The organism is Pseudomonas sp. AIG (assembly GCF_977020205.1).
Genome location: NZ_CDROCK010000014.1, coordinates 1 through 53349, shown reverse-complemented (window position 1 = coordinate 53349; position 53349 = coordinate 1). Strand labels below are relative to the sequence as shown.

At 59.2% G+C, this 53349-nt stretch carries 63 protein-coding genes (1 of these 63 only partly in view); 51 read left to right on the top strand and 12 right to left on the bottom strand.

Annotation, left to right across the window (positions count from 1 at the left end; genetic code table 11):
• The 45 genes from ACWR1S_RS11180 to recX all read left to right on the top strand — a co-directional run.
• Positions 1 to 315: the 3' portion of a phage tail protein gene (locus ACWR1S_RS11180; protein ID WP_454563518.1), read on the top strand. 114 nt of this gene lie to the left of the window's left edge; the window shows 315 of its 429 coding nt (coding positions 115-429); its start codon lies beyond the left edge, outside the window; the stop codon is at positions 313 to 315.
• A gap of 143 nt (positions 316 to 458) precedes the next feature.
• Positions 459 to 800, top strand: a complete 342-nt coding sequence (locus ACWR1S_RS11175; protein WP_454563517.1) for a phage holin family protein — start codon at positions 459 to 461, stop codon at positions 798 to 800.
• A gap of 31 nt (positions 801 to 831) precedes the next feature.
• A complete protein-coding gene (locus tag ACWR1S_RS11170) occupies positions 832 to 1023 on the top strand; it encodes a hypothetical protein (RefSeq protein ID WP_454563516.1) in 192 nt (63 codons plus the stop codon).
• A gap of 90 nt (positions 1024 to 1113) precedes the next feature.
• Positions 1114 to 1605, top strand: coding sequence for a phage tail tube protein (locus ACWR1S_RS11165; RefSeq protein ID WP_454563515.1), 492 nt, complete (start codon positions 1114 to 1116; stop codon positions 1603 to 1605).
• An 8-nt stretch (positions 1606 to 1613) separates the two neighbouring features.
• Entirely contained in the window at positions 1614 to 1964 is a 351-nt protein-coding gene (locus ACWR1S_RS11160; RefSeq protein WP_127926034.1) for a phage tail assembly chaperone family protein, TAC, read from the top strand.
• Positions 1965 to 1993: 29 nt separating this feature from the next.
• Positions 1994 to 2248 carry a hypothetical protein gene (locus ACWR1S_RS11155; RefSeq protein WP_454563514.1) on the top strand — a complete coding sequence of 85 codons (255 nt, stop codon included), beginning with the start codon at positions 1994 to 1996 and terminating at the stop codon, positions 2246 to 2248.
• A 56-nt stretch (positions 2249 to 2304) separates the two neighbouring features.
• Positions 2305 to 3522 (top strand): phage tail tape measure protein, encoded by a 1218-nt coding sequence (locus ACWR1S_RS11150; protein ID WP_454563513.1) that lies wholly within the window; start codon positions 2305 to 2307, stop codon positions 3520 to 3522.
• A 41-nt stretch (positions 3523 to 3563) separates the two neighbouring features.
• Complete coding sequence (locus ACWR1S_RS11145) at positions 3564 to 3902, top strand: phage tail protein (protein WP_186622077.1); 339 nt, start codon at positions 3564 to 3566, stop codon at positions 3900 to 3902.
• A 66-nt stretch (positions 3903 to 3968) separates the two neighbouring features.
• Positions 3969 to 4652, top strand: a complete 684-nt coding sequence (locus ACWR1S_RS11140; RefSeq protein ID WP_186622079.1) for a phage minor tail protein L — start codon at positions 3969 to 3971, stop codon at positions 4650 to 4652.
• A gap of 2 nt (positions 4653 to 4654) precedes the next feature.
• Complete coding sequence (locus tag ACWR1S_RS11135) at positions 4655 to 5458, top strand: C40 family peptidase (RefSeq protein ID WP_454563512.1); 804 nt, start codon at positions 4655 to 4657, stop codon at positions 5456 to 5458.
• 27 nt (positions 5459 to 5485) lie between these two features.
• Positions 5486 to 6091, top strand: coding sequence for a tail assembly protein (locus tag ACWR1S_RS11130; RefSeq protein WP_454563511.1), 606 nt, complete (start codon positions 5486 to 5488; stop codon positions 6089 to 6091).
• Positions 6092 to 6159: 68 nt separating this feature from the next.
• Positions 6160 to 9678: a phage tail protein gene (locus tag ACWR1S_RS11125; RefSeq protein ID WP_454563510.1), complete on the top strand. Its 3519-nt coding sequence runs from the start codon at positions 6160 to 6162 to the stop codon at positions 9676 to 9678.
• Complete coding sequence (locus ACWR1S_RS11120; RefSeq protein WP_454563509.1) at positions 9675 to 9965, top strand: hypothetical protein; 291 nt, start codon at positions 9675 to 9677, stop codon at positions 9963 to 9965. Before ACWR1S_RS11125 ends, ACWR1S_RS11120 begins: the two co-directional genes overlap by 4 nt.
• Positions 9962 to 10699, top strand: coding sequence for a hypothetical protein (locus ACWR1S_RS11115; RefSeq protein ID WP_283437491.1), 738 nt, complete (start codon positions 9962 to 9964; stop codon positions 10697 to 10699). The genes ACWR1S_RS11120 and ACWR1S_RS11115 overlap by 4 nt, the downstream gene beginning before the upstream one ends.
• An 86-nt stretch (positions 10700 to 10785) precedes the next feature.
• Positions 10786 to 11910 (top strand): hypothetical protein, encoded by a 1125-nt coding sequence (locus ACWR1S_RS11110; RefSeq protein WP_454563508.1) that lies wholly within the window; start codon positions 10786 to 10788, stop codon positions 11908 to 11910.
• Positions 11910 to 12227, top strand: coding sequence for a hypothetical protein (locus ACWR1S_RS11105; RefSeq protein WP_454563507.1), 318 nt, complete (start codon positions 11910 to 11912; stop codon positions 12225 to 12227). Before ACWR1S_RS11110 ends, ACWR1S_RS11105 begins: the two co-directional genes overlap by 1 nt.
• Positions 12224 to 12592 carry a phage tail protein gene (locus ACWR1S_RS11100; protein ID WP_454563506.1) on the top strand — a complete coding sequence of 123 codons (369 nt, stop codon included), beginning with the start codon at positions 12224 to 12226 and terminating at the stop codon, positions 12590 to 12592. Before ACWR1S_RS11105 ends, ACWR1S_RS11100 begins: the two co-directional genes overlap by 4 nt.
• Positions 12593 to 12670: 78 nt before the next feature.
• Positions 12671 to 13639 carry a hypothetical protein gene (locus ACWR1S_RS11095; protein WP_454563505.1) on the top strand — a complete coding sequence of 323 codons (969 nt, stop codon included), beginning with the start codon at positions 12671 to 12673 and terminating at the stop codon, positions 13637 to 13639.
• Between the two features lie 95 nt (positions 13640 to 13734).
• Positions 13735 to 14319, top strand: a complete 585-nt coding sequence (locus ACWR1S_RS11090) for a phage tail terminator protein (protein ID WP_454563504.1) — start codon at positions 13735 to 13737, stop codon at positions 14317 to 14319.
• Positions 14316 to 14495 (top strand): DUF2635 domain-containing protein, encoded by a 180-nt coding sequence (locus ACWR1S_RS11085; protein ID WP_034154909.1) that lies wholly within the window; start codon positions 14316 to 14318, stop codon positions 14493 to 14495. Before ACWR1S_RS11090 ends, ACWR1S_RS11085 begins: the two co-directional genes overlap by 4 nt.
• Positions 14495 to 15991: a phage tail sheath subtilisin-like domain-containing protein gene (locus ACWR1S_RS11080; protein ID WP_454563503.1), complete on the top strand. Its 1497-nt coding sequence runs from the start codon at positions 14495 to 14497 to the stop codon at positions 15989 to 15991. Before ACWR1S_RS11085 ends, ACWR1S_RS11080 begins: the two co-directional genes overlap by 1 nt.
• Positions 15992 to 16058: 67 nt before the next feature.
• Complete coding sequence (locus tag ACWR1S_RS11075) at positions 16059 to 16406, top strand: phage tail tube protein (RefSeq protein WP_007908779.1); 348 nt, start codon at positions 16059 to 16061, stop codon at positions 16404 to 16406.
• Entirely contained in the window at positions 16403 to 16699 is a 297-nt protein-coding gene (locus tag ACWR1S_RS11070) for a phage tail assembly protein (protein WP_454563502.1), read from the top strand. Before ACWR1S_RS11075 ends, ACWR1S_RS11070 begins: the two co-directional genes overlap by 4 nt.
• Before the next feature lie 130 nt (positions 16700 to 16829).
• Positions 16830 to 18605 carry a phage tail protein gene (locus ACWR1S_RS11065; protein ID WP_454563501.1) on the top strand — a complete coding sequence of 592 codons (1776 nt, stop codon included), beginning with the start codon at positions 16830 to 16832 and terminating at the stop codon, positions 18603 to 18605.
• The gene (locus tag ACWR1S_RS11060) at positions 18592 to 19827 is read left to right on the top strand and encodes a DNA circularization protein (protein ID WP_454563500.1); all 1236 of its coding nucleotides are present in this window, start codon (positions 18592 to 18594) and stop codon (positions 19825 to 19827) included. Before ACWR1S_RS11065 ends, ACWR1S_RS11060 begins: the two co-directional genes overlap by 14 nt.
• 3 nt (positions 19828 to 19830) lie before the next feature.
• Positions 19831 to 20880, top strand: a complete 1050-nt coding sequence (locus ACWR1S_RS11055) for a phage baseplate assembly protein (protein ID WP_454563499.1) — start codon at positions 19831 to 19833, stop codon at positions 20878 to 20880.
• A gap of 135 nt (positions 20881 to 21015) precedes the next feature.
• Positions 21016 to 21525, top strand: a complete 510-nt coding sequence (locus ACWR1S_RS11050) for a phage baseplate assembly protein V (protein WP_454563498.1) — start codon at positions 21016 to 21018, stop codon at positions 21523 to 21525.
• Positions 21525 to 21923, top strand: a complete 399-nt coding sequence (locus tag ACWR1S_RS11045; RefSeq protein ID WP_454563497.1) for a phage GP46 family protein — start codon at positions 21525 to 21527, stop codon at positions 21921 to 21923. The genes ACWR1S_RS11050 and ACWR1S_RS11045 overlap by 1 nt, the downstream gene beginning before the upstream one ends.
• Positions 21913 to 22956 carry a baseplate J/gp47 family protein gene (locus ACWR1S_RS11040; protein WP_454563496.1) on the top strand — a complete coding sequence of 348 codons (1044 nt, stop codon included), beginning with the start codon at positions 21913 to 21915 and terminating at the stop codon, positions 22954 to 22956. The genes ACWR1S_RS11045 and ACWR1S_RS11040 overlap by 11 nt, the downstream gene beginning before the upstream one ends.
• Entirely contained in the window at positions 22944 to 23543 is a 600-nt protein-coding gene (locus tag ACWR1S_RS11035; protein ID WP_093436472.1) for a YmfQ family protein, read from the top strand. Before ACWR1S_RS11040 ends, ACWR1S_RS11035 begins: the two co-directional genes overlap by 13 nt.
• 14 nt (positions 23544 to 23557) lie before the next feature.
• Positions 23558 to 24289 carry a hypothetical protein gene (locus ACWR1S_RS11030; protein WP_454563495.1) on the top strand — a complete coding sequence of 244 codons (732 nt, stop codon included), beginning with the start codon at positions 23558 to 23560 and terminating at the stop codon, positions 24287 to 24289.
• A gap of 1 nt (position 24290) precedes the next feature.
• Entirely contained in the window at positions 24291 to 24716 is a 426-nt protein-coding gene (locus tag ACWR1S_RS11025; RefSeq protein ID WP_454563494.1) for a phage tail protein, read from the top strand.
• 57 nt (positions 24717 to 24773) lie between these two features.
• Positions 24774 to 25868 (top strand): phage tail protein, encoded by a 1095-nt coding sequence (locus ACWR1S_RS11020; protein ID WP_099758153.1) that lies wholly within the window; start codon positions 24774 to 24776, stop codon positions 25866 to 25868.
• An 8-nt stretch (positions 25869 to 25876) separates the two neighbouring features.
• Entirely contained in the window at positions 25877 to 26443 is a 567-nt protein-coding gene (locus ACWR1S_RS11015) for a tail fiber assembly protein (RefSeq protein WP_099758154.1), read from the top strand.
• Positions 26444 to 26465: 22 nt separating this feature from the next.
• On the top strand, positions 26466 to 27392 hold the full coding sequence (locus ACWR1S_RS11010) for a glycine-rich domain-containing protein (RefSeq protein WP_454563493.1): 927 nt from the start codon (positions 26466 to 26468) through the stop codon (positions 27390 to 27392).
• Positions 27392 to 27859 (top strand): phage tail assembly chaperone, encoded by a 468-nt coding sequence (locus ACWR1S_RS11005; protein ID WP_454563492.1) that lies wholly within the window; start codon positions 27392 to 27394, stop codon positions 27857 to 27859. The genes ACWR1S_RS11010 and ACWR1S_RS11005 overlap by 1 nt, the downstream gene beginning before the upstream one ends.
• 42 nt (positions 27860 to 27901) lie before the next feature.
• On the top strand, positions 27902 to 28798 hold the full coding sequence (locus tag ACWR1S_RS11000) for a gp53-like domain-containing protein (RefSeq protein ID WP_454563491.1): 897 nt from the start codon (positions 27902 to 27904) through the stop codon (positions 28796 to 28798).
• Positions 28799 to 29245: a tail fiber assembly protein gene (locus ACWR1S_RS10995; RefSeq protein WP_150692007.1), complete on the top strand. Its 447-nt coding sequence runs from the start codon at positions 28799 to 28801 to the stop codon at positions 29243 to 29245.
• An 18-nt stretch (positions 29246 to 29263) separates the two neighbouring features.
• On the top strand, positions 29264 to 30424 hold the full coding sequence (locus ACWR1S_RS10990; protein ID WP_454563490.1) for a glycine-rich domain-containing protein: 1161 nt from the start codon (positions 29264 to 29266) through the stop codon (positions 30422 to 30424).
• Positions 30424 to 30678 carry a hypothetical protein gene (locus ACWR1S_RS10985; protein WP_454563489.1) on the top strand — a complete coding sequence of 85 codons (255 nt, stop codon included), beginning with the start codon at positions 30424 to 30426 and terminating at the stop codon, positions 30676 to 30678. The genes ACWR1S_RS10990 and ACWR1S_RS10985 overlap by 1 nt, the downstream gene beginning before the upstream one ends.
• Before the next feature lie 36 nt (positions 30679 to 30714).
• Positions 30715 to 31281: a glycoside hydrolase family 19 protein gene (locus ACWR1S_RS10980; protein WP_454563488.1), complete on the top strand. Its 567-nt coding sequence runs from the start codon at positions 30715 to 30717 to the stop codon at positions 31279 to 31281.
• Positions 31260 to 31778, top strand: a complete 519-nt coding sequence (locus tag ACWR1S_RS10975) for a lysis system i-spanin subunit Rz (RefSeq protein WP_454563487.1) — start codon at positions 31260 to 31262, stop codon at positions 31776 to 31778. The genes ACWR1S_RS10980 and ACWR1S_RS10975 overlap by 22 nt, the downstream gene beginning before the upstream one ends.
• Positions 31779 to 31845: 67 nt before the next feature.
• Complete coding sequence (locus tag ACWR1S_RS10970; protein WP_454563486.1) at positions 31846 to 32346, top strand: CinA family protein; 501 nt, start codon at positions 31846 to 31848, stop codon at positions 32344 to 32346.
• 83 nt (positions 32347 to 32429) lie between these two features.
• Positions 32430 to 33488 (top strand): recombinase RecA, encoded by a 1059-nt coding sequence (gene recA, locus ACWR1S_RS10965; RefSeq protein ID WP_077571370.1) that lies wholly within the window; start codon positions 32430 to 32432, stop codon positions 33486 to 33488.
• Positions 33489 to 33496: 8 nt separating this feature from the next.
• Complete coding sequence (gene recX, locus ACWR1S_RS10960) at positions 33497 to 33967, top strand: recombination regulator RecX (protein WP_454563485.1); 471 nt, start codon at positions 33497 to 33499, stop codon at positions 33965 to 33967.
• A 55-nt stretch (positions 33968 to 34022) separates the two neighbouring features.
• Here the strand turns inward: recX and ACWR1S_RS10955 are convergent, their stop codons facing one another.
• Positions 34023 to 35141, bottom strand: a complete 1119-nt coding sequence (locus ACWR1S_RS10955) for an LOG family protein (protein ID WP_454563484.1) — start codon at positions 35139 to 35141, stop codon at positions 34023 to 34025.
• 351 nt (positions 35142 to 35492) lie between these two features.
• On the opposite strand from ACWR1S_RS10955, the gene ACWR1S_RS10950 reads away from it, so the two are divergent.
• The gene (locus tag ACWR1S_RS10950; RefSeq protein WP_236427631.1) at positions 35493 to 35687 is read left to right on the top strand and encodes a hypothetical protein; all 195 of its coding nucleotides are present in this window, start codon (positions 35493 to 35495) and stop codon (positions 35685 to 35687) included.
• Here the strand turns inward: ACWR1S_RS10950 and ACWR1S_RS10945 are convergent, their stop codons facing one another.
• Entirely contained in the window at positions 35688 to 36113 is a 426-nt protein-coding gene (locus ACWR1S_RS10945) for a PA3611 family quorum-sensing-regulated virulence factor (protein WP_008077172.1), read from the bottom strand.
• A gap of 189 nt (positions 36114 to 36302) precedes the next feature.
• Here ACWR1S_RS10945 and ACWR1S_RS10940 point away from each other — a divergent pair, with 189 nt between their 5' ends.
• The 3 genes from ACWR1S_RS10940 (at position 36303) to ACWR1S_RS10930 (ending at position 38362) form a co-directional block, all read left to right on the top strand.
• Positions 36303 to 37049: a tRNA-uridine aminocarboxypropyltransferase gene (locus ACWR1S_RS10940; RefSeq protein ID WP_034154936.1), complete on the top strand. Its 747-nt coding sequence runs from the start codon at positions 36303 to 36305 to the stop codon at positions 37047 to 37049.
• Between the two features lie 225 nt (positions 37050 to 37274).
• Entirely contained in the window at positions 37275 to 37925 is a 651-nt protein-coding gene (gene erdR, locus ACWR1S_RS10935; RefSeq protein ID WP_093436424.1) for a response regulator transcription factor ErdR, read from the top strand.
• 74 nt (positions 37926 to 37999) lie between these two features.
• Positions 38000 to 38362, top strand: coding sequence for a diacylglycerol kinase (locus ACWR1S_RS10930; RefSeq protein ID WP_042557932.1), 363 nt, complete (start codon positions 38000 to 38002; stop codon positions 38360 to 38362).
• On the opposite strand, the gene ACWR1S_RS10925 is transcribed toward ACWR1S_RS10930, so the two are convergent.
• Positions 38359 to 39285, bottom strand: coding sequence for a LysR family transcriptional regulator (locus ACWR1S_RS10925; RefSeq protein ID WP_007908725.1), 927 nt, complete (start codon positions 39283 to 39285; stop codon positions 38359 to 38361). The genes ACWR1S_RS10930 and ACWR1S_RS10925 overlap by 4 nt on opposite strands.
• A 133-nt stretch (positions 39286 to 39418) precedes the next feature.
• On the opposite strand from ACWR1S_RS10925, the gene fpr reads away from it, so the two are divergent.
• Positions 39419 to 40198: a ferredoxin-NADP reductase gene (gene fpr, locus ACWR1S_RS10920; RefSeq protein ID WP_007908723.1), complete on the top strand. Its 780-nt coding sequence runs from the start codon at positions 39419 to 39421 to the stop codon at positions 40196 to 40198.
• 158 nt (positions 40199 to 40356) lie between these two features.
• Here the strand turns inward: fpr and tsaA are convergent, their stop codons facing one another.
• The 6 genes from tsaA to rimO form a co-directional block, all read right to left on the bottom strand.
• Positions 40357 to 41055: a tRNA (N6-threonylcarbamoyladenosine(37)-N6)-methyltransferase TrmO gene (tsaA, locus tag ACWR1S_RS10915; protein ID WP_454563483.1), complete on the bottom strand. Its 699-nt coding sequence runs from the start codon at positions 41053 to 41055 to the stop codon at positions 40357 to 40359.
• A gap of 182 nt (positions 41056 to 41237) precedes the next feature.
• Positions 41238 to 42008: an SDR family oxidoreductase gene (locus tag ACWR1S_RS10910; protein ID WP_454563482.1), complete on the bottom strand. Its 771-nt coding sequence runs from the start codon at positions 42006 to 42008 to the stop codon at positions 41238 to 41240.
• 128 nt (positions 42009 to 42136) lie between these two features.
• A complete protein-coding gene (locus tag ACWR1S_RS10905; RefSeq protein WP_007908719.1) occupies positions 42137 to 42607 on the bottom strand; it encodes a YehS family protein in 471 nt (156 codons plus the stop codon).
• A gap of 72 nt (positions 42608 to 42679) precedes the next feature.
• Positions 42680 to 43390: an rRNA pseudouridine synthase gene (locus ACWR1S_RS10900; protein ID WP_160056321.1), complete on the bottom strand. Its 711-nt coding sequence runs from the start codon at positions 43388 to 43390 to the stop codon at positions 42680 to 42682.
• Between the two features lie 187 nt (positions 43391 to 43577).
• A complete protein-coding gene (locus tag ACWR1S_RS10895; RefSeq protein ID WP_454563481.1) occupies positions 43578 to 44051 on the bottom strand; it encodes a GNAT family N-acetyltransferase in 474 nt (157 codons plus the stop codon).
• Between the two features lie 315 nt (positions 44052 to 44366).
• Positions 44367 to 45704 (bottom strand): 30S ribosomal protein S12 methylthiotransferase RimO, encoded by a 1338-nt coding sequence (gene rimO / locus ACWR1S_RS10890; RefSeq protein ID WP_034154944.1) that lies wholly within the window; start codon positions 45702 to 45704, stop codon positions 44367 to 44369.
• Between the two features lie 350 nt (positions 45705 to 46054).
• Between rimO and ACWR1S_RS10885 the strand changes: the two genes are divergently transcribed.
• Entirely contained in the window at positions 46055 to 47896 is a 1842-nt protein-coding gene (locus ACWR1S_RS10885; RefSeq protein ID WP_454563551.1) for a potassium transporter Kup, read from the top strand.
• A 197-nt stretch (positions 47897 to 48093) separates the two neighbouring features.
• Here ACWR1S_RS10885 and ACWR1S_RS10880 read toward each other — a convergent pair whose 3' ends face one another.
• The 3 genes from ACWR1S_RS10880 to mprF all read right to left on the bottom strand — a co-directional run bounded on the left by ACWR1S_RS10880 (position 48094) and on the right by mprF (position 53055).
• Entirely contained in the window at positions 48094 to 48405 is a 312-nt protein-coding gene (locus tag ACWR1S_RS10880) for a DUF3077 domain-containing protein (RefSeq protein ID WP_454563480.1), read from the bottom strand.
• Positions 48406 to 49120: 715 nt separating this feature from the next.
• Positions 49121 to 50416 (bottom strand): AcvB/VirJ family lysyl-phosphatidylglycerol hydrolase, encoded by a 1296-nt coding sequence (locus ACWR1S_RS10875; protein WP_454563479.1) that lies wholly within the window; start codon positions 50414 to 50416, stop codon positions 49121 to 49123.
• Positions 50416 to 53055 (bottom strand): bifunctional lysylphosphatidylglycerol flippase/synthetase MprF, encoded by a 2640-nt coding sequence (mprF, locus tag ACWR1S_RS10870; RefSeq protein WP_454563478.1) that lies wholly within the window; start codon positions 53053 to 53055, stop codon positions 50416 to 50418. The genes ACWR1S_RS10875 and mprF overlap by 1 nt, the downstream gene beginning before the upstream one ends.
• Positions 53056 to 53349 lie beyond the last annotated feature (294 nt).

The window sequence follows — 53349 nt, the reverse complement described above, 5'->3', positions numbered from 1 at the left end:
TGGTACCAGGTTGCAACGGACACCATCGTTCAAGTGGGCTGGAAGGCTACGTATGCGGCAACTGGCTGGGTCTACTCGGAGCCAACTTATCAGGACTATGCCGATCTCGTCTTGACACGTATTCGTCAGCGCATCGGTGCTGCGTCCAGTTGGCTTGATCTCAATCCCGTGCATTACAAGGTCAATCTAGGCGTCGCCACGCCAGAAGAACAGGCAACCTGGACTTCTTACCAGCAGTACTACATCGCTGTCACCGCTGTGAAAAATCAACCTGACTACCCATTCACGATCGAATGGCCGGTAGCGCCCTTCTGATCAAGTAGCGGCTGTCAGAACGAAAGCTCGAGTGCATTACTGAAAAGCCTGGCCCGAGCGCCGGGCTTTTTGGAATGCCTACCTGAAGAGACATCGCTTGAACCCAACACACATCACTCATCAATCACCTACGGAGGCGTGACATGACAAACGAGCAACAAGCGTTGGCGGACATGCCGATCTGGCTGGTCATCCTCCTTGCCGTCGTCGGCGGGGTGTCCGGCGAAATGTGGCGTGCCGACAAGGAGGGCGCACGTGGCTGGCCGCTGCTGCGCCGTCTGGCCCTGCGCTCCGGCGCCTGCATGATCTGCGGCGTGTCGGCGATCATGCTGCTGTATGCCGCGGGCATGTCGATCTGGGCGGCCGGCGCGTTTGGTTGCCTGACTGCAATGGCCGGGGCCGACGTCGCCATCGGTCTGTATGAACGCTGGGCCGCGAAGCGCATCGGCGTCTGCGAAGTTCCACCGAGTGACTCCCCCCAGTGATCAATGACCCTTGCGAAGCGAAAAACTGACCATGAATGACGAAGATCTGGCCGCGATCAATAAATTGATCGCAGCACTGCAAGCACAAACCGACAGCCAGGCGGCCTTGAATACCTCCATCCGCGTTCTGGCGCAAAGTAACCAGGCTTTGGTAGACCTTATCAAGAGTCGGGAGCCGGACCCCAATGCACCGCCTTATCTGGACGGTACGCCCGCACCCTGATTCGCCTGCTTCAAAACGTTGAGGCAGTACTCACCGAGTTTCACCCCCAACCCCGCATTTGCGGGTTTTTTGTTCATTGGAGAACGCTAGATGTCGATTCTTACCCAAGGTACCCAAATTTTCGCCCTAGTACCGCCGGCCACTGGCACCGGTGCTTACACCGTGTTGGAGATCGAGCACGCTACATCCTTCGATCCGGGCGGCGCTCCGGCGGAGCAGATTGAAGACACCAGTCTCAATGCCGAAGAGCGCACCTATAAGAAAGGTCTGCGTACACCAGGCACCGCGAGCCTGGGCCTCAACGCGGATCCGACTAACGCCAGTCACATTCGCCTGCATCAACTTTCCGAGGCCAACGGCGACACTGGCATCAAATGGGTCGTGGGCTGGTCTGACGGCAAAGATGTTGTGCCAGGGGTAAACAGCAAGGGCGATGACTTTGAATTGCCGGTGACTCGTACCTGGTTCACTTTCGACGGTTATGTGTCGGACTTCCCATTCAACTTTGCTCTTAATGCCGTCGTCACTACTACCGTCACTATCCAGCGTACCGGTGGGTCCGCCTGGATCAAGAAAGCCTGAGATCAGCCATGAACCTCAAACAACTGAAAGCCAAGGGCGGCATCGTCGACGGTCAGCCGATCAAAAAAGAAGTGAGTTGGACTCATCTCGATAGTCAATCGGGCAAGGAAGTCACTGACACTTTCACGTTGCACATTCGCCGACAGTCGTTCGGTGTGATTGAGCGACTGTTCGCCCAAGGTGAAAACGAACAGAGCCGGAACGCGAGTTACATTGCGGCGTCGGTCTCGTTGGGAGCCGAAGGCGCGGAAGCACTTTCCTACGACGACGCCTACAACCTCGAACCTTCGTTAGGGTTTCTGTTGCTCAACGCAGTCAATGAGGTGAATGGCACAGGCGGTAGCGCAGTAAAAAACTGACTGCCGCCGATGAGTTCTGGCACGAATTGGTGCTGAACGGAGTCGGCGGCCGCACGATTGCCGAAGCCAAGGAACGTATGACCTACCAGGAAGCCCTGGCATGGGGTCGATACATTGATCGATATGGATCGCTTCATACCGGTAGGCGGCTGGAGGCGGGTAGCGCAATGGTTGCGCTACAGACCCACCGGCTGGGCGGCGGTCTGGCGGAACTGCTGGACTTCATGCCTCATGAGCAGCGTCAGGGGCTTTCCCTCGAGCGTGCGATTGAGGAATGGCAATAGCCAGAAATTTATATGACCCGTTTCGGCGGGTTTTTTCATAGCCCGGAGAAACGCACATGGCAGTTACTTCCTCTGCAGGTTTGACGCCGAACCTCGACGGCCTTGAACAAGCCTGGACTCAGGCGTCACGTATCACCGAACAAAAACTGCGTCAGATGCAAAAGCAGATCGAGGATGCCGCAAAGAAAATCGGCGTAACGCTGCATGCGTCGGCCAACTCGATTGCCCAAGCGAACATCGCTACCTATGTCGATGTTCAGGAGCAAGCTGGCAAGCAAATCAACTATTCAGACGATTTCGATAAGCTGCGCAGTAATGGAGCTCTTGCTGCCGCGCAACTCGGAATGGGTTCGCGGAAAAGTGAGCGTGCGAAAGCGCTGAATGACATCGACCAGAAATATGCGTTGGCACGCAAGGCGCTGGACACGCCAACGGCTGGAGGCATCGCACCTCAGGAAAGTGCCGATTACGGCACGTCGCTCGACAAGTTGAAAGCCGAACATGAGCAGATGACTCTCCAGGTTCAAAGCAACTACGAGGCGATGACCGAGGCACAGGGCAACTGGCTCAACGGGGCGACGTCTGCTTGGGACGATTATCTCGACAAGTCCGGCAATGTCGCAGCGAAATCCAGAGAGGTATTCACCAAGGCCTTCGACACAATGGGGAATGCGGTCACTACCTTCGCAATGACAGGCAAGTTTTCGTTCTCCGATTTTGCCAAGTCGGTGCTCAGCGATATGGCCAAACTGGCTGCGCAGACGGCAGTCTCCAGCGGGTTGAGCTCGCTGTTTGGTCTTGTGAGCTCCGCGGCAACGTCGTATTTCGGCGGCTCTGCCGCACCGACAGCGACGACAGCCACAGTCGATGGTTTGAGCACCACCTTCGTCCCGCAACTCAACACAGCAGGAATCAGTTATCACGCCAAGGGTGGTGCGTTCACTAACGGTATCGCCACGGGGCCGACACTGGCCCCAATGGCCATGTTTGGCGAAGCCGGACCGGAAGCCATCATGCCGCTCAGTCGAGGTTCCGATGGCTCCCTCGGCGTGCAGGTGCAGGGTGGCGCATTGGGCGGTAACAGCAACCATCAAGTAGTCATCCAGCAAACCATCAATGTGGGTGACAGTTCGGGGGGGAGCGTAGCAGGCGACATGAACTCGCAAACCGTCGCCAAGGCCTACGCTGGTGCCGCCAAACTGGGTGCCGCCGAACAGATTGCTCGTGACCTTAAACCGGGTGGGCAGATCTGGTCCGCCATCAACGGCCGCTGACGATCAGCGGCTGGCTGCAATCACTCACGCCCGGAGAAAACATGAGCACGGAAACATTCAGCTGGCTTCCAAAAGTTGAGCCTGTCGGCAATGTCGAGTTTCGCCTCAAGTCGGCGAAGTTTGGTGACGGCTATCAACAAGTGGCCGAAGACGGCATCAACAACAAAACACAATCCTGGCCGCTGACCTTCGTCGGTGACGAGGTGCGGATCAGATCCATTGTGCAGTTTCTTGATCGTCACGCCGGAGCCGCGCCTTTTTACTGGACGGCACCGTTGAGCGAGCCAGCCCTCTATCGCTGCAAAGGTTATCAACCGACTCCGATGGGAGCAGGTCTCTATACCTTGGTAGCCACCTTCGAGCAGGCATTTCACCCGTAAATCGGGATACGCCTGACGCCAAAACCACCCTGCCTTGCGCGGGGTTTTCTTTGCCCGGAGATTCAAATGTCCATTACTGCAGATATCCAGGCGCTGGAACCGGGTGCCTGGGTCGAGCTGTTTGAACTCGATGCCACCAGCCTCGGCGCCGAGCTATACCGCTTCCACGGTTATCCACAGCAAACCTCGATTTTCTGGCAAGGCCTGGAGTATTCACCCTGGCCCATTCAGGCCGAAGGCTTTGAAATGACCGGGCAGGGCACACAACCGACTCCATCGCTTTCGGTTGGTAACGTCGGTGGTTTCATCACTGCTCTGGTGTTGTATTTCGATGATCTGGTCGGGGCGCGGCTGATCCGTCATCGCACGTTGGGCAAGTACCTCGATGGTCAGCCTGAAGCCGATCCCGAAGAAGAACTGCCGCCAGATGTCTGGTACATCGAGCGCAAGGTCAGTGAAGACAGTGAAGTGGTGAAGTTCGAACTCGCCAGTGCACTGGACTTCAACGGCGTACAACTGCCGCGTCGGCAAATCGTTGCCAATGTTTGCTGGTGGCTCAGTTGCGGCGGTTATCGCGGTCCGTACTGCGGCTACAACGGCGGCCCCGTGGCGGACGCCAATGACGTAATCGTCAGCGACGCGGCCAGGGACAAGTGTGGTGGACGCCTGAGCAGCTGCAAGCTGCGTTTTGGCGAAAACAATCCACTGCCCTACGGCTCGTTTCCGGCGGCGGGACTGATTCGGAGCTGATCATGAACAAGACCACGCTGGCCGCCATCGAGCGTCATGCCATCGCGCAGTATCCCGACGAATGCTGCGGTTTGCTGATTCGCGAGGGGCGCAGACAACGTTATGTGCCTTGCCGCAATACTGCGACGACGCCCAGTGAACACTTTCGTCTGGCACCACAAGACTACGCGGCGGCCGAGGAGTGCGGCGAGATCCTCGCCGTCGTTCACAGTCATCCGGATTATCCGGCGACGGCCAGCGAGGCAGACCGGGTTTCTTGTGAGGCCTCTGGGTTGCCTTGGCACATTCTCGAAGTGCGCAAGGATGATGCGGGGCGGGTTTGCAAGGGTGAACTGGTCACCATCACACCCAGTGGATATCTGGCGCCCTTGATTGGGCGCGCATTCGTCCACGGGGTACATGATTGCCTGAGCGTCATTCTCGACTATTACCGAAGGGAAATGGGTATCGAACTTGGTGACTATGACCGCGAGGACGGCTGGTGGGACAAAGGCGCAAATCTCTACCTGGAGAACCTGCCCGCCGCGGGTTTTGAACAGGTCAGCCAATTGCAGCAGGGCGATATCGTGCTAATGCAGATTCGTTCGCCGGTGCCCAACCATGCCGCCATTTATCTTGAAGATGGCGTACTCAAGACTGATCCCGATCGTTTCCCCGCGCCGGGTTCAATCCTGCATCACCTTTATGGGCGAGACAGCCGGCGCGATACCTATGGCGGATACTGGACAGAAGTGACCGTGAGCTGTTGGCGGCATCAATCGAAAATTTCGCATCACCAGCCCCCTGACTCAATCACTGAAACCTGACTGGAGGTCTTCTCCTGGAGCTGTGAAATGCATCAGCAAAAACTTAGGACTATTCGCCTCTATGGCACCTTGGGTGCCAGCTTTGGTCGCGTGCACCGGCTGGCTGTGAACAACGCCGCGGAAGCCATTCATGCCTTGTGCATTCTGGTTCCGGGGTTCGAGCGCTATCTGATGGAATCCCGGGACCGGGGGCTTACCTACTCGGTTTTCCTGGGCCGCGACAACATTGGTCAGGACCGGCTCAAAGCGCCGAGTGGCGCAACGGATATTCGTATTGCACCGATGGTTATCGGTAGCAAGCGAGCGGGATCATTACAGACGGTTGTCGGAGTCGTATTGATCGCTGCAGCAACATTTTTCACCGGTGGTTTTGCAGGCATTGCCGCTGGCGGTACCTGGGGGGCAGTGGGGTCTGTAGGGATATCCATGGTGATTGGTGGCGTCATGCAGATGCTTTCTCCACAAGCCAAAGGGCTGGGATCCCAGGACGGCCCTGCCAATCGAGCCAGTTACAGTTTCAATGGCCCCACCAATACCAGTGCTCAAGGCAACCCTGTGGGTCTGCTTTACGGCCAGGCCATTGTCGGCAGCGCAGTGATCAGCGCAGGTATTTACGCGCAGGATCAACTCTAGCGTTCGATCTTTTATTGACGTCCACCCAACCCGCCCTGTGCGGGTTTTATTTCGCCTGAAGGAAAGCCATGACTGACCTCATTCTCGCTGGCAGCAAAGGTGGCGGCGCCAAGCCGCGCCCCTCCGTGGAGGCGCCAGACAGCCTGCAAAGCACGGCTTACGCTCGTATCCTCGATCTCGTCAGCGAAGGCGAGATTGTCGGTCTGAAAAACGATGCCCGCTCGGTGTTTCTGGATGAAACACCGCTGGCCAACGACGACGGCAGCCTGAATTTCAATGGTGTCACGCTGGATGTTCGTACCGGTAGCCAGGACCAGGCACATATCCCCGGTTTTCCCGCGGTGGAAAACGAGGCGGTCGCAGCGGTCGAGCTGCGTAGTGATCAACCGTGGACCAAGGCCTTTACCAACCTGCAACTCTCGGCTGTGCGGATTCGTCTGGCGGTGGCGCGACTGGCGCAGACCAATACCAGCAACGGCGACACTAACGGTTATACAGTCAAATACGCGATCGATCTGGCTACCGATGGCGGTGCCTTCGTCGAAGTGCTTACGTCTGCGTTCAGTGGCAAAACCACCACCAAGTACGAGCGATCGCACCGTATCGATCTGCCTGCGGCCAAAAGCGGCTGGACCGTGCGAGTACGCCGTTTGACCCCTAACTCCACCAGCGGCGCCATTGCCGACACCACCAGTGTCGAATCGAGTACGGAGGTGATCGACGCCAAGCTGCGTTATCCCGGCTCGGCGATCATCGGTTTGCAATTTGATGCCTCGCAGTTCCAGTCGATACCGTCGCGTTCGTTTGAATTACTGGGTCGGATCATTCGGGTGCCGAGTAACTACGACCCGCAGAGCCGCACGTACAACGGCATTTGGGACGGTACGTTCAAATCGGCCTGGACCGACAACCCGGCGTGGATTTACTACGACCTGCTGCTGCATCCGCGTTATGGCCTGGGCCATTTGCTCAATGCCGGTCAGGTCGATAAATGGGAGCTGTACCGCATCGGTCAGTATTGCGATCAGCCTGTCTCCGACGGTAAGGGCGGGACTGAACCGCGCTTTACCTGCAACCTGTATTTGTCGGTGCGCGCGGATGCACTGAAGGTTTTGCAGGATCTGGCTACCACGTTTCGTGGCATGTCGTATTGGGGGGCGGGTTCGGTCATGGCGGTGGCCGACATGCCTGAAGATCCGGTTTACACCTACTCCAACGGCAACGTCATTGGCGGCAAGTTCGTCTATGGCGGGTCGGCGAAAAAGACTCGTTTCAGCGTGGCGCTGGTCAGTTGGAATGATCCGACGGACTTTTACCGGCAGAAGGTTCAATACGTCGATGATGCTGAGGGTGTCGCTCGCTATGGTGTACAGCAGACTGAGATCACTGCTACCGGTTGCACGTCTCAGGCCCAGGCCCAGCGCATCGGTAAATGGGCACTGCTGACCAATCGCCTGGAAACTGAAAGTGTCACTTTCTCGGTCGGTCTGGACGGGACGCTCGCACGTCCGGGACAAATTATCCGTGTGGCTGACAACGACCGCGCCGGTCGACGGATTGGTGGCCGCCTGCGTGGTGCAACACTCGATACGTTAACCCTGGATGCCCACGTGACCGCCGAAGCTGGCGATACACTCACCCTGGTCATGCCGACCGGTAAAGCCGTTTCACGCGTGATCAAGTCAGTGAGCATCAGCGACCAGGCTCAACGTGTGATCCTGGCTCAGCCCTTGAGCGAGTTGCCACCGGCGCAGTCGATGTGGGCCATTGATTCCGCTTCCCTGGCCGCGCAGCAATTTCGCGTTTTGTCGATTGCTGAAGACTTCACCGACACTGAAATCAAGTACAGCATCAGTGCAGTCAAACATGTGCCGAGCAAGTACGGCGCGATCGACAACGGCTCCCGTATCGAACGCCCCCCTGTCACGGTCATACCGCCAGGCGTTCAGGCGCCACCGACTTCAGTCACGATCAGTAATAACCACTTCGTCGATCAAGGCAGTGCAGTCGGTGTGATGACCATAGAGTGGACGCGTCCGGCCAACGCTATCGCTTATGAGGTGTACTGGCGCAAGAACGACAGCGAATGGGTGTTTGCAGGCCGCACCGGCGGTTCGTCCATGGAAGTGCGTGGCATTTATGCCGGGCGTTACGTGGCCAAAGTGCGAGCCATAAACGCGCTGGACATCGGTTCGATCTATGCGACTTCGGTGGAAACGCAACTTTCCGGGAAAACCACACCACCTCCTTCAGTAACTTTCCTCAAGGCTGACAGCCTGTTGTTCGGTATCGGCCTGAAGTGGGAGTTTCCGGCGGGCGCTGATGACACGCAGCGAACCGAAATCTGGTACGGGCCAACGGCAAACCTTGAGGCCGCTACCAAACTGGCGGACCTGGCGTATCCGCAAAGTGATTACACGATGCAGAGCCTGTTGGCTGGCACGTCGTTCTTCTTCTGGGCGAGACTGGTCGATCGTACGGGCAATATCGGGCCGTGGTATCCGACCGGTAATGGCGTGCTGGGGCAGGCCAGTTCGGAGGCTGGACCGATTCTCGACATGCTCGCGGGCAAGATCTCGCAGACCGAACTGGGGAAAGATCTGCTCGGTGAAATCGAGAAAATTCCCGGATTGCAAAGTCGGGTTGATGCCCTGGATGAAAGCTATGATCCGACTAGGACGTATGCGAAATATGCCGTCGTCCGTCAGGGCGATCGCTTGTATCAGGCCAAGGCGCTGGTCCCCGTCAATCTGCCTCCGCCGAACGCCGAGTATTGGGTCGATGTAGGGCAAACGGTCGAGACTGCCACTGGACTGGTTCAGCAGGTCGAGACCAACACCGCTGATATCAACAAGATCGATGGCGCAGTGATGGCTCAGGCTGCTGTATTCCAGGCGCTTCGCGCCGCATCGCGAGATGATAACGGTGAAGGCGAGCTGGCAGATGCGCTCAAAGGGTGGACCAGTACGGCGGCCATCGCCGTCGAAAGCAGTGTCAGGGCGTCGCAGAATGAGGCCACGGCGCAGCGTCTTTCAACTGTTGAGGTCACCACTGATCTGAACACGGCAATTGTCACTTCGCTCGAAAAAGCGGTGACAACCACTAACGCTGCGACAGCCTCGAAAATTGACCTGTTGACCGCACAGGTCGGGCAAAACAGTGCGACCGTGAGGGAGACCGCAACTGCACTGGCGGATACCAGCGGTAAGTTGTCGACTTTGTGGTCGGTGAAAATGGACACGACTGCAGGTGGCCAGAAATATGCGGCGTCGTTCGGCCTAGGTCTTCAGGTTGATCCATCCGGTGTTTCATCGCAGTTCGTCGTGCGTGCGGACACCTTCATGTTGTTGAACCTGGCCAAAGGAACACCGACGTCACCGTTCACAGTCGCTGGTAATCAGACCTTCATCAATTCGGCTTTCATCCAGGACGGCACGATCACCAACGCAAAAATTGGTAACGTCATCCAGTCCACGGCATTGGCCAACAATGGCACGCCCATTTGGACGCTGGACAAAGGTGGACGATGGACGGTGGTGGATCAGGCCGGCACGGTTCGGGTTGAAATGGGGATGCTCTCAACATGACATTCGGATTCAGAACGTTCGACGCGCAGGGAAGAATGTCCATTGATGTAACTGATCGGGCACTGAGAATCATTCATTCGATGCCCGTAAAGTTTGCCGATTCTGGAACTTTTGCTTTGCCTGGTTTCAACTCAAACAATGCAACTGCCTATGTGGTCGGTAACGAGGTCAATAAGCGTCCGGTGTGGGCATTTATGCGCGATGGCTATGTCGAGTGGGGATTCTACGGGTGGTGGAGCAATGCTTACCACACCGCCGGAACACTCTATGTGGTAGCGAAATCATGAGTAATTTTGGACTGCTTGTGCGTAATGCTGGCGGCGCGACCATTATCGACAGCAAGTTCCATAATCTTGGAATTTTGCTGGAGCAAAACATAGCGGTGAGTACGAGTGCCGTGTATCAGTTGGCCTTTCCATATCCGGTGACCTCGGCAGCTCCGCCCATTCTGGCTGTCAGGGCATGGGACAATCCTGCGCTGTTCTATGACAGCGTCCAGTATCTGGGCGGGCCGGGAAATTGGACCGGAGCGGTATTGACCTTTATTGGTAACGGCGGACATACATCCCAGAACATTGCCATACGTGTTTATGCCTATAACCTTCGTTCCGTCAGCGGTTATGGAATGCGCGTGCGTAATGAACGCGGGGAAGTCGTGTTTGATTCTCTGCTTCGCCCTCCTGTCTTTGAAAGAGAGTTGGGGGGCTCTCCCCAGGATTGGATACTGGTCTCCGGACAGCCGATCGCGGGTGCTGCACGCATGGATATCTATCGTCCCGCTTCATGGATCACCAGCTCGAATACCTATCTGGCTGTCGGGATGGCGCTTGATGTCGAGCTGGGGCAAGTGGCAGTCAATGGCGTGACAGTCAACGCGATCACTTATATTCGATGGGGGTTCGCTGCCAATGGCGAACCCAGATTGATGCTCGATTCACGTACCGGCTTCACTACGAATTATCCGGGGATTCCCCAAGCTATCTACTATTCGATGCCGGCCATTCCGATTATCAAAGAATAGCCGTCCCCCGCTTGATAGGCGGACACGTATGTCTTTTGTCCGGTCGTTGCCGCGTTCTGCAATTTTCTAACATTCCTGGAGTACATATGCCCTGGTATAAAACTGGAACAGTCACTGTCGTCCAGAATTCAACCACCGTCACCGGTAGCGGCACTGCGTTCATTGCCAACAGCCGTGTAGGTGATGCTTTTCGAGGCCCCGATGGGGGATGGTACGAAGTCATTAATATTGCCAGCGACACGGCGCTATCCATTGCACCGGAATACCGCAGCAGTTCCGCGAGCGGGCCGTATGCGCTGGCGCCCATGCAAGGCTACGTCAAGGATTCTGCGGATCAATTGCGCACCATCGTCAATCAGTATGGAGCGAAGCTTGCGGGGCTTGGCGCAACCGCCAATTTCGATGTACTGCCAGTTTCCAGAGGGGGCACCAGTAGCACAACGCCCGCCGCAGCTCGCGCTGCTCTGGAGCTGGGCAGTGCCGCCTCAGCCACCCTTCAAACCACTCCCAGCGATGCCACTGCCGGGCGCGTCATGCAGGTCGGAGCATTTGGGATCGGCGGTGACGCCCCGGTATACGCTGGAAATATCGATGACGTGGCGTCTGTTCCGGCAGGCCGATGTTTTGTCATCAACACCAGCACCGGGGTGAAGCCGCCCAATGCAAGTTACGGCCTGATGGACACCATCAAGATCGTTGGCCAACCGGTGCATCAGGTCTGGCACGAAGTCGACGGCGTTGCTGCCGGCGGCACCAAGCGCAGTTGGGAGCGTGATCAGTACGGTACCGGCGCCTTCGGCGCATGGCGCATGATTTACCGGCAGAACAACATTCTCGGCGTCGTCTCGGGGACCGGTGTGCCTACCGGAGCCATTATCGAGCGGGGGGCCAACGCCAACGGTGAGTACACCAAATTCGCCGATGGCACACTTGTCTGCTGGAAGGTGATTGCCACCAACTCGACGGGTACCTACGCGGTGGGCGCATTGTTCGGTAGTGATGCGTATGCGCCGGGTGCCTATCCTTCAGCATTCGCGTCGATACCTACCGTGACGTCCGCAGCGATTGGCAGGGTAAACGTCGATTGCGTCATGGCCAGCGCCTGGATCCCCCCGTCGATCGCCAACTGGGGCGCCTGGCGCGCCATCGCTACAACGAACGCAGCCTCGGCTGCGCAAATCAATTTGATCGCAATAGGCAGGTGGTATTGATGAACATTGTTCTGTCTCCGCAACGCAGAGAGGATGCTCTGAAGCTGCACAAGTCGGGTGCCCTGATCACGGTGAACGGCGAAACGTTCGATTTTTCGCGGTTGTCCGACGGCGACACACTACCGCGAGCCGCAATCGATTCCGAATGGTTCGTGGGTGACGTTTTCCACGAGAACGGCCATTTGACCCTTCACCTGTTGCTGCCGATTCCGGCCGATTACAGTCAGGCGCAAGCGTTTCCTGCCGACCTGATCGATCTTCCTGACGGTGACGTGGCATTGCCACAGCCTTTGCCGCAAAAGGAGGTTGAAGTATGAATATCGACTGGTCGCAATTGATCACCAAAGCCATGAAAGAGACGGTGGCTGCCGCAGCACGATTGACCGAAGCTCAAGCACTGCTCAAGAGCAAAAACGAGGGGGCTGCAGCACAGGTCGCTCGCATTCAGGATCGGATCGACACCCTCGGTTACGGCATCGATCTGGGGGAGGCGACGACTGAAGATGAGGCGGAACAGCAAGCACTGCTTGGCAACCTGAAACAGTGGAAAGCCTACAAGTTCAGCTTGGGCAAAGTGAGCACACAAGCTGCCTGGCCCGTGACGCCAGAGTGGCCTGTCCAGCCCGATGTTCCGATGATAGTGGTTGACCCGGTCTTGCCGCAGGGCGGACTGGCTTTCTGACAGCTACCTGATCGAGATCGTCTTGAACACCCCATACCGCCGAGTGCGGTTTTTTTTCGCTTAAAAAAGGACTGCACCATGCCATGGCTTAGAACAGGTACGGTCAATGTCACCAACAATTCGCCCGCGGTCATTGGCCTCAACGTTGATTTCGTGACTAACGTCCGGGTGGGCGACGCCTTCGTCGGACCTGATGGACGACAATATGAAGTGAGCAATATCGCCAGTCCGGCGATGTTGTCGATCACCCCGGTTTACCAGGGAACGACGGCCAACGCTGCGGCCTATTCGATCATGCCCGTGCAGGGCTATCCCAAGGCACTGGCCGATGCATTCAACAACCTCAACGTTCAGTACGGCCCGAAGCTGGCGGCACTGGGTGACGTGAGTGGCTTCGATGTCCTGCCGCTGCGAAATGGCGGCACCGGAGGAACGGATCTTGTTTCTGCTCGCCAGGGCCTTGGCCTGGGTGCAGTCGCAACCGACACCATTGTGCCCATCGTACGTGGCGGAACCGGCGCGACGGATGCCGCCTCGGCGCGCTTGGCGCTTGGACTCGGTGCTGTGGCAACGGACGCTGTTGTACCGATAGCACGAGGTGGCACGGGTGGAAACTCCCCGGCAACCGCTCGGTTGGGCCTCGGACTGGGCAGTGCTGCCGTTGCCGCGTTGGTCGGAACGGTCAGCCAGGACAAAGGCGTTCCAACCGGAGCCGTCATTGAGCGCGGCGCCAATGCCAACGGTGAATACGTCAAGTTTGCCGACGGCACGTTGATTTGCACCCTCAGCAACAAGGGCGGCGTAATATTTAACAACCCGTCCAACATGGGCTTCAACTGGTCTTATCCGATGCCCTTCGTGACGCTGGGATTTGTCATTGGGAATCTGGTTGGAGTATTGGGTGTGACTAGGGCGGTGACCAGTGTCAGCGCCTACAGCAGAGGGCTTGGTTTTGCCAGCATCTGCGCTTTCAGCCTTGGTCAGTTCGTACAAGGAGACGAGCTAATAGTCTCGTTTGACTGCTTCGCCATCGGCCGGTGGTTCTAAGCAAAACCCAGACTGATAACTGCGGGCTGGGGCCCTCGTTAATTCGGGTTGAGTACAGGCGCTGACCTGCGACCGCCCCCACTCGGTACTTCCTCATGAAAATGACCCCTCTGGTCACGCAATTGCGTGCTCAGTGCCCGACGCTGGGCAATCGAATCGCCGTAGGCAGTGACGTCGCTGTATTACAAGCCGATGCGGCGCTGCAAACTCCGTGCGCCAGCATCACGCCCCTGGCCGATCTGGCCAGCAACAGCACCACACAAAACCTCACCACCCAACCGATCCGCGACCGCTTCGAAATCGTCCTGGTGCTTGACGCCACCGACGCCACAAAAGCGCTGGATCTGTTGCACGACTTGCGTGCCGAACTGTGGCGCGCACTGGTGGGATTCAAACCCGCTTCCGACTACAGCGCCATCGTCTATGACGGCGGCGAAATGGTTTCGATCAACAGCAGCCGCGCCTTCTACCGGCTGCGCTTTTTTGCCGAGTTCCAGCTCGGCCGCAATCTGCCGAGTCAGCCTGCGGAGAGTTGGCACGAACGCGAACTGGACGGTTTGTCGTCCTTTACCGGGGCCACCGTGCGGGTCGATGCGATCGACCCGGCCGACCCCAACCTGAAACGCCCGGGCCCCGATGGGCGCGTGGAAATGACTTTCTCTGCAGAGGTAACCCCATGAGCAATCGCATCACCGTACTGCCGGCCGCCGGCCGCGTCGTACCTGACCCGGAGGCCGGCGATCTGCTGCCGCTGGAAGGCCGTGAAGTGCTGGACAGCGCCTGGTGGCGCCGGCGTCTGGCCGACGGCGATATCACCCTCAAAACTGCACCAGCCAAACAAAAGGGAGCCAAATAATGGCGATCGGATTCAGCAACATCCCTGCGGACATTCGTGTACCGCTGTTCTATGCCGAAATGGACAACTCGGCCGCCAATAGCGCGAGTTCGACCCTGCGTCGTTTGATCGTCGCTCAGGTCAACGACAACATTGCGCCGACCGAAGTCGGCAAACTGGTTTTGGTCTCCAGCGTTGCGCTGGCCAAGAGCATCGGCGGCCAAGGCTCGATGCTCGCCTCGATGTACGAGACCTTCCGCAAGGCTGACCCGATCGGCGAGATCTGGTGCCTGCCGCTGCACAACACCGAAGGCGCCATCGCCAAAGGCGTGCTGACCCTGACCGGCACCGCCACTCAGGCTGGCGTGTTGAATCTGTATGTCGGCGGCGTACGTGTGCAAGCCACCGTGGTCAACGGTGCCACCGCTGCACAAGCGGCCACCGCACTGGCGCAGAAAATCAACGCCACGGCCGATCTGCCGGTGAGCGCTGCGGCTGCCGAAGGTGTGGTCACCCTGAACGCCAAATGGACTGGCGACAGCGGTAACGACATCAGCCTGCAATTCAATCGCCTGGGCAAGAGCAACGGCGAAGACACCCCGGCTGGCCTGACCACTGCGATCACCGCCATGACCGGCGGTGCCGGTGTGCCGGATCAGGTGGCGGCGATTGCCGCACTGGGTGATGAACCGTTCGAGTTCATCGCACTGCCATGGTCCGATCTGTCGACCCTCAACACCTGGCAAGCGGTCATGGATGACAGCACCGGTCGCTGGTCGTGGGCCAAGCAACTGTTTGGTCACGTCTACAGCGCCAAACGCGGCACCGTCGGTACGCTGGTCGCCGCAGGCCAGGCCCGTAACGATCAGCACATGACCATTCAGGCGCTGGAGCCGGGCGTACCGCAACCGTACTGGGTACAAGCTGCCGCGCTGGCCGCACGCACCGCGGTGTTCATCTCTGCCGACGCCAGCCGTCCGACCCAAAGCGGCAGCCTGCCGGGTGTTGACCCAGCGCCGGCGAGTGAGCGCTTCACCCTGACCGAGCGACAGTCGCTGCTCAACTACGGCATCGCCACCGCGTATTACGAAGGCGGTTACGTGCGCATCCAGCGTTCGATCACCACCTACCAGAAAAACGCTTACGGTCAGGCCGACAACTCCTACCTGGACAGCGAAACCATGCACCAGTCGGCGTTCATCGTGCGCCGTCTGCAAAGCGTGATCACCAGCAAGTACGGCCGGCACAAACTGGCCTCCGACGGCACGCGTTTCGGCGCCGGCCAGCCAATCGTCACCCCGGCGACCATTCGCGGTGAGCTGATCGCCCAGTACGCCAAGCTCGAACTGGAAGGCCACGTCGAGAATGCCGAACTGTTCGCCGAGCACCTGATCGTCGAACGCGACGTGCAGGACCCAAGCCGCGTGAACGTGCTGTTCCCGCCGGATTACATCAACGGTCTGCGCGTGTTCGCACTGCTCAACCAGTTCCGTCTGCAGTACGACGACGCGGCTTGATCCGCGCGTTTGACGGCAAGTTTTCAGCCCACCGCGTGTGGGCTTTTTTATTCAAGGGAGTAACACCATGGGTCAACTGATTGCAGGCACCTGCTACGTCAAAGTCGACGGCGCACAACTGACCATCAATGGCGGCTGCGAAGCCCCGCTGATGGCGGTCAAACGCGAAACCGTCGTACCCGGCTTCTACAAAGAAACCGACATCGCGCCGTCGTTCAAAGTGACCGCGCTGCACACCGCCGACTTCCCGCTGAAGAAGCTGATCGAAGGCACCGATATCACCGTCACCTGCGAATTCAGCAACGGCAAAGTCTACGTACTGGCCGGCGCCTACCTGGTCGAAGAACCAGTCTCCAAAGGCGATGACGCCACCATCGAACTGAAATTCGAAGGCATCAAGGGGACCTGGCAATGAGCGGCGCCGTGAAGCTTCAGGTTGCGATCGAAGCTCACGGCGAGCCCCTGACCGAACTCGTCCTGCGCCGTCCGACGGTGCAGGAAGTGCGAGCGATCAAGGCGCTGCCGTACAAGATCGACAAGAGCGAAGAAGTCAGCCTCGACATGGACGTGGCGGCCAGATACATCGCCGTGTGCGCCGGCATTCCGCCGTCGTCGGTCAACCAGTTGGACCTGGCTGACCTCAATGCGCTGAGCTGGGCCGTTGCGAGTTTTTTCATGAGTGCGGCGTCGGCGCCATCACCGACCTGATTGCCGTCGCCTATGACCTGGCCTGGTTCTGGAAGGTTGACCCCGAACAGATGATGGCCAGGCCACTGGATGTGCTTCGCGAATCGCTGGAGCACGCGCAACGGATCAATGCGATGCAGCAGGTGCAGTGATGGCAGACGAAGAGAAAAAAGTGAAAACGCCGGTGCTGATCACGGGCATCGATGAACTGTCGCCCAAACTCGGCGCCCTTCAAGCCAAGGTTGAGGGTTTCAAGAAAAATCTCGAACAGGCTGGCCTCGGCAAACTGGACATCAGCGGTCTGTTCAAGGGCGGCAGCGTGATCACGCCGTTCGTGGAGGGGATCAAATCGGCCGCAGCGTTTCAGGGCAAGTTGACCGAAGTCAGCGACACGGCAAAAACCGTCAACCTGCCCGCCACACCGAAAGTCGCTGCGCAAAACATGAACGTGTTCAGTGCATCGATGGAAAAGGTTTCCGCAGCCGTGGACGCGGCACTGGTGCCGGCGGTGGGGGCGTTGGTGGTCGGGCTGGAACCGATGCTGACCCAGGTCGGCAGCCTGCTCGCCGACAACCCGAAACTGGTCGAAGGCCTGGCGGCGGGGGCGATTGCCTTTTCGGCGATGCAAACCGCCGTTACCGGCATGACCCAGGTGATGGACGTCATGAGCATGGTGCTCAAGACCAATCCAATCATGCTGATCGCCATGGGTATCGCAGTGGCGGCCGGTCTCATTTATGCCAACTGGACACCGATCAGCGCGTTCTTCAAAGGTATGTGGGAAGGCGTGAAAAACATCGGTGTGAGTGCGATGGCGACGTTGCGCTCGATCCTCGATTGGCGACCGCTGGATGCACTGGCGGCGCTGTGGTCACCGGTCGCGGGATTGTTCTCCGGGATCTGGGACAAGGTCAAAGCGGTCACCGCGCCAGTGATCGACTTTTTCAAATCGGTGTTCTCGTGGACGCCCGCCGGCATGATCCTGGAAAACTGGGCGCCGCTGACCGGTCTGTTTTCGGCGATCTGGGACTTGCTCAAGGCCTTGAGTGTGCCGGTGATGGCATTCCTCAAAGGTCTGTTCGACTGGACACCGTTGGGGATGATCATCAACAACTGGGGGGCGATCACTGGCTTCTTCGGCTCGATCTGGACGGCGCTGCAACCGGCGGCGCAAGCCATCAAGGACTTCTTCGGCACGTTGTTCGACTTTTCCCCACTGGGGATGATCGTCAACAACTGGGGCAGCATCGTGACCTTCTTCGAACCGGTTTGGGCCGCGTTGCAAGCCTCGGCGCAGCAGATCAAAAGCTTCTTCCAGAGCCTGTTCGAATGGTCGCCGCTGGAACAGATCGCGATGTACTGGCAACCGATCAGCGAAGTGTTTTCGGCACTGTGGGGCGTGGTGCAGGCGTTGGCCGCACCGGTACTCGAGTTTTTGCACAGCATGTTCGAATGGACGCCGTTGGGGCAGATCATCAAGAACTGGGGGCCGATCACCGAGTGGTTTGGCGAGTTGTGGCAAAAACTGCAAACCGTCATTGCGCCGATCAAAGAGTTGTTCGACGGCGGCTTTGCCGGACTGATCGCCAAGGTCACCGGCAAGGTTGAAACGTTCACCGAAGCGCAACGCCAGACCAATGCCGAAGGCAAAGGGGAGTTGGCGCCGGCGTTCTTCGCAGCAACGCCGCAATCGGCGGGTAACGGTGCACTGCAAAGTGGTTCGTTGCCACAGAGTTCTGGCGCACTGATTCAACAAAGCGCGATTAACAACCGTACGCAACTCGAAGGCGGCCTGACCGTGCGCTTCGAAAATGCGCCGGCCGGATTGCGCACCGATCAACCGCAAAGCAATCAACCGGGCCTGGCGCTGTCTTCGCGCATCGGCTATCGCTCGTTGTCGGCAGGAGGTTCCAATGAACTGGCGTGACCGTTTGTTGCCGGCATCCTTTCGGGGTGTCGGTTTCTGGATTGATCAGGCGAAAACCCCGGTCGGTCGCAAAGGTCAGTTGCACGAGTATCCGCAACGCGATCTGCCGTACTTCGAAGATCTCGGCCAACAGGCCAGGATCCACGATGTCACGGCGTTCATCATCGGCGCCGATTGCCTGGAACAGCGCGACAAGCTGCTCAAGGCATTGGAGGCGGGCAATGGTGAACTGGTACATCCGTGGCTCGGGCGCCTGCAAGTCAAGGTCGGTGAATGCGACATGACCCACACCCGCCAGGACGGCGGGTTAGTGACCTTTACCCTGAAGTTTTATCCCGATCAGCCGTTGCCGTTTCCGACTGCCAGCGTCAGCACGCAGAAAGTCTTGCTGGTCAAGGCAGACACACTGCTGGGTTCGGCGGTGGCACGCTTCGAACAGGCGATGACGCTGATCAAGGCTGCGCGGATCGGCATTGCCAATCTGCGCAACAGCCTGACCGGGGTTTATGAGGTGATCAAAGAACAGCTCAAGCCGCTGATCGAGCAGTACCGCCAGATCACCGAACTGGTCAAGGCAGTGAAGGAGTTGCCCAAGGAAGTGGCGGCGGAGTTCAAAGGTTTGCTCGGCGATATCAAGGAGCTGAAGGCGTTCGCGAAAGAGGGCTACCGTGGTGTGATTGCCGACGTTTCCCAGCAACTCGAAGCCATTCGCAAGGCGGATGCGCCGAAGATTACCACCGGCAAGGACACCAATGCGGCAGCGCAAGCCATGGCCGATCTGGTGCAGGACACGATGCTGGTCAAAGTGGCGCAGTGGGTGGCGTCGATGCCAGTGGCGAGCCCCGCCGTGAAGCTGTCGTCGACACCTTCGGTGGCTCATCAGGCGGATCAACCGGTGACCCGTCAGGAAGTACCGGTGACCGATGAAATGAAAGCGCTGCAGAAGGCGGTCGGGGTGGCCATTGATCCGATGCTGGACAAGGCCGATCCCCAGCACCACCAGGCAATCAACGATGTCAAGGAAGCGCTGCTGGCGCATCTCAAGGCAGTGGCGTCATCCGGTGTGCGGCAGGTCACCAAATCGTTCCAGGAAAGCCTGCCGGCGCTGGTTGTGGCCTACAAGCAATTTGCCGATGCGACACGGGTGACTCAGGTGACTCAAAGCAACGCGATGAACCATCCGGGCTTTTCACCCAACGACGTGAAAGTGTCCAGGGAGTGAGCCATGAGCGAGATGGATAACCGCGTCACGTTGACCGTCAACAACATGGAATACGGCGGCTGGAAAAGCGTGGAAATCACGGCCGATCTGGAGCGCCAGTTCCGCACTTTCAAACTTGACATCACCTGGCAGTGGCCGGGGCAAACCGTGGACCAGCGGATCAAACCGGGTGACCCCTGCGAAGTGAAAATCGGCCAGGACCTGGTGCTCACCGGCTACGTGTTCAAAGCACCGATCCGCTATGACGGACGGCAGATCAGTCTGAGCATCGAAGGCAGTTCCAAGACCCAGGATCTGGTCGATTGCGCCGCCAGAAACCAGCCGAACCAGTGGCAGGAGCAACCGCTGTTGAACATCGTTCAGGCGCTGGCGATGGAGTACGGGCTGATGGTGGTCAATGAAATTCCCGAGACCGCGCGGCTCGCCAAGCACACCATCGTGCCGGGCGAAACGGTGTTCCAGTCGATCGACCGGTTACTCTCGCTGTTCCGGGTGTTTTCCACCGATGACGCGCAGGGCCGGTTGGTGCTGGCCAAGCCTGGCAGTGGTGGGCGGGCCAGTGATGCGCTGGAGCTGGGCAAGAATATCCTGTCGGCCAACGCCCCCATGGATCAGAGCCAGGTGTTCTCCGAATACCGGGTGATCGGCCAGCAGAAAGGTTCGGACAAGAAGAGCGGGGCGGCGGTCAGCGAGGTTGAATCCAGCGCGACCGATCTGAGCTTCAAACGTCGACGCACCACCATCATCAACGAGGGCACCGCGCTGACGTTCGAACTGGCCCAGCAACGCGCCCAGTGGGAGAGCGCCACCCGTATGGGCCGGGCGCAGACCACCACGTATCAGGTGCAGGGCTGGCGCCAAGCCAACGGTGATCTTTGGCGGCACAACACGCTGGTCAAAGTCACGGATCCGGTGCTTGGGTTTGACGGCGACATGCTGATTTCCAAAGTCACGTACTCGCTGTCGGCACAAGGCTCGGTCACCACGCTGCAAGTGGCGCCGCCGCATACCTTCGATGCCAATCCCAGCCCCCCGAAAAAACCATCAGCCTGACGCCCGCCCCTGTGGGAGCGAGCTTGCTCGCGAAGGCGTCAGATCAGACACCGCTCTGGTGCTTGTCAGGACGCTTTCGCGAGCAAGCTCGCTCCCACAGGGATCAGCATCAACCTCACCACTTGAGGACAATTCATGAGCCTACTGACTCGCCTGCTGGCGCGCGGCACTGTCGTGCTCGCCAATTCGGCATCCAAGCTGCAATCGCTGCAAATGCGCCTCACCGCCGGCGAAGTGAACGACGATATGGAGCACTTTGAACCTTACGGTTTCACCAGTCACCCGCTGGCCGGCGCCGAAGGTGTCGTCACGTTCATCGGCGGTGACCGTTCCCACGCCATCGCCCTGGTCATCGCTGACCGCCGCTATCGCCTGCAATCGCTGGCGTCGGGCGAAGTGGCGATCTACACGGACGAGGGCGACAGGATTCACTTCAAGCGCGGGCGAATCATCGACATTGAAACCGCCACGCTGAACATCCGCGCCAGCAGCGCGGTGAACTTCGATACACCGGTGATTAATCAGACCGGCAAGATCGTCTCCAGCGGCGATCAGCTGGCCGGCGGCATCAGCCAGATCAAACACGTGCACGTCGGCGTACAGGCCGGCAGCGGCCAGACCGGCGCGCCGGCAGGGGGCAGGTGATGCTGATCAGCCCCAATCTCCATACCGCGCTGACACGCGCCGTGCTCATCAGCCTGTTCACCTGGCGCCGCGCCGCCGATGACGACGCCCTCGACGACGACGAACGTTTCGGCTGGTGGGGCGACACGTTTCCCACCGTCGCTGACGACCGCATCGGCTCGCGGCTGTGGCTGCTGCGCCGGGTGAAACTGACCCGACAAACGCAGATGGACGCTGAGTTCTATGCCCGCGAAGCCTTGCAATGGCTGATCGACGACGGCCATTGCAGCGCCATCGACATCATCAGCGAACGCCTCGACGCTCAGCGTCTGAACCTGCGCACGGTCCTGACCCTGGCCGACGGCGAACGTCTGGACATCAACCCCGATAACAGTTGGCAGGTGATCTATGCCGTTTGAAACCCCTTCGCTGCCGGTGCTGATCAAGCGCACCCAAAGCGACCTGGCCGGCGATTCGCTGCGCCAGTCCGATGCGCAAGTGCTGGCCCGTACCCTCGGTGGCGCGGCTTATGGCTTGTACGGTTATCTCGACTGGATTGCCGAGCAGATTCTGCCGGACAAGGCCGACGAGTCGACCCTGGAGCGCATTGCCGCACTGCGTCTGAACCAGCCGCGCAAACCGGCACAAGTGGCCACCGGCACGGTGAGTTTTACCGCCACTGCCGGCGCGGTGCTCGACGCCGATACGCTGCTGCAAACCAATGACGGTCGCACCTACAAAGTCACCGCCGCGCGCACGACCGTCAATGGCAGCAACACCACCACGATCGCCGCGCTCGATGCCGGCAGCCTCGGCAATGCCGACGGCGGGCTGGCGCTGACACCGGTGCAGCCGATTGCCGGCGTGATTGGCAACAGTTTTGTCGTGCTGGCGCCGGGACTCAGCGGTGGTGTGGCGCGGGAAAGTCTGGAATCGCTGCGTTCGCGGGTGATCCGTTCCTATCGCGTGATTCCCCATGGCGGTTCGGCCAGTGACTATGAAACCTGGGCACTTGAAGTGCCGGGCGTGACGCGCGCCTGGTGCCGGGGAGGCTTGCTTGGCCCTGGCACCGTCGGCGTGTACATCATGCGTGACGACGACCCGCAACCGGTGCCGAACGACGAGCAACTGGCCGAGGTGCAGGCCTACATCGAGCCACTGCGCCCGGTGACGGCGGAAGTGCATGTGCTTCCACCGATTCAGGTGCCCGTGACCTATCGCCTGAAGTTGACCCCCGACACCAGCGCTGTACGCGCAGCCGTCGAAACCCAACTGCGCGACCTGCACAACCGCGAGGCCGACCTCGGCGAGGATCTGCTGATCAGCCATATCCGTGAAGCGATCAGCAGCGCCGCCGGTGAAACCGACCACGTGCTGACAGCCCCCGTCGCCAACGTCACGGCCAACGACAGCGAACTGCTGACCTTTGGAGGTTGCGTATGGGGGGCATAAGAACCGCCGCGCAATATCAGGCGCAACTGCGCGCCTTGCTGCCCAGCGGCCCGGCGTGGGACCCGGAGCGCGTGCCGGAACTAGAGGAAGTGCTGCAAGGCGTCGCCGTCGAACTGGCGCGCCTCGATGCGCGTGCTGCCGACCTGCTCAACGAAATGGACCCGGCCGGCGTCAGCGAGCTGGTGCCGGACTGGGAACGGGTGATGAACCTGCCCGACCCGTGCCTGGGCGCCACACCGCTGTTCGACGACCGCCGCCTCGCCGTACGCCGGCGCTTGCTCGCGGTCGGCAGCCAGGCCGTCGGTTACTACATCGACATCGCCAAAAGCCAGGGTTACCCCAACGCCACCATCACCGAACTCGAAGCCCCACGCATGGGCCGCTCGCGCTTCGGCTCGGCGCACTGGGGTACGTGGGAAGCGCAGTTCATGTGGACGCTCAACACCGGCGGCCGCCTGCTGCTCGGTCGGCGATTCGGTGCGAGCTACTGGGGCGAGCGCTTTGGCGTGAACCCGGGTTCGGCGCTGGAATGCCTGATCCACCGCAGCGCACCGGCGCATACCAAGGTGCACATCAATTATGACTAGGGAGGAATGAGGGGATGGATTATCCGAAGAGTGTGCCCAGTTCCGGGCTGGTGAATGGCAAATTTGTTGATGAAAACCCATTGATGGGAACGCCGGGCTCATTGATTCCGGCGCGATGGGGCAACAGCGTTACCGATGAAGTAATCAACGTGATCACTGCCGCCGGACTAGTCCCCGACGAGGACGACACTACGCAACTCAAAGCGGCGATTTCGGCAATTGTCGAGAAAGGCAGAAATGACTCTCTGGCAAGCAAGGATGAGGCCGAGGCGGGTACCAGCAGCAGCCGTCTGATGACGCCGCAGCGGGTGTTCCAGGCGATCGAAAAGAAAGTGGTGCAAGCCACTGAAACGGTTTTTGGCTGGGCGCGGATCGCGACTCAAGCCCAGGTCAATGCGGGGACGGATGACACCACTTTCGTCACGCCGAAAAAGCTCTGGTTTGGTGTTTCCTACAGCATTGGCGCGAACGGCTATATCGCTTTTCCGAGCTGGTTGGGGGGCTTCATGATCCAGTGGGTCATGATCACCGTCGCTACAGATAAAACCTATGTTGCAAAACCGTGGCCGGTGGCTTTCAAGACCCAGTGCGCCGCTACCTGGGCAAGTTACTCGCACAGTGGCAACGCACCCTTTTTCGATATCGTCACTCCACCTTTGGTGACCTACTTTGATCCCAGCCAGGTTCAAGTCTTGAGTAATTCCGGTGGCTCCGGTTTTGTCACTGTCCTGGGGGTGGGGAACTGACATGAAACGTTTCTATAGCCGCACCACCGGCAACACCTATTTGTCGGGTTATCACACCAGCCTTCCGGACGATGCCGTTGAAATCGACGAGGCGCGTTATGAGTCGGTCATCGCAAATCCTGTAGCGGGTACCGAGCGATCCCATGACGAGCAAGGTCTGCCGATCCTGGTCGAGATGACAGCTCTTTCTGAAGAGCAAACATCGGCCGAAGCCAAGGCGTGGCGCGATCAGGAATTCAACCGGATTGTCTGGTTGCGCGATCGTCACCGTGACGAAGTGGAACTGATGAAGATCACCACGCTGTCCGACGCTGAATACCTGACGCTGCTGACCTACCTGCAGGCGCTGCGCAAGTGGCCCCAAGCGAAGAAATTTCCCGCCAAACGCTCTCGACCGAAAAAGCCTGCCTGGATGACTGCCGAGTGACTGGATGCTGCTTTGTCGGCATCGCCTATCAATATTCCAGGTACAGGAAAACCAATTATGGACTATCCAAAAAGCGTCCCCAGCGTCGGTCTGGTCGATGGTCGTTTCGTCGATGAAAACCCAGTGGCGGGAACGCCGGGTTCGTTGATTCCGGCGGTTTGGGGCAACAGTGTGACTCAGGAGATTCTGAGTGTGGTTACCGGCGGCGGGTTAGTGCCGTCCGAGGCGGATACCGGGCAGTTGTACAAGGCGATTCAGTCGATCATCGGCAGCACGAGTCCGATGCGTTCGGTCATCACCCGATTGGCCGCGTCGAAAACCCTGACCGATGCCGAACTCGGCCTCGTCCTGATCGATGGCAGCCCCGGCCCGGTGACCTTGCTGCTACCACCGGCCAACATCGCACTCGGTGTGCGTGATGTGATTGTTCGGCGGGTGGACAACAGCGGCAACCGTATGATCATCCAGGCATCGGGCACGGATCGCATTCGCTTTCATACGCATCTGGCGGCCAGCGGTTATCCATTTTTCGTGTTGATGGGCGGCGGAGACTGGTGGCATTTGCGCAGTGATGGGGCCGGGAGTTGGTGGCCGGTCGGACGCTTCGACAATACCCCGCTTGGCCGGCCGTTTTTCGAGACAACCGTCATGCTCAGCCCCGGCGGATACGGCGCGCTTAATGGCTCTGTCATGAAGCGCGCGGAATGGCCGTGGCTGTGGGATCACGCCCAGCAATCAGGCATGTTGGGCGCTGAAGCCTTTCGGGCGAGCACTGAGGGCAAATGGACCACAGGTGACGGTACGACGACGTTTCGCGGTCCTGATGGGCGAGGGGAGTTCCTTCGGGTTCTGGATGAAGGTCGTGGTGTGGATACCGGACGCGGGATGGGTACTTTTCAGCCTGGATCGACGCACTCGTATGCGATGGGGGCGAATGGTGGCGGTGCCGTCGGGTCGCGCTGGACGGACAGCCTGACGGCAGTGGGGGCGGATACTCGAGAGGAGCCTCAGTACGTATCGGGGCTGAGCAATGGCGGCCCGATTTATCCAGCGGGTACCAGTTATCAAATGGACCCGTCAGCGACACTGCTCTACGCCTTCAAATCCCGCCCGCGCAACATGGCCTATCCCGGCCGCATCAAACTCATCTGAGGCGCTTTATGTTCAATTATCTATTTGATGGTTCGGGCGCTCTGTCCGGGCCTGTCGAGTTCATTGCCACGCCAGGTATCGGCGTTCAGTTGCCCGGTAATGCTGTTGAGCTGGCTTACGAGTTGCCTGAGCCGGAAGCCGGTCGCAGTTGGGCGCTGATCAACGGTGTCCCCCGTGAAGTGATCGACCGTCGGGGCATGGTTTATCGCAAGGACGGCGGTACCCATCAGATCTGGACCGAGCTGGGAGAGTTGCCAAACACCCTGACCGCAGAGCCATGGCCAGGGGAGTTCCATGTCTGGCGCGACAACACCTGGGTATTGGATGAGCAGGCTCGTTTGGTGAGCGTAAGACAGCAATGCCTCGATCAGCGCGACGCACTGCTACGCGATGCCGTGCTGCGCATCGCGCCCCTGCAATACGCCGAAGACATCGGCGATGCCAGCCATGACGAACAACTGCTGCTGATCGAGTGGAAGCTCTACAGCGTCGAGCTGAATCGTATCGAAAAGCAGGCTGGTTTCCCCGATGAAATTACCTGGCCGGTCACACCCGGCACAGCCGTAGCCAACTGATTTCGGCACAGGGAGCAGTGCAATGGATTATCCAAAAAGTATTCCCGGCGTGGGGCTGGTCAACGGCGGCTTCGTCGATGAAAACCCGCTCGCCGGTTCCCCGGGATCGTTGATTCCGGCCGATTGGGGCAACAGCGTCACGCAAGAAATTCTCAACGTGATCAAGGCTGCCGGATTGACACCGGATGAAGCAAAAACCGATCAGTTGGCTACCGCAATCGCTGCACTGGTCGACTTCAATAAACTAAAAAATACCCCAACCACGTTGGCCGGTTATGGCATCACCGATGCGGTGGGACGGCTGCTGGCAGTCAGGCAGTTCGAATCCGTCGGTATCACGCTTTACAAACCCCATCCCCGAGCGAAACGCATACGTGTGCGCTTGGTCGGCGCGGGTGGTTCCGGTGGTGGCTGTGAACCTGTCCCCGCCAATAATCACCGTATTGGTGGTGGCGGTGGTTCCGGCGCCTATGCGGAGAGTCTCTACGACGTGACCGCGCAAATGCTGGCTGGCGTACCTGTGTCTTTGGGGGCGGGCGGCGCTGCAGTCAATACGACCGGGATGACCGGGGGCGGTGCTTCCTTCGGCACCTATATGAGCGCCGCTGGCGGTGCAGGCGGGCAAATCCTTTCATTCCCGGTGACAGCAACGACGGTCGGTTTCGTCATGGGCGGTGCTGGCGGTCAAATCGTCACGGGCGGAGGTCTGGCCAACGCTCGTGGCACCCCTGGTGAGTTCGCGATGTACAACTTCAATTGGGGTGTCGTTTCCGGCGCCGGGGCTGCCAGCCCGTTTGACGGTGGTGGCACACGTGTAGGCGTCAATGGAAATGGCATCTCCGGCGGGCGAGGCTCCGGTGGCAGCGGCTCCTGCTCGACAAATGCTTCCGCTTCCGTCGTCAGCGGCGCCGGCGGCAATGCCTTCTGTGAAATCTGGGAGTACGAGTAATGGCCCGTTATGCACGACTGGAAAACGGTATCGCGATCGAACTGATCGATACCGGTGAGTACGCAATCACTCAACTGTATGCACCGGCTTTTGTCGAGGCGATGGTGCAGGTGCCGGAAGGCATGCACGTTGAGATCGGCGCGCCCCTCACTGAACTGCGCCATGAGGTCACACCGTTGCCGGACATGGGCAAGTCTGTGTTCATTCCTGAAACGGTGGTCGATGAGCAAGAGCCTCTGGCGGCAGCGCGCACCTGGCGTCAGTCCAGTCTGTCGGCCACGGAATGGTGGGTGACGCGGCATCGCGACGAGCAGGCGCTGGGGCGTGGGACAACGCTCAAGGCTGCGCAGTATCTGCAGTTGCTGGAATACCGCCAGGCACTGCGCGACTGGCCTGATTCAAGCCAGTTTCCTTCGGCAGTCTCCCGGCCGTCGGCCCCCCAGTGGCTCGCCGCTGATGTTGGCTAACGCCATCAAGTTGCATGTGTTTTCAGATCAGGAGATGAGTAAATGGATTATCCAAAAAGTGTTCCCAGTGCGGGCCTCGTGGACGGCAAGTTTGTCGATGAGGATCCGGTAGCGGGTAAACCGGGATCGTTGATTCCGGCGAGTTGGGGAAACGGCGTCACGCAGGAATTACTGAAGGTCATCCAGGCTGCCGGTCTTACGCCTACAGAGTCCGCCAATGATCAGTTGCTGGGGGCTTTGCGCAGTAACAAGTTATTTGTCACTGCGCCGCAATTCGACAGTGGCAAATCGGTTGCAACGACTGAATTCGTAACCCGAACCGGTTTGCAGTTTTCCGGTTTCGCGTCCTATGGCGCGAGCACCGTTCTGAGTGCTGCCAATATCGGTGGAGTCGCCAGCTTTGCGAGTAACTCGCCGATCACGGCGACGTTGCCTTCAATCAACGGAATTGCCCACGCCAGTACCCTTCACGTGATCAATGCGGGCACCGGTATATTGACGATCAGTCCGGCAGCCAATGAACAGATCGAAACCTGTAATGGCACATTCGGACCGCTGAAGCTGGATCTTGGTGATTCCGCTTATCTGATCAAACTGAGCAATCAGTGGCGTTTATATGGGGGATCGGTCAGCGATAGGTACGCAACAGCGCATTCCGGTGTTGTAGGCAACGTCGGTTATCAACGCTATCCCAGCGGTAACATCGACCAGTGGGGCGTTGGCACCACGGATGCCAAAGGCGACGTAAATGTCAGCTTTCCTATCTCTTTTCCCAACGCGTTTTCATCGATCGTGGCCATCCACTCGGGGGGCGACGGCGCGATGGTCATCATGTACTCCAACTCCGCGACGAAACAGGGCTGCCGGCTGAAGGTCCGCAGCTACACCGGTGACGTCAGTGCGAACTGGGGTGTTTTTTACCTTGCAAAGGGCTACTGAATGAATCCGTTCAATGTTTTGTTCAGCGCCAGTACCCGGGGCGCCTATGTACCGGGTATCAACTCGACGGACATTCCCGACGACGTTATAGAAATTCCTCAGGGTTACTGGATCTCGCTGCTGCAGCAGATGGCGGTCATCCCGAAAGTGATCGGCGTGCGTGCCGATAACGGCTATCCGATTCTTGTCGATCCACCGCCGCCTTCACCGGATGAAGCTGCCGACATCGAACGCTCGTGGCGTACGGCGCAACTCGCCGCCACCGACGGTCTGGTGGCCCGTGATCGTGATGAGCTGGAGGACGGCGGCGGCACCACATTGACCACCGAACAGTACGCCGAATTGCAAACCTATCGCCGTGAATTGCGGGACTGGCCGCAGGGTTCTTTATTTCCGTTCAGTGAGCATCGGCCGGTTGCGCCGAAGTGGTTGGCTGCTGCGCTGTAAGTCATCAGGGAAGTTGAAATGGACTATCCAAAAAACGTTCCCAGCGTCGGGCTGGTGAATGGCAAATTCGTCAATGAAGACGTCGTCGCGGGATTGCCCGGATCGTTGATCCCGGCGACCTGGGGCAACAGCGTCACCGATGAATTGTTGAACGTCGTCAAATCCGCCGGCATTGAGCCGAGCGAAGCTGATGCAACCCAGTTGTTGCAAGCGGTGAAAAAACTCAGTCAGGCAGGTGAAGACAAACATGCCACTGACATCGGTGCGGCCAATCTGTACATGGCCAATTATGTGCCCGCCGTCACCGTATTGAAGGACGGCTTGGCGCTGCGCTTTACTGCCGGTAATGCCAATACCGGGGCGAGTACGTTTGCACCGAATGGGCTGATGCCCAAGCCGCTGGTCAACCTTGCATCAAGTGCATTGCGGCCTGCCGAGATTGTCGGCGGCAGTGTGTGTTCGGTGATGTATAGCGCAGCACTGGAAAGTTGGGTGCTGGTCTCTGCAAGCGGTGGCAACGGTCTCACCGGGCGGTTGTTGGGCGTGAAGACGTTTACTGCGTCGGGGACTTACGTGCCAACGATGGGCATGAAAAATGTGCTGGTGAAAGTTGTCGGCGGTGGCGGAGGAAGTGCAGGAATTGTTGCCACCGTCGCTTCCCAATATTCAGCCGCCGGTGGAGGAGCTTCCGGTAGTTATGCAGAGGCTTGGCTTCCAGCCTCGACGGTTGGAGCCAGTCAGGTAGTAACAGTCGGTGTCGGTGGCGCCGGCGGCTTGGTCGCAACTGACGCTGGAGCCGGCGGAACCAGCTCTCTGGGATCGCTGGTTTCAGCGCCCGGCGGTGCGGGTTCGACATCGCTCGGCTACACCGCTTTCCCGGGTACTGGGCTGTATGTCGGGGGGTATCCCGGCCAGGCAGCGAAAGGTGGAAATATCGTCAGCATGGCCGGAGCTGCCGGTTCGTCAGGTATATCCATCAACGCGTCGACTCTGGCCGGACACGGTGCCAACTCACCCTTGGGCAGTGGTGGGGTTGCCAGCAGCGCGCAGGGTGCCATTGCCGCACCTGGCTCCGGGTTCGGTTCCGGAGCCGGTGGCATCGCCAATGCCCCCAGTCAGTCTGGCCGGCCGGGTGCTTCAGGAGCACCGGGCGCCGTGATCATCTTTGAGTACGCCTGATGAAAACCTACGCACGCATCGTCAACGACGCGGTGGTCGAGTTGTTCTCCACCGACGGAAATATGGCCGAGATGTTTCATCCGGATCTGCTCTGGGTCGACATCACTGAAATCATTCCGACGCCACAAATCAACTGGACCGCCAACTTCGGCACCCTCGGTTGGGTCTTCGCATCGCCTGAAGAACCCGCGCCGGACAGCACCCTGAAAATTCTGGCAAAAAAATGGCTGAGCGGCATTGGCGTTCAACCGTGATTCAATCGGGACAATATCCAGGGAGGATCAAGCATTATGCAAATAACTGAAAACAACCTTATCGACATCATGCCCAACGCCCGCTCCCAAGCGGGCGTTTTTGTTTCGGCGCTCAACAGTGCCATGGAGCGCCGTCATATCGACACGCCGAAACGTATCGCGGCGTTCCTTGCGCAAGTCGGCCATGAGTCGGGGCAGTTGCGCTATGTGCGCGAACTGGGCAACAACCAATACCTGAGCAAATACGACACGGGTACGTTGGCCTTGCGTCTGGGCAACACTCCCGAGGCTGACGGCGACGGACAAAAATATCGGGGGCGCGGGTTGATACAGATTACTGGCCGTTCGAACTATCGCCAGTGCAGCCTCGGCCTGTTCGGCGATGAGCGTCTGCTGTCGTTGCCCGAGCTGCTCGAACAGCCGCAATGGGCCGCCGAATCCGCCGCATGGTTCTGGGAGCAGAAAGGTTTGAACGCACTGGCCGACCGCGATCAGTTCAACACCATTACCCGTCGCATCAACGGCGGGTTGAACGGCCTGCAGGATCGCCTGGAAATCTGGGCGCGGGCGAGGGCGGTGCTATGCCAATCCCCTGGCGAATGATCGGCGTTCTGTTGCTGGCTGCGGGTGCGTTTGCAGCGGCCTGGCAGTTTCAGGAGTGGCGCTACGGGCGGCAACTGGCCGAGCAGGCCCGGTTAAACGCCGAAGTCCTCAATCAACAGAATTCTGCCGCCGCCATCGCACGACAGGCCGAGCAGGATAAACGTCTGGCGCTGGAGCAGCGGCTCGCGACCAGTGAACAAACCCATTATCGAGCGCTGAGCGATGCCCAACGTGATCAGGATCGCCTGCGCGATCGCCTTGCCACTGCTGATGTGCGCCTGTCAGTCCTTCTCGACGCCAGCGACGCTGCCTCAGGCGGCAACGTGCCAGCCACCGCCGGCGACAGCGGCGTGGATCATGCAGCCGTACGCGCCCGACTTGACCCGGCGCATGCTCAACGAATTATCGCCATCACCGATACCGGCGACCGCGGACTGATTGCCTTGCAGGCGTGTCAGGCCTATGTCCGAGCGCTGGCGCCTGCACATTTTGAATGAGTCTGTGTATTGAAAGCGCAACCGGCTCGTGTACGGTGGAGGCATTCCACACGATCCGGAGCACGCCGTGAAAGAGATCACCCAACTGGCCGCCGAACTTGGCCGACGTCTGCAAGTGCTCAATGCCCACGTGACCACCGCCGAGTCCTGTACCGGTGGCGGTATTGCCGAAGCGATCACGCGGATCCCAGGCAGTTCGGCATGGTTTGAAGCGGGTTATGTGACCTACTCCAACCGGCAGAAAACCCAGCAATTGAATGTACCGGCCGAATTATTCGGAACGGTGGGCGCGGTCAGTCGCGAGGTGGTTGAAGCGATGGTGCGTGGTGCTCAGGACAAAAGCCTGGCTCGATTTGCCGTGGCTGTCAGCGGGATTGCCGGGCCGGACGGCGGCTCGCCGAACAAACCGGTCGGCACGGTATGGCTGGCGTGGGGCGTTGGCGATACGCTGACCAGTGAGGTTCAACACTTCCCCGGCAACCGCGACGAAGTCCGCCGACAAACGGTGAAGGCCGCGCTAGAGGGGCTCCTGCGACTAGCGGCACGAGAAATCGAAAATCAGGGGTAGGCGATCCGCGAACGCTGTGGAATAATACTGGCTACTTATACAGGTGTTGGCCGTCAGGCCTTATTGATTACGTGAGGACTTTAATGGACGACAACAAGAAGAAAGCCTTGGCTGCGGCCCTGGGTCAGATCGAACGTCAATTCGGCAAGGGTGCCGTGATGCGTATGGGCGATCAGGACCGTCAGGCGATCCCGGCTATCTCCACTGGCTCTCTGGGTCTGGACATCGCGCTCGGCATTGGCGGCCTGCCAAAAGGCCGTATCGTTGAAATCTACGGTCCGGAATCTTCCGGTAAAACCACACTGACACTGTCCGTGATCGCCCAGGCTCAGAAAGCCGGCGCGACCTGCGCATTCGTCGACGCCGAACACGCCCTCGATCCTGAGTACGCCGGCAAGCTGGGCGTCAACGTCGACGACCTGCTGGTGTCCCAGCCGGACACCGGTGAACAGGCTCTGGAAATCACCGACATGCTGGTGCGCTCCAACGCGGTTGACGTGATCATCGTCGACTCCGTGGCAGCCCTGGTACCGAAGGCTGAAATCGAAGGCGAAATGGGTGACATGCACGTGGGCCTGCAAGCCCGTCTGATGTCCCAGGCGCTGCGTAAAATCACCGGTAACATCAAGAACGCCAACTGCCTGGTGATCTTCATCAACCAGATCCGCATGAAGATCGGCGTGATGTTCGGCAGCCCGGAAACCACCACCGGTGGTAACGCGCTGAAGTTCTACGCTTCGGTTCGTCTCGACATCCGCCGTACCGGCGCGGTGAAGGAAGGCGACGAAGTGGTCGGCAGCGAAACCCGTGTCAAGGTTGTGAAGAACAAGGTTGCTTCGCCGTTCCGTCAGGCCGAGTTCCAGATTCTCTACGGCAAGGGCATCTACCTCAATGGCGAGATGATCGACTTGGGCGTGCTGCACGGTTTCGTTGAAAAATCCGGCGCCTGGTATGCCTACGAAGGCACCAAGATCGGTCAGGGCAAGGCCAACTCGGCCAAGTTCCTGGCAGACAACCCGGAAATCGCCGCGAAGCTCGAGAAGCAACTGCGTGACAAACTGCTGACTCCAGCAGCGATCGGTGACTCCAAGGCTTCTGCAGTCAAAGAGACTGAAGACGACCTGGCCGACGCTGACATCTGATTGCAGCGATGACCACTGCCGTACTCGATACCCTCGTCGCGGTGCGGCGAACCGCCATGGACCTGCTCGCACGCCGCGAGCACGGTCGAGTCGAGTTGACGCGCAAATTGCGTCAACGCGGCGCTGAGGCGGAGATGATCGAAACAGCCCTCGACCGTTTGACGGAAGAGGGACTGCTTTCTGAAGCCCGTTACCTTGAAAGCTTTGTTTCCTACCGTGCCCGTTCCGGCTATGGCCCTTTGCGGATTCGCGAAGAGCTGAGCCAGCGCGGTTTGCAACGTGCCGATATCGAACTCGCCCTGCGCGAAAGCGGTATCAGCTGGCAGGAACAACTGCAGGAAACGTGGCATAGGAAGTTCTCCGGGCATTTACCGATTGATGCGAAAGAACGGGCCAAGCAAGGCCGGTTCCTGGCGTATCGGGGTTTTTCGATGGAGATGATCAACCGCTTGTTCAGCGGTCGAGGCATGGACGATTAAATCGATTCAATAAAAACGGCCCGCTATGAAAATAGCGGGCCGTTTTTTTTTGCCCTCAAATTACCTTGGAGGGTTCGCGCGAACGTTGCGCTGTTTGCGGTTTTGAATGAGCCCAGTTTTCCGGCAGGTTGATGTAATCAATCAACTCCCTCAGACGCCCGTGAGTGCGCGCGTTGAAAGCGAAGGCCAGTCGCGCCAGATGGCTGAACTGCGCTTCATCGTGTTCCTCACCGCTGTAGTCGTGTTGATGAAACTGGTCGCTCAGGCACAGATCCGCAAAGGCTTCCTGCATGTGTTCCAGTGCCTGCTCGCTGAGCTTGTGATGCATGCGAATCACGAACTGACGTTTGAGCCAACGGCTGGAGTGGAAGTTGCTGTAGAACTGATTGATCTGTTCCACCGCTTCCTCAACGGTGTAAACCAGTCGCATCAACTTCATGTCGGTTGGCAGGATGTAGCGGTTGGTCTCCAGTTGCTGGCGGATGAAGTCCATCGCGCCTTGCCAGAATGTGCCGCCCGGCGCATCCAGCAGCACCACCGGCACCAGTGGGCTTTTGCCGGTCTGGATCAATGTCAGTACTTCCAGCGCTTCATCCAGGGTGCCGAACCCGCCGGGGCACAAAACCAGCGCATCGGCTTCTTTGACGAAGAACAATTTGCGGGTGAAGAAGAAGTGGAACGGCAGCAGATTGCCGGTGCCGTCGACGGTCGGGTTGGCATGCTGTTCGAAGGGCAGGGTGATATTGAACCCGAGGCTGTGATCGCGGCCGGCACCTTCGTGCGCGGCAGCCATGATGCCGCCACCGGCACCGGTAATCACCATCATCCCCGAGCGGGTCAAAGCCGCGCCGAGCTCTCGGGCCATGGCATACAAAGGATGTTCGACCGGCGTGCGCGCCGAGCCGAACACGGTGACTTTGCGTCGCCCCTTGAATTGTTCCAGTACCCTGAACGCCTGCTCCAGTTCGCGCAGGGCCTGCAGGGTGATCTTGGCGTTCCAGCGGTTATGGTCTTCCTGGGCCATGCGCAGCACGGTCAGGATCATGTCGCGGTAGATGGGAATGTTCGGGCTGTTGGGGGAAACACGGTTGAGTTGTGCTTCGACCTGGCTGATGAGGTCGGGACCGCTTTCCTGAAAATGACGGCTCAAGAGGTCATTCGGTTGGTAAGGCATTCAACGTCTCCTTCTGCACAGAGCGGATGGCCCTGACGAGCGGCGTCAGTGCCGCGCTGCAAAAAACACACGATCGGCAGTTCCTTGTCTGCCGTTGAAAAATGATCGGGAATACTCTGAATCTAGACCCTGGCGCGCAATCGCGCTCACTTGATCATTGCGCCGCAACGTTCGGGCTGGCAACCGTTTAATGGTTTTCAGCCAATGCCGACACCGCTCGTCCGAACGTCCGCCGGCGGCCAATCCCTCTGATTAACTAACGTACAGGCGCCGTACGACAGCTTTGCGTCAACAACCGTACGCAAGGTGCACGCTATTCAAGGATTTGCGGGTGGCAGGGAGGCGGGACACATGGCCAGAGTGATTCTGGAGATCGATACGCAGCTGTATCGGATGTTGAAAGCATCAGCCGAGACCCATCAACTCAGTCTCGAAGAGGAGTGCTGCCGGCGCTTGGCGGGCGGAGAGCGCCGTTCGCACTATTTACAGGCCTTGCTGGCCGAACTGCGCGCCGAGGATGAACAGCGGCGCGCCAATTCGCGTTGATTACTTCTTCTTCGCCGGGCCGGCTTTCGGGCAATCCGATTCCTGGTAGCTGGCGGAGCCGATCGCTTTGTTGGTTTTCACTTCGGTGAAGTCGTAACGCATGATCGCGCCTTTGGCCATCAGCTTGCGGAACGACGGGTTGTTGCACACCGAGGCGCCCAACTGGAAATACACGGCTTTAGGGTCAGCGCGCATTTTGTCGGCGTGGCTCTTTTGTACGCTCAGGTGGTTGATCAACTGAGTGCCTTCAACGGTGAAGCCCTGATCAAGAATGTCTTCACTGATGGCGCGTGGCGTGCCGACGCTGCTTTGGGCGGCGACGTTGCGCAGCTCGCGGTTCAGATTCTGCTCACTCAGGGAGGCAGCCTGAGCGGTGAAGGACGACGCCAGCAGAATGGCAGCGGTGGGAACGATAAGGCGCAGCATGAAACTCTCCTGGTTCAGTGACTGGTGGTTCGACCAGCCACGTGACTGTGCGTTCAGTGGCGGCGAATTATAGGGGAGCCGGTCGGGAGGGTACAGGCTTGTACCCGCCGCTCTGGTAAACTGCCGGCCTTTATTGCCCTGCCGAGTGTTGTTCGTGTCGAGTTTTCCTGTCTGCCGGCGTTGCCCGCGATGAACCATGCCCCCAACGCCGTCGCCCGTCTGCGCGATCAGCGCGAAGACGAAGGCATCAAGCCGATTCAGGCCCGTGGCTTTCGCTCCGAGCGCTGCCGCGATTGTCGGGTGATCATCAGCCATTGCCTGTGCGCCTGGCGTCCGAGCGTTGAAACGCGTTCGGGCGTGTGCCTGATCATGACTGGCAAGGAAGTGTTCAAACCGAGTAACACCGGTTGGCTGATTGCCGACGTGGTGCGCGATAACCATGCCTTCATCTGGTCGCGCACCGAGCCCGATCCGCAGATGCTCGCGCTGCTCAATGACCCGCAATGGCAGCCGTATCTGGTGTTTCCCGGCGAATACGTCGAGCCGTCGCGGGTGACCAACACCGTCGCGATCGATAGCAGCAAGCGCCCGCTGTTCATACTCCTCGACGCCACCTGGACTGAAGCGCGGAAGATTTTCCGCAAGAGCCCGTATTTCGATCGCTTGCCGATTCTCAGTCTGCTGCCCGACAAACTCTCGCGCTACCGTTTGCGCCGCTCGACCCGCAGCGAGCACCTGTGCACTGCCGAAGTGGCGGCGCTGTGCCTGGAACTGGCCGGTGACAGCGACGCCGCATCAGCGCTGGACGCCTATTTCGACGTGTTCAGCCAGCACTACCTCGGTGCCAAGCAACAACTGGATATGAATGAATCGACCCCCGCTCACGCCGAGTTGCTGCCCTATATACGAAAGCCGCAGCCGGAGTTGGCCCAATAGTGGCCCATACTGTACGCAGCGGCGGCCGTGCTGCTTGACCACCCCGTCTTCGCTGGGCATGCTTGGCGCCGATTAGGGTGCGGCCAAGGTTTGAAACGCCGTTTTTGCTGTTGATTGGCGTTGAACGTGCCCCTGTGGATATCGCTTCAAAAAGCGGCATCTTGAGTTGCTTTGGCCAGACCGGAATGCACCGGTTCTGCCATCAAAAACAGGATCATTTGAAAAATGGCCACATACGACATCCTGATTGCCGATGATCACCCTTTGTTTCGTAGCGCCCTGCATCAAGCGGTGACGCTGGGCCTTGGCCCGGATGTACGGCTGGTGGAAGTGGCGAGCATCGCCGAACTGGAAGCGCGCCTGACCGAAAAGGCTGACTGGGATCTGGTTCTGCTGGACCTGAATATGCCTGGCGCTTTCGGGTTTTCCGGGTTGGTCATGCTACGCGGACAGTACCCGCAGATTCCGGTGGTGATGGTTTCGGCGCAGGAAGAAGCTTCGGTGATGGTCAAATCCCGTGAGTTCGGCGCCAGTGGCTTTATTCCCAAGTCCAGCGACCTCAGCGTGATTCAGGAAGCCGTGCGCAAAGTGCTCGATGGCGATGTGTTCTGGCCGCCGCAGGCGTTCGAAGCGGTCGCCGTTTCCGACGAAGCCAAAGCCGCCAGCGATGGCCTTGCCAGCCTGACGCCGCAGCAGTTCCGCGTGCTGACCATGGTCTGCGAAGGCCTGCTGAACAAACAGATTGCCTATGAGCTGAGCGTGTCCGAAGCGACCATCAAGGCCCACGTCACGGCGATCTTTCGTAAGCTGAATGTGCGCACCCGCACGCAAGCGGCTTTACTGCTGCAACAACTTGAGTCAATTCCGAGCCAATAATGGCTGGCGTCTTCACGTTTTTTTGACTTTTGTTGATCTAGCTTTCCCACTCCTTTTTGGTTGGTTTCTACTTTATGTCACCTTTCAAGGGCCAGACCGGCCTGAAACGTATCCTCAACGCCTCCGGTTATTCGCTCGACGGCCTGCGCGCGGCCTTCACCGGTGAAGCGGCATTCCGCCAACTGGTGCTGCTCAATGTCGTGCTGGTTCCGCTGACCTTCTTCCTCAATGTCAGCCGTGTCGAACAAGCATTGTTGATTGCTGTGTGCCTGCTGGCGCTGATCGTCGAGTTGCTGAACTCGGCAGTCGAAGCGGCCATCGACCGCATCTCGCTGGAGCTGCACCCACTGTCGAAGAACGCCAAGGACATGGGCAGCGCCGCGCAGTTTGTGGCACTGAGCATGATCGCTTTGGTGTGGGCAGTGATTCTGCTTTAAGCGATTGTCGGCAAGACGATCTCGTCGCTGCGCTGCACCCCGGCGGTGAAAGCGCGGCACAGTTCCAGGAACTCGCGCATCGCCGAGGTCTGGTACTTCTGTTTATGCCAGATGAAGTAGAACTGCCGCGCCAGATCCAGATCTGGCGTTTCCACCGGCACCAGACTGCCACGGCGGAACGCATCACGTAACGCCAGCCGTGAGATGCAGCCAATCCCCAGCCCCGATTCCACCGCGCGTTTGATCGCTTCGGTGTGTTCCAGCTCCAGACGGATATTCAGCGCACTGCGATGGTGACGCATGGCCTGATCGAAGGTCAGCCGCGTGCCGGAGCCCTGTTCACGCAGAATCCACGCTTCATGCGTCAGCTCCTCCATGGTTGCAGTGCCGCGTTGGGCCAGCGGATGCTGCGGCGCGCAGAACACCACCAGCTCATCCTCGACCCAGCTCTGCACTTCGATGTCCGGGTGGCTGCAATCGCCTTCGATTAGACCCAGATCAATTTCGTAGTGAGCGACTTGTTGCACGATATTGGCAGTGTTCTGTACGTGCAGCTTCACCTGACTTTCCGGGTGGCGTTGCATGAAACTGCCGATCAGCAGCGTCGCCAGGTAGTTGCCGATGGTCAGCGTCGCGCCGACCGACAGCGAGCCGAAACCGGATTTGCCGTTGAGCAGGTCTTCGATTTCCTTGGCCTGATCAAGCAGGGCCACCGCTTGCGGCAACAGCTGTTTGCCAAGGGCGTTGAGGCTCAGCCGTTTGCCGGCGCGGTCAAACAGCTGGCAGCTGGATTGGCGCTCGAGTTCGGTGATCGAGGTGCTGGCAGCCGACTGCGAGAGGTTGAGCAGACCCGCAGCACGGGATACGCTTTCCTGCTGGGCGACGGCGACGAAGACTTGCAGTTGACGGAGAGTAAATCGCATATCGATATAACCGATAACCCTTATCTTAATAATCCAGTTAACAGATATTGTCGTCGCTATTAGAATGCGATGCAATTGCGCACCGTCGCCTTCAAAAGCCAGCGCAGACCCAATCTCCAGGAGTCAAACGTACATGAGCAACATGAACCACGAGCGTGTCCTCAGTGTTCATCACTGGAACGACACTCTGTTCAGCTTCAAGTGCACCCGCGATCCGGGCCTGCGCTTCGAAAACGGTCAGTTCGTGATGATCGGCCTGCAACAGCCCAACGGCCGCCCGCTTATGCGCGCTTACTCGATCGCCAGCCCGAACTGGGAAGAGCATCTGGAGTTCTTCAGCATCAAGGTGCAGGACGGCCCGCTGACCTCGCAGTTGCAGCATTTGAAGGAAGGCGACGAGATCATCATCTCGAAGAAGCCTACCGGCACCCTGGTACTCGACGACCTGAACCCGGGCAAGCACTTGTACCTGCTGAGCACCGGCACCGGTCTGGCGCCGTTCATGAGTGTGATCCAGGACCCGGAAACCTACGAGCGCTTTGAAAAAGTGATCCTGGTTCACGGTGTGCGTTACGTCAACGAAGTCGCCTACCGCGAATTCATCACCGAGCACCTGCCGCAGAACGAGTTCTTCGGCGAAGCGCTGCGTGACAAGCTGATCTACTACCCGACCGTGACTCGCGAGCCTTTCGAGAATCAGGGCCGTCTGACCGATCTGATGCGCAGCGGCAAGCTGTTCAGCGACATCGGCCTGCCACCGATCAACCCGCAGGACGACCGCGCGATGATCTGCGGCAGTCCGAGCATGCTCGACGAGACCAGCGAAGTGCTCGACAGCTTCGGCCTGAAGATCTCGGCGCGGATGCGCGAGCCGGGTGATTACTTGATCGAGCGTGCATTCGTCGAGAAGTAAGCCCCAAAACTGTAGGAGTGGGCCTGCTCGCGATAGCGATGGATCAGTCAAGATGGATGTCGACTGACACGGCCCTATCGCGAGCAGGCTCACTCCTACAGAAAAGCAAAAAGCTCGCGTTGCCTGAGAAGGCAGCGCGGGCTTTTTCGTTTCCGGGGTCAGGCCCCGGCAGGGATGACTTCGAGCACGCGGATCTGCTCAGGTGTTGGGTAATGCCAGCGCACGTCCAGATCCCAGAACTGCGCGCCGTATTCGCGCTCAGGCACCGGTGTTTGATAGGCCGGACGCGGATCCTGAGCCAGACACTGTTCAATCAACGCCACTAAAGGCTCATCAAGGCGCTGAGCGTGTGTGTGCGCTTGTTTCAGTGCCGAGTCCGTCCACTGCACGTCAATCAGCTGCGGCGCCGCACTGGCGATGCTGTTGGCGGCCTCGGGGATGATGTCGGCGTAAGGCACGTAGGGTTTGATGTCGAGAACCGGCGTGCCGTCGAGCAAGTCGATGCCGGAGATGAACAGGCGATTGGCTTCGACCTTGTCCAGTTTCACTACCGATTGGCCAATGCCGTTGGGCCGGTGAGTCGCGCGGGTGGCGAATACGCCCATGGACTTGTTGCCGCCCAGTCGCGGTGGGCGGACTTTCAGCCGTGGTTTTTCTTCCAGTGCCTGATGAAACAGGAACAGCAGCCAGACATGGCTGACCTGTTCCAGACCCTGCACGGCATCACCCTGATCGAACGGCGCCACCAGTTCCAGCACGCCACGGGCAGCGGGGGCCAGTTGTGGCTGGCGGGGGATGGCGAATTTCTCCTTGAAGCAGGAGCGCACGAAGCCGATGGGGGAGACGCTGTAAGTCATGGTTTGCATTCGAAGCGGGGCAGGGGGGGCATGATAACCCGTCCCGTCTCAAGTCTGGTGGTGGCAGGGCGGACGCCATCGCGAGCAGGCTCACTCCTACAGGGTTGTGGGTGTACACAATATCTCTGTTCGCTGAAAATCCCTGTAGGAGTGAGCCTGCTCGCGATAGCTTCACCGCCGACCTAGAGGCTGAACCCGCCATCCAGCGGAATAATATTCCCGGTCATATAAGCCCCCGCCGTACTCGCCAGACTGATCGCCAACGCCGCCATCTCCTCTTCACGCCCCCACCGCTTCATCGGAATCAACGCCGTATCCTCAGCCAGCGCCTTCTCATCATTACCAATATGCTGCGTCATCTTGCTTGGAAACCGCCCCGGCGCGATCACGTTGACATTGATGTGCTGGCTCACCAGTTCCCGCGCGAGAATCCGCGACAGCTGATGCAGGGCGGCTTTACTCGGCCCGTAGGCATACGCCTGCTCACCAAACGAAGAAATCCCCGCCACCGAACCGATATTGATAATCCGCGCCGGATTCGCCGCCGAGCCGGCCTTGCGCAACAGCGGCAGAAACTGCTGGATGCAACTGAACACCGACGTCACGTTGAGCTGCATGACCTTCTCCCAGCCCTTGACCGGATAACTCTCCAACGGCGCGCCCCACGTGGTGCCGGCGTTGTTCACCAGAATATCCAGATGCGTGATCTGCTCGCCCAGGCGCGCAGCCAGTTCCTGCACGCCTTCTTCGGTCGCCAGATTCGCCGCCACGCCGTGGCAGTTGCCCAGGGCGCTGAGTTCTTCCGCAGTTTGATGGCAGGCTTCGGCGTCGCGCGAGCAGACGTAAACGCGCGCGCCAGCCTCTACAAAGGCCTTGGCGATCATTTTGCCGATACCACGGGTGCCGCCGGTCACCAGAGCGGTGCGGCCTTGCAGGGAGAAATACGGATGCATGGCGAGTCCTGAGGATTAGGGATCAGTACACCCTAGTCGTCAGCCGCGAAAAGCGGAGCCACTATTTTCGGAAGGAATGAGCGGTCATGCGTTGCGGTGGCGACCATCGGTCGCCACCGCAGAGGGGATCAGGCCGGGCGAACGCGCAGGGTCAGACCCTTGAGGAAGTTGCGCAGCAACTGGTCGCCGCACGGGCGGTAGTTGGTGTGGCCGACCTTGCGGAACAGTGCGCTCAGCTCAGGCTTGGACACCGGGAACTCGGCAGCCTTGAGGATCGCGTGCATGTCGTCTTCTTTCAGTTCGAAGGCCACGCGCAGCTTTTTCAGAATGATGTTGTTGGTCACCGGCACTTCGATCGGCTGCGGCGGACGGCTTTCGTCCTTGCCACGCTTGAAGATCACCAGACCGTCGAGGAAGTGCGCGATGACTTCGTCCGGGCAGCGCACGAAACCTTCTTCGTCTTCTTCTTTCTTGTCGAGCCAGGTCACTACGTCGGCGAGTGCGACTTCCATGCCGCCGAGCTTGATGATCTCGACAACCTTCTTGTCGCTGATGTCGAGCATGTAGCGCACGCTGCGCAATACGTCGTTATGAATCATGTGAGTAATCCTGATAAGCGTTGTGGGCAGCGCGCAGGCGCGCTGCCGGAATGTGTGGCGGCAGTGGAAGTCTTAGAACTTCTCTTTGCCGGACAGGTAGCGCCATTGGCCGACCGGGACTTTGCCGATCGAGACGCCGCCGATGCGGATGCGGCGGATGCCGATGACCTTCAGGCCGACCGCTTCGCAGAACTGGGCGATGATCCCCGGCTGCGGATTTTTCATGGCGAAGCGCAGACGGTTTTCGTTCTGCCAACTGGCCTTGACCGGTGGCAGCTCCTTGCCCTTATGCGTCAGGCCGTGCTGCAAACGGTTGAGTCCGTGGGCGACCATGTCGCCTTCGACTTCGACAATGTATTCCTGCTCGATCTTCGCGGCGTCGGCGGTGAGCTTGCGCAGGATTTTCCAGTCCTGGGTGAACACCAGCAGACCGCTGGCCTTGGCTTGCAGGTCGGCGCTGGCGGTCAGGCGCAGGAAGTGCCCGCGCAGGGGGCGCTTGCTGAAGCGATGTTCTTCGCTGAGGGTTTCGGCGCTCAGTGATTGCATGGCGGTGTCGACGTCCATGCCGGCTGGCGCGTTGAGCAGGATGGTCACCGGCTCCGGCGCGGTGGCCTTGGCGTCCTTGTCCAGCTCGACCTTCTGGTCGCCGACCTTGAACTGCGGCTCGTCAATCACTTCGCCGTCCACGGTGACCCAGCCGCCCTCGATGAACAGCTCGGCCTCCCGGCGGGAGCAACCGACCAGTTCGATGAGGCGTTTGGAGAGGCGAATCGGGTCAGTCATGACAGGGCCGTAACAAAAAAGGGGTGGGCATTGTACCTGTGTGGCGCCGGTTAAGCCCGGTTCCATTTTCGCGGTGTGGCTTTTTGTAGGAGTGAGCCTGCTCGCGATAGCTATCTGGCATTCGACATTGATGTTGGCTGATCTGACGCTATCGCGAGCAGGCTCACTCCTACATGGGGTTGTGGTGTCAGCCGTTACCTGAGCGTTGCTGGTTTTGGCGCAAGCGCATGTGCAGCAACGGATACGGCTGGCCCATGCCATCCACCTCCGAGCGGCCGATCACCTCGAAGCCCTGCTTGAAGTAAAAGCCCAAGGCTTGCCGGTTCTGTTCGTTGACGTCGAGTTCGTCAGCATTCAAATGCTGCAAGGCGTAGTTCAGCAGTTTCTTGCCCAAGCCCTGACCCCGATAATCTGGGTCGATAAACAGCATCTCGATCTTGCCCGCTGCAACACCGGCAAACCCGGTGATGCGCTGATTGGCGTCCTTGGTACAGATCAGCATCACCGCATCCAGATAACGCGTGAGCACCAGATTGCGCAGCAGCTCGATATAACTGTCCGGCAGAAAATCATGGGTGGCGCGGACCGAGGCCTCCCAGACCCGGGTCAGTTCCTGATAATCGCTGAGTTTCGGCGTGTGGATGACCGAATGGTGACGCATGCCCGTCTGCCTCTTGTCCGTTTCAAGGGAGTCCGTCCCCCGCTAAACGATAGCCGTAAAAAAGCCCCGCATCTTGTAAAAAGAGCGGGGCTTTCTGTTTGTTGCGGTGTATGGCTGGCTATTTCTGTCGCCGGCAAGAACTCTCCCCCTCACCCCAACCCTCTCCCCCAGAGGGGGCGAAGGGGAAGGGAGCTGATCTTCGTGCTGTTCAAAACCTGAGTTCGACCGGATAGCTCAGGTCGATGTACCTCGAAAGAACAACACGGTCAGCTCCCTCTCCCTCTGGGAGAGGGCTGGGGTGAGGGGCTTTTGACCTTAGATCTGCTCAGCCCACAGGTCATATTCGTCAGCGTCAGTAACCTTGCACCAGACCTTGTCACCCGGCTTCAGATTGCTGCCGTTATCAATAAACACGTTACCGTCGATTTCCGGTGCATCGAAGAAGCAGCGGCCAACCGCGCCTTGCTCGTCGACTTCGTCCACCAGCACTTCGATTTCACGGCCGATGCGCATTTGCAGACGAGCAGAGCTGATCGCTTGCTGGTGCGCCATGAAGCGATCCCAACGATCCTGCTTGACGTCGTCCGGTACGATCTCCAGATCCAGATCATTGGCCGGAGCGCCCTCCACCGGCGAGTACTGGAAGCAGCCGACGCGATCGAGCTGGGCTTCGGTCAGCCAGTTCAGCAGGTACTGGAAGTCTTCTTCGGTTTCGCCCGGGAAACCGACGATGAAGGTCGAACGGATGATCAGATCCGGGCAGATTTCGCGCCAGTTCTTGATCCGCGCCAAGGTCTTGTCTTCGAACGCCGGGCGTTTCATCGACTTCAACACTTTCGGGCTGGCGTGCTGGAACGGGATGTCCAGGTACGGCAGGATCTTGCCGGCGGCCATCAGCGGGATCAGCTCGTCAACGTGCGGGTACGGGTAAACGTAGTGCAGACGCACCCAGACGCCGAGGGTGCTCAGCGCTTCACACAGTTCGGTCATGCGGGTTTTCACCGGCGCGCCGTTCCAGAAACCGGTGCGGTATTTCACGTCGACGCCGTAAGCGCTTGTGTCTTGCGAAATCACCAGCAACTCTTTAACGCCGGATTTGACCAGACGCTGGGCTTCGTCGAGCACATCACCAACCGGACGGCTGACCAGTTTGCCGCGCATCGACGGGATGATGCAGAACGAGCAGCTGTGGTTGCAGCCTTCGGAAATCTTCAGGTAGGCGTAGTGGCGCGGGGTCAGCTTGATGCCTTGCGGCGGCACCAGGTCGATCAGCGGGTTGTGATCCTTACGCGGCGGCACGACTTCGTGCACAGCGTTGACCACTTGCTCGTACTGCTGCGGACCGGTCACGGCCAGCACGCTCGGGTGGACGTTACGGATGTTGCCTTCTTCCACGCCCATGCAACCGGTGACGATCACCTTGCCGTTTTCCTTGATCGCTTCGCCGATCACTTCCAAAGACTCAGCCTTGGCCGAATCGATGAAACCGCAGGTGTTGACGACTACAACGTCGGCGTCCTGATAGGTGGACACCACGTCATAGCCTTCCATGCGCAGCTGGGTCAGGATGCGCTCGGAGTCGACCAGTGCTTTCGGGCAACCCAGAGATACAAAGCCAACCTTTGGATTGGCCGGCGCAGGAGTGGTGGACATGTCTAACCTCGGTATTTTGTGACATCGCTTTCTTGGTGCGAAAGCCGACGGATGGGCGCTTAGGGCGCGCCTCTGATCAAAAAGTGCGCAATTCTAGCGGCGGGCAACGCACTTGACCAGCTTTATGCAGGGAAATACGACGAGTGCTGCGCTATGCTTCGCGCGGTTGAGCTTTACCAATTTTTTACAGTCAACAAAACGTCTGTAACAACAGGTAAAACAGCGCATGCTGCACCACAAAGCATAGTGCTTCATTCAAAGAAGCCGGTTCTGAGAAGTAGGAGTGTTGGATGGGTCAGGCAAGTAGTCATGCGGCAGGCGCCGAGGGTTCGGCCACCAAGCCGCTGAGCATGCTGGTCGCGGCGGTCGGGGTAGTTTACGGCGACATCGGCACGAGCCCGTTGTACACCCTCAAAGAAGTGTTTTCCGGCGGTTACGGCGTTCCGGTCAACCACGACGGCGTGCTGGGCATTCTGTCGTTGATCTTCTGGTCGCTGATCTGGGTCGTGTCGATCAAATACATGATGTTCGTGCTGCGCGCCGACAACCAGGGCGAGGGCGGCATCATGGCGCTCACTGCACTGGCACGTCGCGCGGCGGGGCATCGCAAGAAGCTGCGGTCGTTGCTGGTGGTGTGCGGACTGATCGGTGCAGCGCTGTTTTACGGCGACAGCATGATCACCCCGGCGATTTCCGTGTTGTCGGCGATTGAAGGTCTGGGACTGGCGTTTGATGGCATCGACCATTGGGTGGTGCCGTTGTCGTTGGTGGTGCTGGTCGGGTTGTTCCTGATCCAGAGTCACGGTACGGCGAGGATCGGCATTCTGTTCGGGCCGATCATGGTCACCTGGTTCCTCGTCCTCGGCGCCCTAGGTGTGTATGGCATCAGCCACACGCCGGAAGTGCTGCATGCGATGAATCCTGCGTGGGCGGTGCGTTTCTTCACCGTGCACCCAGGCATGGGCGTGGCAATCCTCGGCGCGGTGGTGCTGGCGCTGACCGGTGCCGAAGCGCTTTACGCCGACATGGGCCACTTCGGCCGCAAGCCGATTGCCCGGGCGTGGTTCATTCTGGTGTTGCCGGCGCTGGTGCTCAATTACTTCGGTCAGGGCGCCTTGCTGCTGGACAACCCGGAGGCAGCGCGTAACCCGTTCTATCTGCTGGCACCGAGTTGGGCGTTGATTCCACTGGTCGGCTTGTCGACGTTGGCCACGGTGATCGCTTCGCAAGCGGTGATTTCCGGCGCGTTCTCCCTGACTCGTCAGGCGATTCAGCTTGGTTACATTCCGCGCATGTACATCCAGCACACCTCCAGCGATGAGCAGGGCCAGATCTACATCGGTGCGGTGAACTGGGCGCTGATGGTCGGTGTTGTCTTGCTGGTGCTTGGCTTCGAATCCTCCGGCGCGCTGGCTTCGGCCTACGGCGTTGCAGTGACCGGCACCATGCTGATGACCACCATTCTGGTGTCGGCAGTGATGCTGTTGCTGTGGAAATGGCCACCAATCCTTGCCGTGCCGGTGTTGATCGGTTTCCTGCTGGTGGACGGTCTGTACTTCGCCGCCAACGTGCCGAAGATCGTGCAGGGCGGTGCATTCCCGGTGATCGCCGGTATCGCGCTTTTCGTGCTGATGACCACCTGGAAACGCGGAAAGCAACTGCTGGTCGATCGCCTCGACGAAGGCGCGCTGCCGCTGCCGATCTTCATCAGCAGCATCCGCGTACAACCACCGCATCGCGTGCAGGGCACTGCGGTGTTCCTCACCGCGCGCTCCGACGCCGTGCCGCATGCGTTGTTGCACAACCTGCTGCACAACCAAGTGCTGCATGAGCAGGTGGTGTTGCTGACGGTGGTTTACGAAGACATCCCGCGCGTACCACCGTCGCGGCGTTTCGAGGTGGAAGCGCACGGAGAGGGCTTCTTTCGGGTGATCCTGCACTTCGGCTTCACCGATGAACCGGACGTGCCGCAGGCGCTGAAGCTGTGTCATCTGGATGATCTGGACTTCAGTCCGATGCGTACGACCTACTTCCTCAGCCGGGAAACGGTGATTGCTTCGAAACTTGAGGGGATGGCGCGTTGGCGTGAGGCGCTGTTTGCGTTCATGTTGAAGAATGCCAATGGGAACTTGCGGTTCTTCAATCTGCCGCTGAACCGGGTGATTGAGTTGGGGACGCAGGTGGAGATGTAAGCCCCGCCGCAACTCAAAAGCCCCCGTCAGCTTCAAGGCTGTCGGGGGCTTTTTTGTGCCTGCACATAAACCTCAAACCCACGCAAATCCCCCTGTGGGAGCGAGCTTGCTCGCGAAGGCTGAGTGACAGGAGAAGCATTCTTCGGCTGACCCACCGCATTCGCGAGCAAGCTCGCTCCCACAAGGGTTCTGTGGTGTTAGTGGCTTTCAGGCAATTCTTCTTCGGATTCGGTCTTTGTGCGAGCAGGTCGTGGCATCAACGCCTGAATCACATCATCAATCAAGGCTTTACCCATCACCGTCAGGTAATGCGCAGCCCAGGCATGGCGGTCAGTGTCTCTGATGAAGGCAGCGTCTTCTGCGAAGGATTTGGCGAGGGATAGCAGGTCGGAGGATTGCGACAAGGCATCGATGATCGGGATGCCGGCGCGGACGTTGAAGAACGCTCGATCCGAGTTGTAGAGGAAGGGGGTGAAGCCGATGGTTTTAAGATCAGATGGATTGTTCATTGTCAGTTCCCTTGATTTCGAGAGCTGCCGCATCCGATACCAAGCGAATGGGTGGCAGCTGTGCGCAGGTTGGTAAACCGGGGAATCAAGGAAACCGGCACGCCCGAAAGCGTCCCACGCACAGCTGCCATAACACAGGGGCTCGGACGGGTTTCGCCTGAGTCGTGTCGGGTGCGCTGTTGCGCCTTATTCCACCGGGTTACCAAGCCCGATCGCTGAATGGGTCAGCGACGTCCGGAGAGTATCCCGTCGAAAAACAGCGCAATAGAGCGGCAAGGCGCCCGAACACGAGTTTCGGAGTTTGCCTACAAGGTCTGTGGGCGTCATCTGATATTGCGAGACTGGAAGTAAACGAAACTAAACGTTGCTGGCGGTTTTGCGGGTATTTGTTCGGCAGATGAATGAGTGTGGAGTTGACGATTCGATAATGCCAATTAAGCAGGTGTCCACGTTTTATGGAATGTGGACACTTGGCGCTTTTAGCTTCCTGAAGAGTCAAGAAATTTACGAGCGTCGGCACAAAACCGCTGAATCCAGCGCGATTCCCCTGTGGGAGCGAGCTTGCTCGCGAAGACATAGTCTCAGTCGACGAATCTGTAAACTGACCCACCGCTATCGCGAGCAGGCTCACTCCTACAGAAGAATGAGTTAATCGTCCGAGATGTAAAAAGCCCCCGAAACTGCGAAGTTGCGGGGGCTTTTGTGGAGGCTCAGATCACTCTTCGGCGACCGAGTCCTTGCTCTGGCGCTTCTCGATCAAGTCCACCAAGCGCTTGGCCAGCGCCGGGTAGTTCTCGTCGAAGTGGTGGCCGCCAGGCAGTTTCACTGCCTCGCCAACGGCAGTCTTGTCCGTGCAGCCACTTTCATCCGTCTCTTCTTCACCGTAGATGCACACAACCTTGGCCGCTGGCAGCTTGGCCATCTCCGGGCCGGTGGCGGCTTCTTTGCCGGCGTTGCCCAGCCAGCCTTCGACTTCGATTTCGAAGCTGCCGGTGCGGGCGAAGGCCAGCAGGATGATTGCGTCTACGCGTTGCTGCTCGGTGTCTGGCAGGCGGTTGTAGATCGCCGGCAACACGTCAGCGCCGAACGAGTAACCGGTGAGGATAAAGCGCTTGGTGCCCCATTTCTGCCGGTAGTGCTGCATCAGTTCGGTCAGGTCCAGTGCGCTTTGTTCCGGGCTCTTGTGCTGCCAGTAGTAGCGCAGGGTGTCGATGCCGACCACCGGGTAGCCGATCTTGGCCATCTCGCCCGCGACGTCGCGGTCGAGGTCGCGCCAGCCGCCGTCACCGGAGAGGAACAGGGTCACGGTGTCTTTCGCCTGGCCGGCCGGCACTTCAACCACCGGAATCGCCAGACCGCCGTTGGCCTTGTCGCCGCCAACGAGGATTTTGCGCAGTTCGTTGTTCAGCACTTGCGGCAGGTTGATGTCGTAGTCGCTGATGCTGGTTTCGGCGTTCGGTTGATCGCGCACGAAACCTGCGCTGGCGTCGTCCGGGTTGTCGTTCCACGCCGCCAGCCAGTGGCCGTGGGCGGCGGATTTCGGCAGCAGGTGGGTGCAGCCACCTTTTTCCAGAGCCAGATCGACGGAGATGGCCTGGGCCTTGTCGTCTTTCTGTTCCGACAACCAGCGCCAGGCCAGCACAGCGCCTGGGCCGATGCCGGCGACCAGCGTGGCCGGGCCATTCAGTTCACGCAGACCCGATTGCAGGGCGCGGCTTTGCAGCAGGCAGTCCTTGGGCAGAATCACCTGAACGATCTGCGCCGAAGCGCTGCGGCTCAGGGTCGTCAGTTGTTTTTCACTGAGTTTCTGGTCGTCGTTGACTGCGACCAGCACCTGCGCCTTGGGCTTGGTCCCGGGAATGACGCGGGTCATGGCGGCGCCATCGGCCGGGGTCAGCTGTTCGACGGTCGGTTCCGGTGCCGGGCGTTTCAGGTACCAGTAACCGCCGCCGGCAATCACGGCCAGCACGATCAGTGCGGCCAGGATGTACTTCAGGGAGCGTTGAATCATCAGCGTTTCACCAATCCAGTCAAGCCGCCCGCGATCAGGGCAGCAGTGTCGGCCAGCGCCACCAGCGGATCGAGTCCGGCGGGCACGGCCATATAACGGGGTTCCCAGTCAGGCTGGAACTTGTCTTTGAAGCGGCGCAAGCCTTGGAAGTTGTACAGCTGCTCACCACGGCGGAAAATCATCGAGCCCAGACGCTGGGTCAGCGGTGCACCACGCCGGGGTTGCAACCCCGACAACGGCACCATGCCCAGGCTGAAACGCGCGTATCCGTGACTCTTATAGTGTTGAATCAGGCCGACCATCATGAATTCCATGGTCAGTTTGGGGGCGTCCGGGTGCGCGCGCATCAGGTCGAGACTCGCCAGGTCATGGCTGTAAGTCTCGAGCAGGTTGGCGAACGCCACCGGGCGACCTTCGAAGCGAATCACCGCGATGCGGAAATGCTTCAGGTATTCGTCGCTGAAACGGCCGAGGGAGAAACCTTTCTCTCGCACGTTCTTGCCGGTCAGCCACGCATCGGAAATCACTCTCAGCTCATCCATCGGTGCCTGACCTGGCTCATGGATTTCCAGCGACAAGCCGTCGCGGGTGCCACGGTTCCAGGTGTAACGCAGGTCCTTCATCTCTTTGCCCTTGGCTTCCAGGTCAAAGCGATGCAGATCGACCCGGGCTTCTTCGCCGAGTTTGATCGCGGTCAGGCCGATGTCCATGTAGTACGGCAGGTTCTCCGCACGGACCTGGTAGAACACCGGGCGGGCGTGGTGAATATCGCAGAGGTCGCGGAACTGCCAGATCATCTCGGCGCGCTGCTGGCCGGGGCCGATCGGGTCGTACAGCGCCACCAGGCTGCGGCCACGGCGGGCGTACATCAGGAAGGCTTCGTCGTTCTGGTGAAACAGTAACGCCTTGTCACCGGTCAGTGCGAGGCCACCGTCGGGTTGCGACGATGCCATCAGGATCTTCGCTGCGCGATCGAGTTCGTCAGGCGTCGGCAGGTGAATGACCGGTCGCGCAGTGCGCAGCAGCCAGGTCAGTGCAATCACCAGCAACAGCACGGCGGCGCCGAGCAGCGAACGCAGGCCACGCGGCGCGTCAGCATCCAGAGTGAACTGCCACCAGAGTTGATGGCTGTACGGCACGTCTTGATAGGCGAACAGTAGCAGCCACGTCGAAGCACCGAGGACGCACAGGCTGGCCACCAGATACAGCGGCGAGAACGGCAGTTCGGTCAGGCGACTCGGGCGATAGAACGAGCGACGGAACACACCGAGCAGCGCAGCCGTCAGGGTCATCAGCGTTGCTTCTTCCCAGTCGAAACCTTTAAGCAGCGAGAGCAGGGCGCCGACCAGCAACAGGATGGTGGTGAGCATCCACGCGGCCGACAGGCGACGGCGCAGGCCTTGAGCGAGCATCAGGCAGAGGACGCCGATCAGACTGGCGCCGAAGTGCGAAGCGTCAACCAGACGATGCGGGATCAGAAAACCGATGTGCTCCAGACGTGTATCGATTTCCGGAGTCGCCCCGGAAAACAGCAGCACCACGCCGGACAAGAACACCAGCACTGCCAGAATCGGTGCCGCCAGACCGGAGGCTGCGCGCATGGTCTGAGTTTGAAACAGGCGCTGGCCTTCGTTGATCAGCAGGAATACGCAGGCAACGAGCAGCGGCAGCACCACGTAGATCAGGCGATACAGCAGCAGCGCAGCGGCCAATGGCGCGGCACCGAGCTTGTCAGCGAAAGCGGCCAGCAGAATCGCTTCGAATACACCGACGCCGCCGGGTACGTGGCTGAGCACGCCAGCCGCCAATGCCAGCAGGTACACCAGCAGGAACGCACCAAACGGCGGCGCTTCTGGCAGCAACAGATATAGAACAGTGGCAGCAGCCGCAACGTCCAGGGCGGTAATGATCAGTTGCAGGAACGTCAGGCGACGCCCCGGCAAACGCAGGGTGCGGCGGCCAACCCTGACCAGCAGGTTGTCGCGCAACGGTTGTTCCGGCAGGCGCCGACGGTAGATGCCGATAGCCAGTACTGCGCCAAGCGCCAGCACAACAGCGGCGACTGTGCCGAGCAAGCCTTCGGACAAACCCAGTGCCTGGGATGCCGCAGGCAGGTCGCTCAGCGTTGCCAGTGCAGCCAGCGGCGGCAGGGCGCAACCCAGCGACAGGCTGGCGAACAAGGTCATGTGCGCGACTTCCGACGCCCCCAGACCCAATCGCGCATATAAACGGTAGCGCACCGAACCGCCGGACAGCAGCGACAGGCCGATCGCATTGCCGATCGCAAACGCCGTGAAACCGCCCAGCGCCAACGTGCGCGGTGGCAAGGTCACGCCGGCATAGCGACTGGCCGACCATTCGTAGCCAAGCAGAATAATGAAGCCGACCACGGTCGCACCGAAGGCGCCGAGCAGTGCAGGTTTCGGCACATCGAGAATTGAGTCGTGCAACGCATCGAGATCGAGTTCGGCGAGCAGATGACGACAGGCAATCAGCGCAATCGCGAACAACAACAAAGTGACCCCCAGCCCGATGGGCTGACGGTATTTGCTCAACCGATCCAGCAAGCGCAAACGCTCGGGTTTGATCGGATGTTCCGCTGTGACGGTGTCTTGTGGATCAGACGAGTTGGCGCGCATCAATCACCTCTTGGATTGTGCGCGACAGGATGGAGGTATCCAGCCAAGTTACCAATCCCTGTAGAAAAAAATAATCACAAAATACTACGCCTCTCACCGGGTATCGGCGAGGGCAGTTCCTGGATTGCAGACGTCTTGCCTGCGACTCAAGCATAGTCGCAAGTGAGGACTTCTGAAGATCCCAAGCGGTTCACTGCACGGTGACAGATCATTGTTGCGAAAGGACTTTTTCAACAGATACAAAAAAGGCCACTCTTTCGAGTAGCCTTTTTTGATGTTTGGTTGCGGGAGCCG

Excerpts from the sequence above, each read along its gene's own strand:
- ACWR1S_RS10990 (WP_454563490.1), top strand. The coding sequence starts at position 29,264 with ATGGACTATCCAAAAAACGTTCCCAGCGTCGGGCTGGTGAATGGCAAA.
- ACWR1S_RS11130 (WP_454563511.1), top strand. The coding sequence starts at position 5,486 with ATGCATCAGCAAAAACTTAGGACTATTCGCCTCTATGGCACCTTGGGT.
- ACWR1S_RS11170 (WP_454563516.1), top strand. The coding sequence starts at position 832 with ATGAATGACGAAGATCTGGCCGCGATCAATAAATTGATCGCAGCACTG.
- ACWR1S_RS11115 (WP_283437491.1), top strand. The coding sequence starts at position 9,962 with ATGAGTAATTTTGGACTGCTTGTGCGTAATGCTGGCGGCGCGACCATT.
- ACWR1S_RS11165 (WP_454563515.1), top strand. The coding sequence starts at position 1,114 with ATGTCGATTCTTACCCAAGGTACCCAAATTTTCGCCCTAGTACCGCCG.
- ACWR1S_RS10995 (WP_150692007.1), top strand. The coding sequence starts at position 28,799 with ATGAATCCGTTCAATGTTTTGTTCAGCGCCAGTACCCGGGGCGCCTAT.
- ACWR1S_RS10930 (WP_042557932.1), top strand. The coding sequence starts at position 38,000 with ATGTCACCTTTCAAGGGCCAGACCGGCCTGAAACGTATCCTCAACGCC.
- ACWR1S_RS11030 (WP_454563495.1), top strand. The coding sequence starts at position 23,558 with ATGGATTATCCGAAGAGTGTGCCCAGTTCCGGGCTGGTGAATGGCAAA.
- ACWR1S_RS11150 (WP_454563513.1), top strand. The coding sequence starts at position 2,305 with ATGGCAGTTACTTCCTCTGCAGGTTTGACGCCGAACCTCGACGGCCTT.
- ACWR1S_RS10925 (WP_007908725.1), bottom strand. The coding sequence starts at position 39,285 with ATGCGATTTACTCTCCGTCAACTGCAAGTCTTCGTCGCCGTCGCCCAG.
- ACWR1S_RS10875 (WP_454563479.1), bottom strand. The coding sequence starts at position 50,416 with ATGATTCAACGCTCCCTGAAGTACATCCTGGCCGCACTGATCGTGCTG.
- ACWR1S_RS10955 (WP_454563484.1), bottom strand. The coding sequence starts at position 35,141 with ATGCCTTACCAACCGAATGACCTCTTGAGCCGTCATTTTCAGGAAAGC.
- ACWR1S_RS11095 (WP_454563505.1), top strand. The coding sequence starts at position 12,671 with ATGCCATGGCTTAGAACAGGTACGGTCAATGTCACCAACAATTCGCCC.
- ACWR1S_RS10885 (WP_454563551.1), top strand. The coding sequence starts at position 46,055 with ATGCTGGTCGCGGCGGTCGGGGTAGTTTACGGCGACATCGGCACGAGC.
- ACWR1S_RS11010 (WP_454563493.1), top strand. The coding sequence starts at position 26,466 with ATGGATTATCCAAAAAGTATTCCCGGCGTGGGGCTGGTCAACGGCGGC.
- ACWR1S_RS11145 (WP_186622077.1), top strand. The coding sequence starts at position 3,564 with ATGAGCACGGAAACATTCAGCTGGCTTCCAAAAGTTGAGCCTGTCGGC.
- ACWR1S_RS11090 (WP_454563504.1), top strand. The coding sequence starts at position 13,735 with ATGAAAATGACCCCTCTGGTCACGCAATTGCGTGCTCAGTGCCCGACG.
- ACWR1S_RS10945 (WP_008077172.1), bottom strand. The coding sequence starts at position 36,113 with ATGCTGCGCCTTATCGTTCCCACCGCTGCCATTCTGCTGGCGTCGTCC.
- ACWR1S_RS10975 (WP_454563487.1), top strand. The coding sequence starts at position 31,260 with ATGCCAATCCCCTGGCGAATGATCGGCGTTCTGTTGCTGGCTGCGGGT.
- ACWR1S_RS11020 (WP_099758153.1), top strand. The coding sequence starts at position 24,774 with ATGGACTATCCAAAAAGCGTCCCCAGCGTCGGTCTGGTCGATGGTCGT.
- ACWR1S_RS11065 (WP_454563501.1), top strand. The coding sequence starts at position 16,830 with ATGGCAGACGAAGAGAAAAAAGTGAAAACGCCGGTGCTGATCACGGGC.
- rimO (WP_034154944.1), bottom strand. The coding sequence starts at position 45,704 with ATGTCCACCACTCCTGCGCCGGCCAATCCAAAGGTTGGCTTTGTATCT.
- erdR (WP_093436424.1), top strand. The coding sequence starts at position 37,275 with ATGGCCACATACGACATCCTGATTGCCGATGATCACCCTTTGTTTCGT.
- ACWR1S_RS11005 (WP_454563492.1), top strand. The coding sequence starts at position 27,392 with ATGGCCCGTTATGCACGACTGGAAAACGGTATCGCGATCGAACTGATC.
- ACWR1S_RS11110 (WP_454563508.1), top strand. The coding sequence starts at position 10,786 with ATGCCCTGGTATAAAACTGGAACAGTCACTGTCGTCCAGAATTCAACC.
- ACWR1S_RS11050 (WP_454563498.1), top strand. The coding sequence starts at position 21,016 with ATGAGCCTACTGACTCGCCTGCTGGCGCGCGGCACTGTCGTGCTCGCC.
- recA (WP_077571370.1), top strand. The coding sequence starts at position 32,430 with ATGGACGACAACAAGAAGAAAGCCTTGGCTGCGGCCCTGGGTCAGATC.
- ACWR1S_RS11175 (WP_454563517.1), top strand. The coding sequence starts at position 459 with ATGACAAACGAGCAACAAGCGTTGGCGGACATGCCGATCTGGCTGGTC.
- ACWR1S_RS10985 (WP_454563489.1), top strand. The coding sequence starts at position 30,424 with ATGAAAACCTACGCACGCATCGTCAACGACGCGGTGGTCGAGTTGTTC.
- ACWR1S_RS11055 (WP_454563499.1), top strand. The coding sequence starts at position 19,831 with ATGAGCGAGATGGATAACCGCGTCACGTTGACCGTCAACAACATGGAA.
- ACWR1S_RS11040 (WP_454563496.1), top strand. The coding sequence starts at position 21,913 with ATGCCGTTTGAAACCCCTTCGCTGCCGGTGCTGATCAAGCGCACCCAA.
- ACWR1S_RS10950 (WP_236427631.1), top strand. The coding sequence starts at position 35,493 with ATGGCCAGAGTGATTCTGGAGATCGATACGCAGCTGTATCGGATGTTG.
- ACWR1S_RS10900 (WP_160056321.1), bottom strand. The coding sequence starts at position 43,390 with ATGACTGACCCGATTCGCCTCTCCAAACGCCTCATCGAACTGGTCGGT.
- ACWR1S_RS10910 (WP_454563482.1), bottom strand. The coding sequence starts at position 42,008 with ATGCATCCGTATTTCTCCCTGCAAGGCCGCACCGCTCTGGTGACCGGC.
- ACWR1S_RS11125 (WP_454563510.1), top strand. The coding sequence starts at position 6,160 with ATGACTGACCTCATTCTCGCTGGCAGCAAAGGTGGCGGCGCCAAGCCG.
- recX (WP_454563485.1), top strand. The coding sequence starts at position 33,497 with ATGACCACTGCCGTACTCGATACCCTCGTCGCGGTGCGGCGAACCGCC.
- ACWR1S_RS11045 (WP_454563497.1), top strand. The coding sequence starts at position 21,525 with ATGCTGATCAGCCCCAATCTCCATACCGCGCTGACACGCGCCGTGCTC.
- tsaA (WP_454563483.1), bottom strand. The coding sequence starts at position 41,055 with ATGACTTACAGCGTCTCCCCCATCGGCTTCGTGCGCTCCTGCTTCAAG.
- ACWR1S_RS11100 (WP_454563506.1), top strand. The coding sequence starts at position 12,224 with ATGAATATCGACTGGTCGCAATTGATCACCAAAGCCATGAAAGAGACG.
- mprF (WP_454563478.1), bottom strand. The coding sequence starts at position 53,055 with ATGCGCGCCAACTCGTCTGATCCACAAGACACCGTCACAGCGGAACAT.
- fpr (WP_007908723.1), top strand. The coding sequence starts at position 39,419 with ATGAGCAACATGAACCACGAGCGTGTCCTCAGTGTTCATCACTGGAAC.
- ACWR1S_RS10980 (WP_454563488.1), top strand. The coding sequence starts at position 30,715 with ATGCAAATAACTGAAAACAACCTTATCGACATCATGCCCAACGCCCGC.
- ACWR1S_RS11135 (WP_454563512.1), top strand. The coding sequence starts at position 4,655 with ATGAACAAGACCACGCTGGCCGCCATCGAGCGTCATGCCATCGCGCAG.
- ACWR1S_RS10895 (WP_454563481.1), bottom strand. The coding sequence starts at position 44,051 with ATGCGTCACCATTCGGTCATCCACACGCCGAAACTCAGCGATTATCAG.
- ACWR1S_RS10880 (WP_454563480.1), bottom strand. The coding sequence starts at position 48,405 with ATGAACAATCCATCTGATCTTAAAACCATCGGCTTCACCCCCTTCCTC.
- ACWR1S_RS11015 (WP_099758154.1), top strand. The coding sequence starts at position 25,877 with ATGTTCAATTATCTATTTGATGGTTCGGGCGCTCTGTCCGGGCCTGTC.
- ACWR1S_RS11060 (WP_454563500.1), top strand. The coding sequence starts at position 18,592 with ATGAACTGGCGTGACCGTTTGTTGCCGGCATCCTTTCGGGGTGTCGGT.
- ACWR1S_RS10940 (WP_034154936.1), top strand. The coding sequence starts at position 36,303 with ATGAACCATGCCCCCAACGCCGTCGCCCGTCTGCGCGATCAGCGCGAA.
- ACWR1S_RS11160 (WP_127926034.1), top strand. The coding sequence starts at position 1,614 with ATGAACCTCAAACAACTGAAAGCCAAGGGCGGCATCGTCGACGGTCAG.
- ACWR1S_RS11075 (WP_007908779.1), top strand. The coding sequence starts at position 16,059 with ATGGGTCAACTGATTGCAGGCACCTGCTACGTCAAAGTCGACGGCGCA.
- ACWR1S_RS11035 (WP_093436472.1), top strand. The coding sequence starts at position 22,944 with ATGGGGGGCATAAGAACCGCCGCGCAATATCAGGCGCAACTGCGCGCC.
- ACWR1S_RS10905 (WP_007908719.1), bottom strand. The coding sequence starts at position 42,607 with ATGATTCATAACGACGTATTGCGCAGCGTGCGCTACATGCTCGACATC.
- ACWR1S_RS11080 (WP_454563503.1), top strand. The coding sequence starts at position 14,495 with ATGGCGATCGGATTCAGCAACATCCCTGCGGACATTCGTGTACCGCTG.
- ACWR1S_RS11120 (WP_454563509.1), top strand. The coding sequence starts at position 9,675 with ATGACATTCGGATTCAGAACGTTCGACGCGCAGGGAAGAATGTCCATT.
- ACWR1S_RS11105 (WP_454563507.1), top strand. The coding sequence starts at position 11,910 with ATGAACATTGTTCTGTCTCCGCAACGCAGAGAGGATGCTCTGAAGCTG.
- ACWR1S_RS11140 (WP_186622079.1), top strand. The coding sequence starts at position 3,969 with ATGTCCATTACTGCAGATATCCAGGCGCTGGAACCGGGTGCCTGGGTC.
- ACWR1S_RS11085 (WP_034154909.1), top strand. The coding sequence starts at position 14,316 with ATGAGCAATCGCATCACCGTACTGCCGGCCGCCGGCCGCGTCGTACCT.
- ACWR1S_RS11025 (WP_454563494.1), top strand. The coding sequence starts at position 24,291 with ATGAAACGTTTCTATAGCCGCACCACCGGCAACACCTATTTGTCGGGT.
- ACWR1S_RS11070 (WP_454563502.1), top strand. The coding sequence starts at position 16,403 with ATGAGCGGCGCCGTGAAGCTTCAGGTTGCGATCGAAGCTCACGGCGAG.
- ACWR1S_RS11000 (WP_454563491.1), top strand. The coding sequence starts at position 27,902 with ATGGATTATCCAAAAAGTGTTCCCAGTGCGGGCCTCGTGGACGGCAAG.